The sequence below is a fragment of the Olsenella massiliensis genome, assembly GCF_001457795.1.
GTDB classification, from domain to species: domain Bacteria; phylum Actinomycetota; class Coriobacteriia; order Coriobacteriales; family Atopobiaceae; genus Olsenella_F; species Olsenella_F massiliensis.
Map to the genome: position 1 here is coordinate 115,344 of NZ_LN898210.1, position 56,672 is coordinate 172,015.

54 protein-coding genes and 1 tRNA gene (2 of these 55 cut by a window edge) are annotated in these 56,672 nt (G+C 67.9%); 34 read left to right on the top strand and 21 right to left on the bottom strand.

From position 1 onward, the window contains the following. From thyA to BN3001_RS02665, 4 genes are all read right to left on the bottom strand, one after another. Positions 1-659 carry the 5' portion of a thymidylate synthase gene (gene thyA, locus BN3001_RS02650; protein ID WP_058270272.1) on the bottom strand. It extends 190 nt beyond the left edge of the window, so only the first 659 of its 849 coding nucleotides appear in the window; its start codon is at positions 657-659; its stop codon lies off the left edge, out of view. A gap of 94 nt (positions 660-753) precedes the next feature. Further along, positions 754-1,086: a hypothetical protein gene (locus BN3001_RS02655; RefSeq protein WP_058270273.1), complete on the bottom strand. Its 333-nt coding sequence runs from the start codon at positions 1,084-1,086 to the stop codon at positions 754-756. 62 nt (positions 1,087-1,148) lie between these two features. Next, positions 1,149-1,595, bottom strand: coding sequence for a (deoxy)nucleoside triphosphate pyrophosphohydrolase (locus BN3001_RS02660; protein ID WP_058270274.1), 447 nt, complete (start codon positions 1,593-1,595; stop codon positions 1,149-1,151). Positions 1,596-1,600: 5 nt separating this feature from the next. Continuing rightward, positions 1,601-2,545 (bottom strand): diacylglycerol/lipid kinase family protein, encoded by a 945-nt coding sequence (locus tag BN3001_RS02665; protein ID WP_058270275.1) that lies wholly within the window; start codon positions 2,543-2,545, stop codon positions 1,601-1,603. Between the two features lie 121 nt (positions 2,546-2,666). Between BN3001_RS02665 and rnd the strand changes: the two genes are divergently transcribed. From rnd to BN3001_RS02710, 9 genes are all read left to right on the top strand, one after another. Then, positions 2,667-3,812: a ribonuclease D gene (rnd, locus tag BN3001_RS02670; RefSeq protein ID WP_058270526.1), complete on the top strand. Its 1,146-nt coding sequence runs from the start codon at positions 2,667-2,669 to the stop codon at positions 3,810-3,812. Positions 3,813-4,039: 227 nt separating this feature from the next. Then, positions 4,040-4,726 carry a zinc metallopeptidase gene (locus BN3001_RS02675; RefSeq protein ID WP_058270276.1) on the top strand — a complete coding sequence of 229 codons (687 nt, stop codon included), beginning with the start codon at positions 4,040-4,042 and terminating at the stop codon, positions 4,724-4,726. A 1-nt stretch (position 4,727) separates the two neighbouring features. Then, a complete protein-coding gene (gene xseA, locus BN3001_RS02680) occupies positions 4,728-6,104 on the top strand; it encodes an exodeoxyribonuclease VII large subunit (RefSeq protein ID WP_058270277.1) in 1,377 nt (458 codons plus the stop codon). A 101-nt stretch (positions 6,105-6,205) separates the two neighbouring features. Continuing rightward, positions 6,206-6,496, top strand: a complete 291-nt coding sequence (gene xseB, locus BN3001_RS02685) for an exodeoxyribonuclease VII small subunit (RefSeq protein ID WP_058270278.1) — start codon at positions 6,206-6,208, stop codon at positions 6,494-6,496. Positions 6,497-6,658: 162 nt separating this feature from the next. Next, the gene (locus BN3001_RS02690) at positions 6,659-7,027 is read left to right on the top strand and encodes a histidine triad nucleotide-binding protein (protein WP_058270527.1); all 369 of its coding nucleotides are present in this window, start codon (positions 6,659-6,661) and stop codon (positions 7,025-7,027) included. 129 nt (positions 7,028-7,156) lie between these two features. Next, positions 7,157-8,338 carry an acetate/propionate family kinase gene (locus BN3001_RS02695; protein WP_058270279.1) on the top strand — a complete coding sequence of 394 codons (1,182 nt, stop codon included), beginning with the start codon at positions 7,157-7,159 and terminating at the stop codon, positions 8,336-8,338. 225 nt (positions 8,339-8,563) lie between these two features. Further along, positions 8,564-10,159 carry a phosphoenolpyruvate carboxykinase (ATP) gene (gene pckA / locus BN3001_RS02700; protein WP_058270280.1) on the top strand — a complete coding sequence of 532 codons (1,596 nt, stop codon included), beginning with the start codon at positions 8,564-8,566 and terminating at the stop codon, positions 10,157-10,159. A gap of 111 nt (positions 10,160-10,270) precedes the next feature. Beyond that, positions 10,271-10,456, top strand: coding sequence for a hypothetical protein (locus BN3001_RS02705; protein ID WP_058270281.1), 186 nt, complete (start codon positions 10,271-10,273; stop codon positions 10,454-10,456). 99 nt (positions 10,457-10,555) lie between these two features. Then, positions 10,556-10,912 carry a DUF488 domain-containing protein gene (locus BN3001_RS02710; RefSeq protein ID WP_058270282.1) on the top strand — a complete coding sequence of 119 codons (357 nt, stop codon included), beginning with the start codon at positions 10,556-10,558 and terminating at the stop codon, positions 10,910-10,912. Between the two features lie 146 nt (positions 10,913-11,058). Here BN3001_RS02710 and pta read toward each other — a convergent pair whose 3' ends face one another. Continuing rightward, positions 11,059-12,066, bottom strand: coding sequence for a phosphate acetyltransferase (gene pta / locus BN3001_RS02715; protein ID WP_058270528.1), 1,008 nt, complete (start codon positions 12,064-12,066; stop codon positions 11,059-11,061). Positions 12,067-12,291: 225 nt separating this feature from the next. On the opposite strand from pta, the gene glf reads away from it, so the two are divergent. Continuing rightward, on the top strand, positions 12,292-13,491 hold the full coding sequence (gene glf, locus BN3001_RS02720; RefSeq protein WP_058270283.1) for a UDP-galactopyranose mutase: 1,200 nt from the start codon (positions 12,292-12,294) through the stop codon (positions 13,489-13,491). A gap of 36 nt (positions 13,492-13,527) precedes the next feature. Continuing rightward, complete coding sequence (locus BN3001_RS02725; RefSeq protein WP_058270284.1) at positions 13,528-14,562, top strand: glycosyltransferase family 2 protein; 1,035 nt, start codon at positions 13,528-13,530, stop codon at positions 14,560-14,562. Positions 14,563-14,663: 101 nt separating this feature from the next. Here BN3001_RS02725 and BN3001_RS02730 read toward each other — a convergent pair whose 3' ends face one another. From BN3001_RS02730 to ppk1, 6 genes are all read right to left on the bottom strand, one after another. Continuing rightward, complete coding sequence (locus tag BN3001_RS02730) at positions 14,664-15,641, bottom strand: P1 family peptidase (protein WP_058270285.1); 978 nt, start codon at positions 15,639-15,641, stop codon at positions 14,664-14,666. 80 nt (positions 15,642-15,721) lie between these two features. After that, positions 15,722-16,360: a Maf family protein gene (locus BN3001_RS02735; protein ID WP_328585281.1), complete on the bottom strand. Its 639-nt coding sequence runs from the start codon at positions 16,358-16,360 to the stop codon at positions 15,722-15,724. Between the two features lie 68 nt (positions 16,361-16,428). Next, complete coding sequence (locus BN3001_RS02740; RefSeq protein ID WP_058270286.1) at positions 16,429-16,614, bottom strand: ferredoxin; 186 nt, start codon at positions 16,612-16,614, stop codon at positions 16,429-16,431. A 280-nt stretch (positions 16,615-16,894) separates the two neighbouring features. Further along, a complete protein-coding gene (locus BN3001_RS02745; RefSeq protein ID WP_058270287.1) occupies positions 16,895-17,515 on the bottom strand; it encodes a YcxB family protein in 621 nt (206 codons plus the stop codon). 103 nt (positions 17,516-17,618) lie between these two features. Then, positions 17,619-18,941 (bottom strand): 23S rRNA (uracil(1939)-C(5))-methyltransferase RlmD, encoded by a 1,323-nt coding sequence (rlmD, locus tag BN3001_RS02750; protein ID WP_235815037.1) that lies wholly within the window; start codon positions 18,939-18,941, stop codon positions 17,619-17,621. Then, positions 18,829-21,492, bottom strand: a complete 2,664-nt coding sequence (gene ppk1 / locus BN3001_RS02755; protein ID WP_058270288.1) for a polyphosphate kinase 1 — start codon at positions 21,490-21,492, stop codon at positions 18,829-18,831. The genes rlmD and ppk1 overlap by 113 nt, the downstream gene beginning before the upstream one ends. A gap of 445 nt (positions 21,493-21,937) precedes the next feature. Here ppk1 and arcA point away from each other — a divergent pair, with 445 nt between their 5' ends. The 3 genes from arcA to BN3001_RS02770 all read left to right on the top strand — a co-directional run bounded on the left by arcA (position 21,938) and on the right by BN3001_RS02770 (position 26,678). Beyond that, positions 21,938-23,188, top strand: coding sequence for an arginine deiminase (gene arcA / locus BN3001_RS02760; RefSeq protein WP_058270289.1), 1,251 nt, complete (start codon positions 21,938-21,940; stop codon positions 23,186-23,188). A 101-nt stretch (positions 23,189-23,289) separates the two neighbouring features. Continuing rightward, the gene (argF, locus tag BN3001_RS02765) at positions 23,290-24,285 is read left to right on the top strand and encodes an ornithine carbamoyltransferase (protein ID WP_058270290.1); all 996 of its coding nucleotides are present in this window, start codon (positions 23,290-23,292) and stop codon (positions 24,283-24,285) included. Positions 24,286-25,082: 797 nt separating this feature from the next. Continuing rightward, positions 25,083-26,678, top strand: coding sequence for a YfcC family protein (locus tag BN3001_RS02770; protein ID WP_058270291.1), 1,596 nt, complete (start codon positions 25,083-25,085; stop codon positions 26,676-26,678). Positions 26,679-26,826: 148 nt separating this feature from the next. Here the strand turns inward: BN3001_RS02770 and trpS are convergent, their stop codons facing one another. Together trpS and BN3001_RS02780 are read right to left on the bottom strand one after the other, a co-directional pair. Beyond that, positions 26,827-27,876: a tryptophan--tRNA ligase gene (trpS, locus tag BN3001_RS02775; RefSeq protein WP_058270292.1), complete on the bottom strand. Its 1,050-nt coding sequence runs from the start codon at positions 27,874-27,876 to the stop codon at positions 26,827-26,829. A gap of 58 nt (positions 27,877-27,934) precedes the next feature. Further along, the gene (locus BN3001_RS02780) at positions 27,935-28,663 is read right to left on the bottom strand and encodes a M48 family metallopeptidase (protein WP_058270293.1); all 729 of its coding nucleotides are present in this window, start codon (positions 28,661-28,663) and stop codon (positions 27,935-27,937) included. A 91-nt stretch (positions 28,664-28,754) separates the two neighbouring features. On the opposite strand from BN3001_RS02780, the gene BN3001_RS02785 reads away from it, so the two are divergent. Next, a complete protein-coding gene (locus tag BN3001_RS02785; RefSeq protein WP_058270294.1) occupies positions 28,755-29,351 on the top strand; it encodes a 5-formyltetrahydrofolate cyclo-ligase in 597 nt (198 codons plus the stop codon). A 42-nt stretch (positions 29,352-29,393) separates the two neighbouring features. Here the strand turns inward: BN3001_RS02785 and BN3001_RS02790 are convergent, their stop codons facing one another. The 8 genes from BN3001_RS02790 to BN3001_RS02825 form a co-directional block, all read right to left on the bottom strand. After that, positions 29,394-30,377: a type II 3-dehydroquinate dehydratase gene (locus BN3001_RS02790; RefSeq protein WP_058270295.1), complete on the bottom strand. Its 984-nt coding sequence runs from the start codon at positions 30,375-30,377 to the stop codon at positions 29,394-29,396. A gap of 126 nt (positions 30,378-30,503) precedes the next feature. After that, positions 30,504-31,358 (bottom strand): shikimate kinase, encoded by an 855-nt coding sequence (locus BN3001_RS02795; protein WP_058270296.1) that lies wholly within the window; start codon positions 31,356-31,358, stop codon positions 30,504-30,506. After that, a complete protein-coding gene (locus BN3001_RS02800; RefSeq protein ID WP_082629939.1) occupies positions 31,312-31,830 on the bottom strand; it encodes a chorismate synthase in 519 nt (172 codons plus the stop codon). Before BN3001_RS02800 ends, BN3001_RS02795 begins: the two co-directional genes overlap by 47 nt. Before the next feature lie 2 nt (positions 31,831-31,832). After that, entirely contained in the window at positions 31,833-33,143 is a 1,311-nt protein-coding gene (gene aroA, locus BN3001_RS02805) for a 3-phosphoshikimate 1-carboxyvinyltransferase (RefSeq protein WP_058270297.1), read from the bottom strand. 5 nt (positions 33,144-33,148) lie between these two features. After that, positions 33,149-34,237 carry a 3-dehydroquinate synthase gene (aroB, locus tag BN3001_RS02810; protein ID WP_058270298.1) on the bottom strand — a complete coding sequence of 363 codons (1,089 nt, stop codon included), beginning with the start codon at positions 34,235-34,237 and terminating at the stop codon, positions 33,149-33,151. Next, positions 34,234-35,136, bottom strand: a complete 903-nt coding sequence (locus BN3001_RS02815) for a prephenate dehydrogenase (protein WP_082629940.1) — start codon at positions 35,134-35,136, stop codon at positions 34,234-34,236. Before BN3001_RS02815 ends, aroB begins: the two co-directional genes overlap by 4 nt. 2 nt (positions 35,137-35,138) lie before the next feature. Continuing rightward, positions 35,139-36,161 (bottom strand): 3-deoxy-7-phosphoheptulonate synthase, encoded by a 1,023-nt coding sequence (aroF, locus tag BN3001_RS02820; protein WP_058270532.1) that lies wholly within the window; start codon positions 36,159-36,161, stop codon positions 35,139-35,141. A gap of 91 nt (positions 36,162-36,252) precedes the next feature. Continuing rightward, positions 36,253-36,329 (bottom strand) — tRNA-Arg (locus BN3001_RS02825). A 99-nt stretch (positions 36,330-36,428) separates the two neighbouring features. Here BN3001_RS02825 and acnA point away from each other — a divergent pair. From acnA to obgE, 19 genes are all read left to right on the top strand, one after another. Next, on the top strand, positions 36,429-39,119 hold the full coding sequence (gene acnA / locus BN3001_RS02830) for an aconitate hydratase AcnA (protein ID WP_082629941.1): 2,691 nt from the start codon (positions 36,429-36,431) through the stop codon (positions 39,117-39,119). Positions 39,120-39,153: 34 nt separating this feature from the next. Further along, complete coding sequence (locus BN3001_RS08315) at positions 39,154-39,306, top strand: zinc-ribbon domain-containing protein (protein WP_156410032.1); 153 nt, start codon at positions 39,154-39,156, stop codon at positions 39,304-39,306. A gap of 107 nt (positions 39,307-39,413) precedes the next feature. Further along, complete coding sequence (locus BN3001_RS02835) at positions 39,414-39,746, top strand: hypothetical protein (RefSeq protein WP_058270299.1); 333 nt, start codon at positions 39,414-39,416, stop codon at positions 39,744-39,746. Positions 39,747-39,868: 122 nt separating this feature from the next. After that, the gene (locus BN3001_RS02840; RefSeq protein WP_058270300.1) at positions 39,869-40,408 is read left to right on the top strand and encodes a peptidylprolyl isomerase; all 540 of its coding nucleotides are present in this window, start codon (positions 39,869-39,871) and stop codon (positions 40,406-40,408) included. A gap of 38 nt (positions 40,409-40,446) precedes the next feature. Next, positions 40,447-41,811 carry a tetratricopeptide repeat protein gene (locus BN3001_RS02845; protein WP_058270301.1) on the top strand — a complete coding sequence of 455 codons (1,365 nt, stop codon included), beginning with the start codon at positions 40,447-40,449 and terminating at the stop codon, positions 41,809-41,811. Positions 41,812-41,854: 43 nt separating this feature from the next. Further along, a complete protein-coding gene (gene mreB / locus BN3001_RS02850; RefSeq protein ID WP_058270302.1) occupies positions 41,855-42,901 on the top strand; it encodes a rod shape-determining protein in 1,047 nt (348 codons plus the stop codon). A gap of 33 nt (positions 42,902-42,934) precedes the next feature. Beyond that, positions 42,935-43,909 carry a rod shape-determining protein MreC gene (mreC, locus tag BN3001_RS02855; RefSeq protein WP_235815021.1) on the top strand — a complete coding sequence of 325 codons (975 nt, stop codon included), beginning with the start codon at positions 42,935-42,937 and terminating at the stop codon, positions 43,907-43,909. A gap of 36 nt (positions 43,910-43,945) precedes the next feature. Continuing rightward, complete coding sequence (gene mreD, locus BN3001_RS02860; protein WP_058270304.1) at positions 43,946-44,503, top strand: rod shape-determining protein MreD; 558 nt, start codon at positions 43,946-43,948, stop codon at positions 44,501-44,503. A 9-nt stretch (positions 44,504-44,512) separates the two neighbouring features. Continuing rightward, on the top strand, positions 44,513-46,543 hold the full coding sequence (gene mrdA, locus BN3001_RS02865; protein WP_058270305.1) for a penicillin-binding protein 2: 2,031 nt from the start codon (positions 44,513-44,515) through the stop codon (positions 46,541-46,543). Positions 46,544-46,619: 76 nt separating this feature from the next. After that, complete coding sequence (locus tag BN3001_RS02870; RefSeq protein ID WP_328585287.1) at positions 46,620-47,777, top strand: FtsW/RodA/SpoVE family cell cycle protein; 1,158 nt, start codon at positions 46,620-46,622, stop codon at positions 47,775-47,777. Between the two features lie 41 nt (positions 47,778-47,818). Next, positions 47,819-48,724, top strand: a complete 906-nt coding sequence (locus BN3001_RS02875; protein ID WP_058270306.1) for a hypothetical protein — start codon at positions 47,819-47,821, stop codon at positions 48,722-48,724. Then, positions 48,693-50,576: a TIGR03960 family B12-binding radical SAM protein gene (locus BN3001_RS02880; protein WP_058270307.1), complete on the top strand. Its 1,884-nt coding sequence runs from the start codon at positions 48,693-48,695 to the stop codon at positions 50,574-50,576. The genes BN3001_RS02875 and BN3001_RS02880 overlap by 32 nt, the downstream gene beginning before the upstream one ends. Beyond that, positions 50,566-51,321 carry a TIGR03936 family radical SAM-associated protein gene (locus BN3001_RS02885; protein WP_082629942.1) on the top strand — a complete coding sequence of 252 codons (756 nt, stop codon included), beginning with the start codon at positions 50,566-50,568 and terminating at the stop codon, positions 51,319-51,321. The genes BN3001_RS02880 and BN3001_RS02885 overlap by 11 nt, the downstream gene beginning before the upstream one ends. A gap of 94 nt (positions 51,322-51,415) precedes the next feature. Beyond that, positions 51,416-51,730 (top strand): 50S ribosomal protein L21, encoded by a 315-nt coding sequence (gene rplU / locus BN3001_RS02890; RefSeq protein WP_058270309.1) that lies wholly within the window; start codon positions 51,416-51,418, stop codon positions 51,728-51,730. Positions 51,731-51,770: 40 nt separating this feature from the next. Further along, positions 51,771-52,019 (top strand): 50S ribosomal protein L27, encoded by a 249-nt coding sequence (rpmA, locus tag BN3001_RS02895; protein ID WP_058270310.1) that lies wholly within the window; start codon positions 51,771-51,773, stop codon positions 52,017-52,019. Between the two features lie 348 nt (positions 52,020-52,367). Continuing rightward, the gene (locus BN3001_RS02900) at positions 52,368-52,928 is read left to right on the top strand and encodes a hypothetical protein (RefSeq protein ID WP_058270311.1); all 561 of its coding nucleotides are present in this window, start codon (positions 52,368-52,370) and stop codon (positions 52,926-52,928) included. A 78-nt stretch (positions 52,929-53,006) separates the two neighbouring features. After that, entirely contained in the window at positions 53,007-54,791 is a 1,785-nt protein-coding gene (locus BN3001_RS02905) for an ABC transporter ATP-binding protein (protein WP_328585282.1), read from the top strand. Next, the gene (locus BN3001_RS02910; RefSeq protein ID WP_058270312.1) at positions 54,791-55,537 is read left to right on the top strand and encodes an energy-coupling factor transporter transmembrane component T family protein; all 747 of its coding nucleotides are present in this window, start codon (positions 54,791-54,793) and stop codon (positions 55,535-55,537) included. Before BN3001_RS02905 ends, BN3001_RS02910 begins: the two co-directional genes overlap by 1 nt. A gap of 29 nt (positions 55,538-55,566) precedes the next feature. Continuing rightward, positions 55,567-56,672, top strand: partial view of a GTPase ObgE gene (gene obgE, locus BN3001_RS02915; protein ID WP_197407444.1) — the 5' portion only. The gene runs 265 nt beyond the window's last position; the window shows 1,106 of its 1,371 coding nt (coding positions 1-1,106); its start codon is at positions 55,567-55,569; the stop codon falls past the right edge of the window.

A 56,672-nucleotide genomic window follows, 5' to 3' on the forward strand; every position in this document is an offset into this window, starting at 1 on the left:
ATCATGTGCACCAGCTCGCCGGCCACCATCCCCGACGACTGCGCGACCATCATCAGGAGGATGGCATATTGGCAGACGTTCCAGTTGTTGGCCGCGAGCACGTCTTGGCTGCGCTGCACGAGCAGAAGGTTGAGCGTGAGACGCTCGTCACCGGCGGCGTGCGTGACGTTATAGACTGCGTTGTACGCGCAGGGGTAGAGGTGCATCTGGGAAAGGTCGTGCACGTTGTAGAGGTTCGTCATGATGCGGCGGGAGTACGGGTCGTCACGCAGGTCCTTGAGGACGCGGTCCATCTGGTCAAAGTCACCGTCGGCGTAGTGCGAGACCTGTCCCACCTGATAGCCGTAGGCCTTGCCGATTGACCCGTCCGCGTCGGCCCACTCGTCCCAGATGTGAGGGGCGAGGTCATGGACGTTGCTTGACTTTCGCTGGTAGATCCAGAGGACCTCGTCCATGCAGCTCTTGAGCGCCGTGCGCCTGAGCGTGAGGGCGGGAAACTCCTCGCGCAGGTCATAGCGATTGCAGACGCCAAAGCGCTTGATGGTGTAGGCGGGGCTGCCGTCCGCCCAGTGCGGACGCACCCGCTCGCCCTGCGTGGTGGTGCCATGCTCGATGATGTCCGCGCACATGCGGACGAAGGTCTCGTCTGCCTTGCTCATGCGTCGCTCTGCCTCCTGATGCGGTGGGGCTGGTGCGGAAGGGGTCGCCCGTCGTGTGCGAGGGGTCGTGCCGCCCTCGTCGTCGCGACGTCCGCTAGGCGTCCAGACGCCAGGATTCGCCCCCGTGCTCGTACGTGTCGTGGCGGCCGTCGTACCTGCCGTATACGTCGAATTCCTCGAACTCCCCGTCAAAGGGGTCGGGCTCATAGGAGTCCCAGAGGTGGACGTCAGGGACGTAATACTCCTCCACGTAGCGCTCAACGAGGCGCTCAACGGGCTGAGCGAGCATCACGGACATGCCGATGAGCAGCAAAGAGACGATGGCGGCGACGATGTAGGCGGTGCTGCCCGAGTTGGCGTTGTCAGGCGACGTCGTGGCGGAGGCGGTCTCGATGACGGGGCCAGGCGTGTTCGCGTTGGTGTCCATGGGGGCTTCCTTTCGTGCGCGGTGACAGCTCCATGATAGACGAGATGCAATCAAGATGGCGGCTAGCGTCGCAGCTCCTCCCAATGCGTCTCAAGATGGGCGATGAGGCCGCGGTCGGCAGGCAGCCATGCCGGCTCCCAGAGCTCGTCTCGTGAGAGCCAGAGCAGGTCGGTGTGGACGAGGGCGCGCGGAGCGTCCCCCGGGGCAAGGCCGCAGGCAAAGCACGGCATGTACAGGCGGAAGTCCGGGTAGTCGAAGGTGACGACGTAGACGGGCCTTGGGTCCGTCAGCTCGCAGGCGAGCTCCTCGCGAATCTCGCGTTGCAGGGCGTCCAGGTCAGACTCTCCCGGCTCAACCTTGCCGCCGGGAAACTCCCACCCGCCCGCGAGCCTGCCGTCGCCGCGTCGCCCTGCCAGGACGCGCCCCTGGAAGAAGATGACGGCCGCCACCACGCGCAGCGTCTGTGGCCCTCCGTCCGGCGGGAGCGCCCTCTCGTCAGGCTCGCACATGGGGCCTACCTCGCGGCCGCAGACGTCGGGGCGGGCGCGTAGGAGCTCCCCCCGTCAACGATGAGCCGGTTGCATCCGGGCAGCACGCGCGCCGTGAAGCCAAAGGTGCCGGTGCCGGGCGCGGCCTCGCCGTCCGCCTGGATGGGAAGGGGGTCGGCGGAGCGCACCGTGATGGCGCTGCCGCAGAGATGCTCAAGGTGAGGCCGGTCGAGCCTCTTGCCGGCCCGGTCAAGGAGGCCGGCGAACATGGGCCTGATGAGGCCGACCGTCTCGGTCGTCCGTATGATCATGAGGTCAAGCAGGCCGTCGTCCATGCGCGTATTGGGGATGAGCTCTATGCCGCCCTGCATCATGGCCGTGTTGCAGGCGACGCAGGCGATGCCGTCCCGCTCATACCGCACGCCGTCGCAGTCGATCGTGAAGTGCGTGACCTTGGGGTGCATGTTCGAGAGGACGGCGGCAAAGTAGGCCGCCTCGCCCATGTCGCGCTTGTTAGGCAGGGCGCTGCGCATGATCTGGGCGTCAAAGCCGATGCCCGCCATGATGGAGAAGCCGCGCTCATGGTGTTGTCCGCCCTCGTCCTCCCAGCCGACCTGTCCCAGGTCCGTCGAGGCCCAGAGGCCGTCGTGGCAGGCTCGCGCGAGGGCCCGCGGCTCCATGGCGTTGCCCAGGTTGGTCACGAGGAGGTTGGCCGTTCCCGACGGAAACACGCAGACGGGCGTCGTGCAGCCCCTGAGCGCGTACAGAAGGCTCGCCACGGTGCCGTCCCCGCCCGACGCCACGACCACGTCAAAGTCGTCCGCGTCGGCGACGGCCTCGTCGGCCCCTCCCGTCTCGGGCAGGACCCGCAGCACGCATTCGTCGCGCTGCCTCACGAGGAAGCGCTCAAACTCGAAGATGGCGTCCGACCCAAAGCCGGACTGGCTGTTATGAACTATGAGGTAGCGCACGCGAGGTTCGCCTTCCTTGTTATCATGATGGGTGCGAGGACCCTTCGGGCCCGCCGGAAGAAGGGTCCGTCTCGCCTTGATGGTACTCTTTTTTGACATGTCGAAAGCGAATCGAGATCACGTGTACATTAGCGATGCAGCCAAGCTCACCCAGTTCTGCGAGCGTGCGGGCAGGTCTGGAGTCATTGCCGTTGACACCGAGTTCATCCGTGAGAAGACCTATCATCCCAAGCTCTGCCTCGTCCAGGTGGGGTTTGGGCGGGGTGACGCCTTCGAGGGCGCCTGCATAGACCCACTGCTGGTCACGGACCTCACGCCGCTCGTCTCGCTCTTGGGCGACCGGACGATCACGAAGGTCTTCCATGCCTGCTCGCAGGACCTCGAAGTCATCCAGGACTCCCTGGGCTGTGAGGTCGCCCCCGTGTTCGACACGCAGCTCGCCGCCGCGTTCCTGGGGCTTCGCCAGCAGATTGGCTACGGCGCCCTCGTGGAGGAGCTCTGCGGCGTCCGTCTGCCCAAGGCGGAGTCCCTCACCGACTGGTCGCGTCGCCCGCTTGACGACGAGCAGCTCAGCTATGCCGAGGACGACGTGAGGTTCCTGCCCGGCATCTATGAGCTCATGATGGGGCGGCTCTCGCGCGAGGAGCGCCTGTCCTGGGTGATGCCCGAGATGGAGGAGCTCGCCGACCCCCGCCGCTACCGCCGCGACCCCCTGGACGCCTTCGTGCATCTCCGGCGCGCCTCGTCGCTCACGCGCCGTCAGCTCGCGGTGGCACGCGAGGTCTGCGCCTGGAGGGAACGAGAGGCGTCGCGACGCGACCTGCCGCGCAAGTGGGTGGCCTCCGACGAGCTGCTGCTGGAGGCGAGCAAGCGGGCGCCCCGCTCGGTGGAGCGCCTCCGCCGCATCCGCGGGGCGGAGTCGCTCGGGGAGCGTGACGCTGCGGCTCTCGTGGCGTCCGTCGCCCGGGGACTGGCCTGCGACCCCCAGGACTACCCCCAGAAGACCCGTCACGAGCGTCCCAGCCAGGACATGGAGGGCGTCCTTGACCTCATGTACGCGACGCTGCGCATCGTCGCCGACCGTCAGGGCATCGCCCCGCAGCTCGTGGCCACCAAGGACGACCTCATCGACTTTGCCTCCGGAAGGCGGGATGCGCGTCTCGCGGCGGCGGGATGGCGTCATGACCTGGTGGGAGGGCCGCTCTCCCGTCTGCTGGCGGGCGAGATGGGCCTGACGGTCAAGGACGGCCGCGTCGAGCTGCTCTAGCGACGCTCTCGCACGCCCTCTGCCCGTGGACGTCTGAGCGGGGTCGCGGGCGCGAAGGCGGCGTTTTTCTGCGTCCGGGACCTCTGCTAGACTTGCCGCAAGGGTGTGGGGGTGCGCGTGTGGGGGCGGGCCCTTTGCGTCGCTGCACGCGGGCCGTGCGCCATCGGGCGTCGGATCGTGGGTATAACGTCCGTACACGTCGGCCGTCATGCGCAAGGAGGGGTTCAATGTACGTAGGCTATGGCATGGACCTGGGCTATTGGGGCATCGTCATCGCGTCGGTCATCCTGGGCGGGCTCACTCAGGCATACATACAATCAACCTACAGAAAGTGGTCTCACGTCGAGGCGACCGCAGGGGCGACGGGTCGCGAGGTCGCGCGCAGGATGCTTGACGCCGAGGGCGCGTCGGCGGTGGGCATCACCAGCGTCGAAGGCCACCTCACCGACTTCTATGACCCCCGTGACAACATGCTGCATCTCTCTGAGGAGAACTGCGAGGGCGGGTCGGTCGCCTCCGTCGCCGTCGCCTGCCACGAGGCGGGCCACGCGGTCCAGACGGCGCGCGGCTATCTGCCGGGCCGCATGCGCACGGCATTGGTGCCCGTCGTCAACTTTGCGCAGCAGATCTGGATGATCGTGCTCATCGCGGGCCTTCTGCTGGACCTGGCCGGCCTCGCGCAGGCGGCCATCATCCTCTTTGCGCTCTCGGTCGTCTTTCATCTGGTGACCCTTCCCGTCGAGATCGACGCCTCGCGCCGCGCGGTCGCCTATCTGGGGCATGCCGGCACGGGCATCGACGAGCGGGGGGCCCGGCAGGTGCTCACCGCGGCGGCCCTCACCTACGTGGCCGCGGCGCTCGTCTCCGTGCTTCAGCTGCTGTACCTGGTCGGTCGTACCGGCCGGAGGGAATAGCATGGCCTCTTTGCGGGAGTGGGGCCTCACGGCGGGCGCGAAGTCTTCCGCGGAGGCGTCCCTGAGCGTCACGGAGGCGGTGTCCAGGGCAAACGGTGCCGTCAGCGGGCTGGGGAGCATGGTGGTCCTCGGCGAGGTGAGCGGCTTTCGCGGACCCAACGCACGCTCGGGCCACTGCTACTTCACCCTGAAGGACGACCAGTCGTCCATGTCCGTCATCGTGTGGCGTGGCATCTACCAGGCTTGCGGCTTCACGCTCAAGGATGGCATGAGCCTGCTGATGACGGGGTCCTTTGACGTGTACGGCGCGAGCGGCAAGCTCTCGTTCAAGGCCGCGAGCCTGCGCCTGCAGGGGGAGGGCCTCCTGCGCCAGCGCGTCGCCGAGCTGGCGCGCAGGCTCGAGCGAGAGGGTCTCATGGACCCTGCGCGCAAGCGTCCGATCCCGCCCTTCTGCACGCGGGTCGCCGTCGTCACCTCGCTTTCGGGCAGCGTCATCGACGACGTCAAGCGCACGCTCGCGCGCCGGAACCCCCTGGTGGAGATTCTCGCCTCCAACTGCTCGGTGCAGGGTGACCAGGCGCCGGCCACGATCGTCCGCGCCCTTCGCCGCGCCGCCGCGGCGCGGCCCGACGTCATCCTCCTCGTCCGTGGCGGGGGCTCCTTCGAGGATCTCATGTGCTTTAACGACGAGACCCTCGCCCGCGCCGTGGCCTCCTGTCCCGTTCCGGTGGTCACGGGCATCGGCCATGAGCCGGACACCTCCATCTGCGACATGGTGGCCGACCGTCGCCAGTCCACGCCCTCGACGGCGGCGGAGTCCGTGGCCCCACCGCTGGACGAGCTCGTCTCGGTCATCCATGAGCGCGAGCGTCGGATGCGCGTCACCCTCGAGCGCTGGTCGCGTGACGTGGGCGCGCGCCTTGACGCCACGGACCGCCTCATGCGCAAGGACGTCAGGGCGTCGCTCGACGCCAGGGCGGCCGCCGTGAGCGCCCTGGCCGCCCGGCGCTGCCTTGCCAGTCCCCTCGCGAGCCTCGAGGGAAGGGAGGAGTCCCTGAGCATGACCGAGGAGCGACTGCACGCCACGTTGCCTCGGGTCCTGACGCGTCGCCGGCAGGACCTGGAAGGTCGCGCCCTGCGGCTCAGGTCCCTCTCGGGGCGCCTGCTCAGGCCCTTTGACGCCCAGGTGGGCCGGGCCGCCTCCTCTCTCGAGGCGCTCTCGCCTCTCAAGGTGCTCTCGCGGGGCTACGCGATCGTGCGGGACGCCCGGGGCAGGGTGGTGGGCGGCGCCGACCAGCTTCTGGTGGGCGACGAGGTCAGCCTGCGCCTGGGGCGCGGGTCGGCGACGGCGGTCGTGCGGAAGCTCAGCCAGATGTAGGGAGGCCTCGCCGCCCCGCGAGGCCAAAGACGGCGCGGGGCAGGGCGGGCATGGTCGAGACGTGACAAAAACTGTCAGACAGGCGCTCTGCGCCGCGGCGGATGGGAGTGAAGGTGTCAGGGAATTCGTCTGATCGCAGCATAGCGGACATGAGCTTCAAGGAGGCGTCCATCGAGCTGGAGCAGGTCGTGCGAGCGCTGGAGGGAGGGGAGCTCGAGCTCGAGGACTCGCTGAGCTACTACACGCGTGGTGTGGAGCTCCTCAAGAGCCTCCGCGAGCGTCTCGCCGCCGCCGAGCAGAAGGTGACGGTGCTGATGGACGACGCGGCCGAGGGCGAGCCTTTCGCGCAGGACAGCTCGGCGGCGCCGTCCACCGGCTTTCTCGACGACTGACGACGCGCGGCGCGTCTGCCGCCTGCGGTCGCGTGGCTGCGATATGCTAGGGACATGCCAGGGACGGCACGTTCCCCGTCCCGCCGGCCCATGCAAGGGCCGGCTGGAGGAGACGTGCGTCCCGTGCCGGTTATGACGCATGCGACGATTGAGGAGAGCCCCATGGCGACGAGGGATGACTGCATCTTCTGCAAGATTGCCAACCATCAGGTCGAGTCCGACTACGTGTACGAGGATGACCTCGTCTGCGCCTTTCGCGACGTGTCGCCCCTGGCTCCCACGCACGTCCTGATCGTCCCGAAGGAGCATTACGACGACGTGCTTGACGGGGTTCCCGCCAAGGTGCTCGAGGCCCTCGCCCATGCCGCCGGCGAGGTCGCCCGGAGCGAGGGCGTCGAGTCCAGCGGCTTCAGGCTCGTCACCAACAAGGGGGATGACGCCGGTCAGACGGTGCGTCATCTCCACGTCCATCTGCTGGGGGGCAGGGAGCTCTCGCCCGACATGGGGGAGGGCGCTGCCGTGCGCCCCTGACGGGCGTCGTGCGTCCCGCCTGAGGCCCGAACGCGTCGTGCGAGCGGCGCGTGGCGTATGATAGTCGTGTCGTAGCACATCGTGAGGCTACGCGCACCTCCTCTGGAGCGAACCAACGAAAGGAACGTCATGAGAGTTCTCGTCATCAACGCAGGCAGCTCGTCTTTGAAGTACCAGCTGCTCGACACCAAGAGCAAGGAGGTCTTCGCCAAGGGCAACTGCGAGCGCATCGGCATCGACGGGTCCTTCATCGGGCATGAGGAGAACGACGGCGGCAAGCAGAAGCTCGAGGTCGAGCTTCCTGACCACAAGACCGCGATCAAGCACGTCTTTGACCTTCTGGCCCAGGCCGGTTTTGATACCGAGGCCATCGAGGGCATCGGCCATCGCGTGGTCCAGGGCGGCTGGTACTTCCCCGAGTCCAAGGTGGTGACGGACGAGACCCTGGGCTGGGTCCGCGAGGTCGCGCCCCTGGCGCCGCTCCATAACTACGCCGAGGCCGACGTCATCGAGATCTGCCGCAACATGTTTCCCTCCATCGGCAACGTGATCGTCGCGGACACCTCGTTCCACTACGACATCCCCGAGAAGGCCTGGCGCTACGCGCTGCCGCGCGACGTGGTGGACAGGCTTCACATCCGCAAGTACGGGGCGCACGGCACCTCGCACCGCTACATCTGGCGCACGACCAGAGAGTTCTTGGGCGGCGACGTCCACAAGCTCGTCAGCTGCCATTTGGGTTCCGGCGCGTCGCTCTCGGCCATCGAGGACGGCAGGGACAAGGACACCACCATGGGCCTCACGCCGCTGGACGGCCTCATCATGGGCACGCGCTGCGGCACCATCGACCCCGCCACGGTCTGCTACCTCGTCCGCGAGGGCGGCTACTCCATAGACGAGGTTGACACCATGATGAACAAGCAGGCGGGCATGCTCGCCCTGTCGGGTCGCTCGTCCGACTCGCGCGACATCGAGGAGGGGGCCGCCGCGGGCGACGCCAACTGTCAGATGGCGCTCGACATGTTCTACTATCGCACGGGCCAGCTCATCGCCGAGATGGCGCAGTCGCTCCAGGGCTTTGACGCCATGGCCTTCTCGGCGGGCATCGGCGAGAACTCGGCCACCATGCGCGCCGGGGTCGCCCAGGAGCTCGCGTGGCTCGGCGTCAAGATCGACCCCGAGCTCAACAAGGTCCGCTCCGACGAGGCGCGCCTCATCTCCGCGGCGGACTCCAAGGTCAAGGTGCTCGTGGTTCCCACCAACGAGGAGCTCATGATCGCCTACGACGTGGAGGCGCTGCTCGGCAGGTAGCCTGCCCAGCGCACAAGGACGTCACCAAGGCCACCCTCGCGCCGGCGAAGGTGGCCTTGTGCCTGTCCGGCGACGCGCCACCGCCCCGGCCTTTGCCGAAAATAGGATACCGTCCCGCATATGCGTGAGGCTGGCCTCGCGCATCTGGTATAGGATGACAACAGTTGCGCGTATTTACTTAAGAATTTGCGTGCTTATGCCTATTTCATACCATCTGGAGGTCTCATGATTCAAGATCAGCTTGCGATCTGCGGCTTGGGGGAGTGCCGGGGCGCCATCCTCACTGACGCCGCCCCCGCGACCCTCATAGAGAAGGCCATCAGGTCAAACGAGGGCTCTCTTGCCTCCAACGGGTCCCTCTGCGTCAAGACGGGCGCCTACACCGGCCGCTCCCCGCACGACCGCTTCATCGTGGACACGCCGGACGTCCATGACGTCATCGCGTGGGGCGCCGCGAACAAGCCGTTCGCCGTGGAGGACTACCAGCGCGTCAAGCAGGCCGTCTGCGACTATCTCAAGGTGCGCGACCTGTACATCGTCCACGCCATCGCCGGCGCCGACCGTCGCTGGTGCCGCAAGTTCCTGGTGGTGTGCGAGAGGGCCAGCCAGGCCCTCTTTGCCCGTCAGCTGCTCGTCAGGCCCTCACGACGTCAGCTCGCGGACTTTGAGCCCCAGGACTTCAGCGTGCTGGTTGCCCCGGGCCTCAAGCTGGATCCGTCCGTGCATCACACGCATTCCGAGGCGGCCGTCCTCATCAACTTCGAGACCCACGAGATCATCGTCGCGGGCACCATGTACTCCGGCGAGATCAAGAAGGCCGTCTTCTCGGTCATGAACTACCTCCTGCCCGTCGAGGACAACGTGCTGCCCATGCACTCCTCGGCCAACATGGACCCCGTGACGGGCGAGACGGCCGTGTTCTTTGGCCTTTCGGGCACGGGCAAGACGACCCTCTCGGCCGACCCCCAGCGCATGCTCATCGGTGACGACGAGCACGGCTGGGCGGAGAACAGCGTCTTCAACCTCGAGGGCGGCTGCTATGCCAAGGCCATCCGCATCTCCGCGGTGACGGAGCCCGAGATCTTTGACGCCATTCGCTTTGGCAGCATCTGCGAGAACGTCGTGATCGACCCCGTCACCCGCAGGCCCGACTTCTTCGACGGTTCGCTCACCGAGAACACCCGCGCCGCCTATCCCATCGACTACATCAAGAACGCCCAGGTCATGGGGCAGGGACGCTATCCCAATGTGGTGATCTTCCTCACCTGCGACTCCTTTGGCGTCCTGCCGCCCATCTCGCGTCTGGGCCGGGATGGCGCCATGTATCACTTCCTCTCGGGCTTCACCAGCAAGGTGGCCGGCACGGAGCGCGGCGTCAACCAGCCGGTCCCCACCTTCTCCACGCTCTTTGGCGAGCCGTTCATGCCCCTTTCGCCGCTGTGGTATGCCGACATGTTTGGCGCCAAGATGGAACGCTCGGGAACGCGCGTCTATCTGATCAACACCGGCTGGACGGGCGGCTCCTACGGCACGGGTGCGCGCATGGACCTCGCGTCCACGCGCCTCATGGTGAGCGCGGCGCTCTCCGGCAGCGTGGAAGACGCCACGTTCGTCCACGACCCGGTCCTCAACGTCGACGTCCCCCAGCACGTTGACGGTGTTGACCCCCACATCCTCAACCCGCGGGACACCTGGCTCGACAAGGCGGAGTACGACCGGGCGGCGTGCGCCCTCGCCCAGATGTTCGTGGACAACGCCAACGCAAAGTACCCCGACATGACCGACGCGGTGCGCGCCGCCGGACCTCAGCCCCAGGCGTAGGACTAAGATGCGGGCCTGACGCCGGAGCTGTCGCGCCGCCGTCGTCATGCGGCGCCGACCGCGGTCGCGCCGTCGGCAGGGGCGCGACGCAAGAAAGGGAAGGAGTTCGTCGTGGCGACCGACGAGATCAGCGGGGACGCGCTCGACGCGTATCTTCTGCAGCCCGACTGCCCTCAGTGCGGGAGCGATGACGTGGAGCTGCTGAGCACCATGAGCGACGGCGGCGGAGGCACGATCTGCCAGTACGTCTGCCGCAGGTGCGGGCACGTCTGGGCCGAGACGCGCCCGGGGCGCTGACGCCCGCGACGTCACGACGCCGATTAGCGGCGCCGCCATCGACTCGTCGTGTCAATCCGTCAAGCGGCGGGTCATCATGTGAGGGGAGTGTGATGCGCCATGCCCGACATCGCGCTCAAACGCGTGTATGAGAAGCCGAGTCCCCGGGACGGGCTGCGCGTGCTGGTGGACAGGCTCTGGCCACGAGGCATCTCCAAACAGCGGGCGCAGCTTGACCTGTGGGACAAGGACGTGGCACCCAGCGTTGAGCTCAGGACGTCCTGGCATCGCGGTGACGTGAGCTTCGAGGACTTCTCCGCGGCCTATCGCGCCGAGCTTGCGGCCAGCGGCGCGGCGCGGCGACTTTTGGGTTGGGCGGACTCTGCTCCGAGGATGTCCCTGATCTTTGCCGCCAGAGACGAGCGCATGAACCATGTCGTCGTCCTTGCCGACGTGCTGCGGGCGTTGTCGTCGTAGGGATGTCGCCCAACCTGACGCTCGAGCATGTGCATGGCGTGAGGGCGTCTCAGACAACGGGACCCCTCCCGAGGGCGGGAGGGGTCCCGGTCGTGCTGTGGGGCGCATGGCGCGCACCGCCGGCGCGTGCGGGCGGCCTGCCGTGGCTAGGCCTCGGACTCGGCCTTTGCCTTGGCGGCATCCATCATCTGGGCCTGGACGCAGGTGATGGCGATGACGCCCACGATGTCGTCGGACGAGCAGCCGCGGGACAGGTCGTTGACGGGCTTCGCGATGCCCTGGAGCAGCGGTCCGTACGCCTCCGCGTCACCAAAGCGCTGGACGAGCTTGTAGGAGATGTTGCCGCAGGCCAGGTCGGGGAAGATCATGATGTTGACCTTGCCGGCGACGTGCGAGTGCGGCGCCTTGATGGTGGCGACCTCGGGCACGAGCGCGGCGTCAACCTGCAGGTCGCCGTCAAGCTCAAGCTCGGGGTAGCGCTTGTTCGCGAGCCGGGTGGCCTCCTGCATCTTGTCAGGCACCGCACCCTTGGCGGACCCCATGGTGGTGAAGGACATCATGCCGATCCGAGGCTCGTCCTCCATGAAGCCCCGCCAGGTCTTGGCCGTGGACGCGGCGATCTCCACGAGCTCCTCGGCGGTGGGGTCGATGTTGAGGCCGCTGTCCGCAAAGATGAGGGTGCCCTTGTCGCCATACTCGTGCTTGGGCGAGCAGACCACGAAGAAGGCCGAGACGAGCTTGGCGTCCGGGGCGGTCTTCAGGATCTGAAGCGCGGGGCGCAGCGTGTTGGCCGTGGAGTGGCAGGCACCGGAGACCAGGCCGTCGGCGTCGCCCATCTTGACCATCATCATGCCAAAGTAGGTGGCGTCGTTCATGCTCTCGCGCGCCTGGACGATCGTCACGCCCTTGCGGGCGCGCAGCTTGGCGAACTTCTGTGCGTAGGCCTCATGCTTGTCGGAGTGGCGCGGGTTGATGACGGTCGCGCCGGGGACGTCAACCTTGTCGGAATCGCCCAGGATCACGATGTTGGCGATGCCGGCCGCAAGGGCCTTCTTGGCGGCCTCGATGACGCGGGGATCTTCGCTCTCGGGCAGGACGATGGTCTTCTTCTGCTTCTTCGCCCGGTCCTTGACCTTCTCGATCCACTCACTCATGGGATGCTCCAATCGACAGACGGTATGGGTGCGCGGGTCCTGACCACTCGAAGCGAAGATGAACGTATGCTGGTGTTTAGGCCAACGCATCTCCATTATACAAACGCGTGATAGAATCAGACCGCCAATCGTTTGGCGGTGACTGTGCGTCGGTAAATGATATTGCGTTCACCGCATTTTATCGGGCCGCGTGCGAGCTGCGGCAGAATTGAAGGAGTCTACAGCATGAGCATCAGCCATGGCCTTCCCGAGGGGTTCAGCCCTCAGTCGTACGACGCGATCGTCGTCGGTGCCGGGTATGCCGGAGCCGTGTGCGCGCGTCGCCTTACCGAGGCCTGTGGCAGCAAGGTGGCCGTCGTGGAGCGTCGCTCGCACATCGCCGGCAACGCGTACGACTACGAGGACGAGGCGGGCGTTCTCGTCCACAAGTACGGCCCGCACATCTATCACACCGCCGACGAACGCGTGCATGAGTTTCTCTCGCGCTTCACCTCGTGGACCGACTACTCGCACAAGGTCCTCGCCAACGTGCATGGTACGCTCATGCCGGTTCCCTTCAACCATCGGAGCTTGAGGCTCGCCTTTGGCGACGAGCGGGGCGAGGAGCTCTACCAGAAGCTCGTGGCGACCTTCGGCGAGAACAAGAAGGTCCCCATCCTGGAGCTGCGTCGCAAGAACGACCCCGACCTCGAGGAGGTCGCGGACTATGTGTACGAGAACGTCTTTCTGCACTACACCATGAAGCAGTGGGGCAAGACGCCCGACCAGATCGACGCGGCCGTCACCTCGCGGGTGCCCGTCTTCGTCGGAGACGACGACCGCTACTTTCCCCAGGCCCCCCATCAGGGCATGCCCGCGGAGGGCTACACGACGCTCTTCGAGCACATGCTCGACCACGACCTCATCAACGTGTTCCTCGACGTGGACGTGCGCGACATCCTCAAGGTCAAGGAGAGCACGGTCGAGGTGTGCGGCAAGCCCTACGGCGGGGAGGTCATCTACACGGGCGCCCTCGACGAGCTCTTTGACCTGGATTTGGGCGCGTTGCCCTACCGCACGGTGGACATGGTCTTCGAGACGCTCGACATGGACCAGTTCCAGCCGGTCGGCACGGTCAACTACACCGTGAGCGAGAACTTCACCCGCATCACGGAGTTCAAGAATATGACGGGCCAGGTGGTCCCGGGCAAGACCACCATCCTGCGCGAGTACTCGCGCGAGTATCTTCCCGGCGTGGGCGAGACCCCCTATTACGTCATCGGCAACGCCAAGAATCGCGAGCTCTACCAGGCCTATCGCGACCGCGTCCGTGGGGTGCTCAACTTCCACGTGGTCGGCCGGCTTGCCGAGTACCGCTACTACGACATGGACGGGGTCGTCGCCTCCGCCCTCGAGCTTTCCGACGAGATCATTCAGAGCCACTAGACATTGGCAACATACCGACAGAGGTGCAGTAAACAGATGCAGAAGACGATCAGCTTCGGCATACCCTGCTACAACTCAGCCGCGTACATGGACCACTGCATAGCCTCCATCATCGAGGGCAGCGGCGAGGCGGAGGACGTGCAGGTCATTGTCGTGGATGACGGGTCCGCCAAGGACGACACGCTCGCCAGGGCCCAGGAGTGGCAGCGACGGTATCCCACCATCGTCAAGGCCGTCCACCAAGAGAACGGCGGGCATGGCAAGGCGGTCCTCAAGGGCATCGAGAACGCCGACGGCGTCTACTTCAAGGTCGTCGACTCCGACGACTGGCTCGAGGCCGGCGCCCTCGCCGCCCTGCTCGAGCGCCTCCGCGCGTTCATTCGCCTGGACACCCGCGTTGACCTCGTGGTCACCAACTACGTCTACGAGCACGTGGAGGACGGCAAGCAGGTGCCCGTGGACTACGGCTTTGCCCTGCCCAAGGGCAAGATCATGGGCTGGGAGAAGATCGGCCACTTTAACCTGGCCCAGAACCTCCTCATGCACTCCCTGACCTATCGCACGGACGTCCTGTTGGACGGCGGCGTGCCCATGCCGGCCCACACCTTCTACGTCGACAACATCTACGCCTACGTCCCGCTCCCGCGCTGCAAGACGCTCTACTATCTTGACGTCGACCTCTATCGCTACTTCATCGGCCGGGAGGACCAGTCGGTCAACGAGAGCGTCATGGTGGGCCGCATCGACCAGCAGCTGAGGGTCACGAGCATCATGATGCACGCCTACCATCTGTACGATGACGTCGAGAGCCCCAAGCTCCGCAGCTACATGGTCGGCTACTTCACGCTGATGATGGCCGTGTGCTCCATCTTCTCGCGGCTGTCGGACAAGCCCGACGCCATGGACAACCTCGATGCGCTCTGGGCCGAGCTCAAGGAGTTTGACCCACGCATGTACCGTCGGGCGCGTCGGGGCATCGTGGGCATCAGCACCAACCTCCCGGGCAAGGGTGGCACCAAGACCACGCTGTGGATCTATCGGGTGGCCCAGAAGCTCTTCAAGTTCAACTAGGCGTCAATCGACCCGTCCCCGGCCCCGCGACGGCGAACGCCCGCGACGAGCGCCCGAGGCGGGCGTCGGTCGCGGGCGCATGAGACCGTGCGTGCCGGTTCCTACGCCGGCGTCAGGTCGCGCGCGGCCTTGAGGCCATAGGCCGCCGTGGCGGCCCTGACAGCGTCGACGATGGCCTCCTCAAGAGCCGTGACGGCCAGCATGCCCACCGAGTCCACGCCCGCCTCGACGTCGCCGTGGGCCATCACGAAGACGGTGTCGCCGTCGTTGGTGGTGTGCGTGGGGACGATGGCATGGGCGTAGGCGTCGGCCGCCATCTGGGCGACCTTGGTCGCCTGCGCCTTGGTGAGACGCGCGTTCGTGACCACGCAGGACACGGTCGTGTTGCCGCGGATGAGGGGGTCCGCGCCCAGGGCGAGCTCAAGCGCCGCCCTCGCGTCCAGCGGCGTCGTCCCCGTCTCGTCCAAGGTTCCGGCCAGCACCCTTCCGCAGGAGGGGTCGATGACGCTGCCGCAGGCGTTGACCGCGCTGACGGCGGCGACCACGAGCTCGCCCCGGCTCGCCGCGCCCTGCCCGAGCCCTCCCTTCATGCTGCGCGTCGGGCCGGCGAACTTTCCCACCGAGCAGCCGCAGCCGGCTCCGTGGTTGCCGCTTGTGAGGGAGGCTCCCGGCTCGAGGGCCCGCGCGCACGCCCGCGCGCCCATGCTCGCGTCGGGACGCGGCGACGGCTCGCCGCAGGCAAGGTCAAACACGCAGGCGGAGCTCACGATGGGCACCAGGCCCACGCCCACGTCCAGGCCCACGCCACGACGCTCGAGCTCCTCGGCCACCCCGCAGGAGGCCGCCAGGCCGTAGGCGCTTCCGCCCGAGAGGACCACGCCGTGCAGGACCTGCACGGTCTCCTCGGGGCGCAGCAGGTCCGTCTCGCGCGTGGCCGGAGCGCCCCCACGCACATCCACGGCGCCCACGGCGCCCTGGGGGCACAGGATGACCGTGCAGCCCGTGCCCGTCCGGGCGTTCTCCGCGCTGGCTGCGCAGAAGCCCTCGACCTGGTTGATGTCCGTGATGCGGTGTGTCATGCATGCCTCCTCGGCGATGGTGTCCTCTGGGTGCGCGGATGAGGCCGCGCGCGGCCGGCCCAAGGCGCCCTTTGCGCCCCTCAGCCCCTCAGTGCCCGCTCCAGCAGGCTCGCGCCCGCGCCCTGGGGGCCCATGAGCTCGTCGAGCTCGCGGACGAGCCGGGAGAGGGGAAGCCCCACCACGTTCGTGTAATCGCCGCGTATGTCGCTCACGAGCAGGCCCCCGTGTCCCTGTATTCCGTAGGACCCCGCCTTGTCCATCGGCTCGCCGCTCGCCACGTAGGCGCAGACGGCCGCGTCGGAAAGCTCATGAAAGCGGACGTCGGTGGTCTCCACGAACGAACGGCGCCGCTCCCCCCATATGAGCTCGACGCCCGTCGAGACATGATGGACCCTGCCGGACAGGGCGCGCAGGGTCGCGCGGGCGTCCTCGGCGTCGCGCGGCTTGCCCAGGACGCGTCCCCCGTCAGTCCATACGGTGGTGTCGGCCGCGATCACCACGACGTGCGCGCGCTCGTCGCCGAGCATGCCCGCGCAGGCGGCGGCCTTGTCATGCGCGAGGCGCGCCACGAGGTCCCGAGGGCCCTCGTTTGCCCTGCGGCGCTCGTCCACGTTAGCCGGCCGCTGCTCAAAGCTCAGTTTGAGGCGCTCAAGAAGCTCCCGCCGACGGGGTGACGACGAGGCGAGGATGATGCGGGGGATGTCGGTTCGTGGCGTCACGAAAGCTCTCCATAGAAAGAAGCAGGCCCCGAGAGGCCCGCTTTTGCCGTGCTCTGTCGACGCGAGACCTACTCGATGGTGATGGCGGAGACGGGGCAGTTGTCCTGGGCCTCCTGGGCGCTGTCCTCGGCGTCCTCGGGGACCTCGTCGACGATGACGACCGCGATGCCCTCGTCGCCGATCTCGAAGACGTCGGGGCAGGTGGACTCGCAGACGCCGCAGCCGATGCAATCCTCGTTAACGGTAGCCTTCATGATGTATCCTCTCGCTCGTTGAACCCTGGGTCCCGTACCCAAGTCACTTCAACCTTTGTACTATGACTCGCCCTAAAACGCTAGCGACATTGACGAAAAAGTGGAAAGTGCCGTCTGTGCAGGCAAAAAGGCGCTCGGCAGAGCCGCCAAGGCGACGCGCCTGAGAACCTGTACGTTTCGCGGGCTTTTGATTTTCGCATCCTGGGCAAACGCAAAAGGCTAGTCGTAGCAACGTACGCTTTGAACGGGGCGTCACGTGGCAAGGCCTCCGGGGCCATCGTCAGCGCAGGGGAAACGTTCCGCACAGGACGTATATGTTTGCCGCTGCGATGCACGTCAGGCACAGTCCGACGACACGCGCCCGCAGGGGCCTCTTTGCCGGGTACGCCTCGATGCGCGCCTTGAAGTCCTCGAAGGTCCCCAAGGTGAAGCCCGTCTTGCTCAGCTGGACGATGATTGCCCCGTCAAAGACGACAAAGTAGAATCGCTCGCTCTCATAGCGATCCCTGATTGATGACAGAGGGAGCGTCTGCGTCTTGGCGCCGTCCTTGGCGGTGATGACGCACGCGTCGTCATGAAACTCGTAGCGGGCGACACGGTCGTCCTTGTGCACGAGCTTGACCCTCGCCTGCGTGACCTTGACGACCTCCCTGAGCCTGATGCGCCACATGGCGAGCAGGGCTGCGCCAAGCAGCAGGTCAAGTCCGCCTAGATTCAGGAGCATGTGGCGCTGTCCCGAGAGAGACGTCAGCGCGCATACGACGGAAAGAGCGCCGAGCAGCGTCAGGACGACGCACAGCGACCGATTATACGCAGAGAAGTACGCACGGCGCAGCCATGATGACGCATACTCCTTGATAGCGTCCTCGTCGACGGCGTACTCGTTCCTAAAGGTTCCCATGGTTGCCCTCCAAGGTCGCTGTAGTCTCACTGATGACGGCGTGGCGCACGCGTGGCCAGCGAGTGCCCCAGACGCCCAAGCCCCGCCTTTTGACGTTCGATGCTCAATCCCTCCGCGACATCAGACAGACCGTCTCCACGTGAAAGGTCTGGGGAAAGAGGTCGACGGGCGTCACGCGCACGGGCGCAAAGCTGCCGTGCTCCCTGAAGCGGGCGAGGTCGCGCGCGAGCGTCGCCGGGTCGCAGGACACGTACGCGATCGCGCGCGCGGGCTGCTTGGAGAGCTTCGTCACCACGTCCTCGTCAAGTCCTGCCCGCGGGGGGTCCACGACGATGAGGTCCGCCTTCGAGTCGGGAAACTCCCGGCCCGCGTCGCCGCCTATGGCCTCGACGTTGTCCAGGCCCGCAAGCTCCAGGTTGCGCCTGAGGTCGCGGACGGCGGGCCCATAGGACTCCACGGCGTCCACCGCCGCCACGCGCCGGGCCAAAGGCAACGTGAAGGTGCCCGCTCCGCAGTAGAGGTCCATGGCGACGTCGTCCTCGCTGGGCGAGAGGCCCTCGAGCACCAGCTTCACGAGTGTCTCGGCGCCCTTGGTGTTCACCTGGAAGAACGAGGGCGCGCTCACGCGCAGGGAGGTGTCGCCGATGCGCTCGCCCCAGGACCCCTTGCCCGCCAGGCGCTCGACCCCCACGACCTTGCGGGCCTTGCGGGGCCCCTTCGTGAGCACCCGCACGATGGAGGTCAGCCTGGCGGCGTCTTGAAGCACCTTGGCCACCTGGGCGCGGGGGAAGGGCCCCGGCTCGGTCCAGAGCGCGAGCTCGACCTCGTCGGTGCGGCCCGAGGCGCGTATGCCCAGGCGCTCGACGCCGAGGTCCCGTGACCCCACAAGGTAGCTGAGCGCCCCCGAGACGGACTTGACGAGCGAGGCATGGCGCCTCTCGAAGAGGGGGCAGGCCTTCACGCGCACGACTTGCCGCCCGCTCACGTCGTGCATGCCGACGGTCGTCCTGCCGCCCTGGCGCGCGACGACCAGCTCCACCTTGTTGCGATAGCCCCAGGGGTCGCTCGGCGCCACGCAGCTATCCACGAGCCCCTCGGCGGCGTCCGCCGCGAAGCCGCCGATGCGCGTGAGGGCGTCCACGACGTTGGCGCGCTTTGCGTCGAGCTGGCGCTCGGGGGACAGACGTCCCCAGGGGCAGCCGCCGCAGACGCCCACGAGCGGGCAGGGGGGCTCGATTCGCGCGGGGGAGGGGCTGACCACGCGCTGGACCTCGGTGCGCAGGAAGCGGCCGTGATCCTGCGTCACGCGGGCGTCAACGACGTCGCCCGGGACGCCCCCGGCGACGAACGCGGTGCGGCCGTCCTTGGCGTGGGCGACGGCGTCGGCGCCGTAGGACAGGCGCTCGACGGCGAGGTCGTGCAGCACGAGTGCGTTGTCCTGCGACACTGGAAGGCCTCCTCTGCGAAGTTAGTTCTTGGGAGAGAAGAGCACGCGCAGGCCCTGGGCGATGAGCGCGAGGCCCCGCGAGAGGCGTCCGCCCCCCCTGCCGGCGTCGCCGTCGCCTGTGCCGGCGGGACGAGGGCTGCGCCGTGGCGCCCTCGTAGGTCGCTATGCCCGGCAGCTCCACGAGCTCGCGAATCTGAGCGCGTGACATGTCGGGGTAGATGCCGGCCAGGGGCGAGAGGGACTCCGCCCCCACGCCCTGGGCCGCCCGCGAGCGGCGATAGGCGAGGGCGAGCAGAAGGTCCTGGCTGTCGACGTGCGGAGCGTCGGGCGGCGCGACGACCTTCTCCCAGTCGCCTCCGGAGGTGAGCTGGCGCGACTTGGCGTTGTCCGCCAGCTGGATGTTCATGTAGGTCATGACGAGCGAACGGCAGGTGGGGTCGAGCACGGGATAGGCGATCTCCACGCGCCGCTCCGTGTTCCTGGTCATCATGTCCGCGCTCGAGAGGTAGATGGTGTCGGCGTCGACGCCAAAGGCATAGACGCGCGCGTGCTCCAGGAAGCGGCCCACGATCTGACGGACCACCAGGCCGTCCGTGCGCCCGGGAACGTTGGCCTTGATGCAGCAGATGCCGCGGACGATCATGAGCATGCGCACGCCCGCCTGGCACGCGTCGGCGATCTTGTCGATCACGTCGCGGTCGGTGAGCGAGTTCATCTTCATGAAGACCTGTGCGCTCTCGCCGCGCAGCGCGCGCTTGATCTCGCGGTCGAGGCCGCGCATGACCAGGGGCTTGAGGCCTGCGGGAGCGACGCCCAGCTGCTTGTAGCTGCCCAGGAGGTTGCCCAGGGAGAGATTCCTGAAGAAGGTGTTGCCGTCCTCGCCGATGTCCTCGTTGGCCGTGAGGAGCATGAAGTCGGAGTAGAGTCGGGCCGTCTTCTCGTTGAAGTTGCCCGTGCCCAGGCAGGTGACGCGGCTGATGCCGCTCTTGTCATGATAGGTGATCTGGCAGATCTTTGAGTGGCACTTGTAGCCCTCGGAGCCGTAGATGACCGTGCAGCCGGCGTGCTCCAGCCGGTCCGCCCAGGCGATGTTGTTCTCCTCGTCAAAGCGGGCGCGCAGCTCCATGAGGACCGTGACCTCCTTGCCGCTCTCGACGGCGGAGATGAGGCTCTCGCAGAGGCTCGACTGCCGGGCGACGCGATACAGCGTCACCTTGATCGATATGCAGTCGTCGTCGCCCGCCGCCTCGCGCAAGAGGCGCAGGAGGGGAGACATGCTCTCGTACGGATAGAAGAGCAGCACGTCATGGTCGTTGACCTGATCGCGCATGGGCAGGGAGGCGTCGACCATGGGCGACTGCTGGGGCTCGAAGGGATAGTGCAGGAGCTTGGGGCGCGCATAGCCGGGAATCCTGTCCTCGAGCCCAAAGACGTACGAGAGGTCCAGGGGCACCGTGGTCCTCGTCACCTTCAGGGGCGGCAGCGCGAGCTCGCGCGTGATGAAGGTGGTGAGCTTCTCGTCCAGCTCGCCCTGAAGCTCCAGGCGCACCGGCTGGAGGCGCTGGCGCTTCTTGAGGACCTTCTTCATGTGCTGACGGTAGTCCTCCTCCTCCTCGACGCCCTCGCCGTCGGGATCGACGTCGGCGTTGCGGGTCACTCGAATGGTCGCCCAGGTGACGGGCTGGTAGGCGCCGAAGCAGCCGGGCAGGCGAGAGATGATCACGTCCTCGAGCAGGGTGTAGCGCCAACAGCGGTCGGTGGAGGGCAGCTCGACGACGCGATCGAGGCTCGACGGCACCTCGACGATGCCCAGGAGGCCCTTCTCGCCCGCGCCCATGAGGGAGCAGACCACGTAGAGCTGGCTGTTGCGCAGGTTGGGGAAGGGATGGCGGGGGTTGACGATCATGGGCGAGAGGATGGGCTGGACGTTCTGGTCAAAGTGCTTGGCCACGACTTGGCCGTCGGCGTCCGTGTAGGACGTCGCCCCCACGCGCGCGAGGCCGTTCTCGGCGAGGCGCGACTCGATGGCGGCAAACGCCTCCTCGCGTCGGCGCACCAGGGGCGGGAGCATGGACAGGACGCTCTCGATCTGCTCGGCGGGCGTCTCGTTGGACTTGTTGTCGCGGGGCTGGCGCTTGAGCAGGGCGATGTCCGATAGGCCGCCGATGCGGATCATGAACCACTCGTCGAGGTTGCTGCCAAAGATGGAGACGAACTTGAGCCGCTCGAAGAGGGGCACGGACTCGTCAAACGCCTCGTCCAGCACCCGGTCGTCAAACTTGAGCCAGCTCACCTCCCGGTTCTGCGTGTACGAGAAGTCGTATGCGCCGTCCGCGTCCTTGGCGTCGTCGCCCGCGTCGGGCGCCTTGCCAGGGGCCCCGTCACCCGCGTCAAGGCCCTGGGGGGCGACCTCCTCCGCCGTCGCGGTCGTGTCGGAAGGCGTCGCGCCGCCATCCGTCTCGCCGCCGCGCCCGGCGTCGTTGGCGGTCGTGTCCTCGACGCCCTTCCTGCCGTCCTTCTTCTTTGCCATGCGCGTCCCCTCGCGTCGATGATGACCTCTAGGCTAAATAGTAGCAGCCCGCGGCGCGCCCCGCGTGTAAGCAATTGGCACAGATAGAGATTAACTAATAGAAATTTAAAAAAATAGGATAATACGATATTGTTTGACGTTGATGACACAAAAGCCGTCCGTGGGTCTCATACACGGAAGCATTCAGGTCACCACTGTCTAAACCTACAATAACACCAGGTAGATTGAATAGTATACCTGTTGCATCGTGACCATACGACCGCTTATAGGACGATTCGCACCGTTCCCCTAGAAGTGGGACGTCCAGTTGTAGAGACTAAAACTATTGGATATATTTACGATGTAGTCAGTTATGGCCCTGCGGTTTGCCAGCGTGTGACAGGCCCGGCCGCGGGAGCCAACCGCCATCGCGTCGCCACGGCGGCGCAGTCGAGTAGGAGGAAGCATGGCTAACGGTCTGTATGTCCACAGCGAGATCGGACCCCTTCAGAAGGTCCTTCTCCATCGTCCCGGCGAGGAGCTCTTGAACCTCCCCCCCGACGAGCTTGGTCGCCTGCTCTTTGACGATGTGCCGTTCCTCGAGGTCGCCCAGCAGGAGCACGACAAGTTCGCCGAGATCCTTCGCGGCGAGGGCGTCGAGGTCCTGTATCTCGAGAAGCTCGTCGCCGAGGCCCTTGACGCCGCAGGCAGCCGCGAGGAGTTCACCAACCAGTGGCTCGACGAGTCCGGCCTGCGCGGCAGGCACACCCGTGCCGTCGTGAAGGAGTTCATGGACTCGATCACGGACACCCAGACCTTCGTCGAGAAGTGCATCGCCGGCATCCGCAAGAACGAGATCGACCTGCCCACGCACTCCTCGAACCTCCTCGCCGACCTCGTGGGCTACGACCAGGACAGCGAGTCCGACCTGCTCATCGACCCCATGCCCAACGCCTACTTCACGCGTGACCCCTTCGCGATCGTGGGCAAGGGCGTCAACCTCAACCACATGTTCTCCGTCACGCGCAACCGCGAGACGCTCTTTGGCAAGTACATCTTCCGCGATCACCCCGAGTACAACGACGCTCCCCTCTGGTACCGTCGTGACTCCGCCTACCACACCGAGGGTGGCGACGTCCTCAACATCAACGCCACCACGCTCGCCATCGGCATCTCGCAGCGTACGCAGGCCGCGGCCATCGACGCGCTCGCCCAGCACATGTTCTGGGAGAAGGGCGACGAGTGCGAGATCGAGAACATCTACGCCTTCAACATCCCGGTCTCCCGCGCCTTCATGCACCTCGACACCGTCTTCACCCAGATCGACGTGGACAAGTTCACCATCCATCCGGGCATCATGGGCACGCTGCAGGTCTTCAAGCTCACCAAGGGCGCGACCGAGGGCGAGATCAAGATCGAGGAGATGAACGACACCCTCGAGCACGTCCTCGCCAAGGCCATGGGCATCGACTCCGTCCAGCTCATCAAGTGCGGCGGCGGCGACCCCGTCGCGGCCGCCCGCGAGCAGTGGAACGACGGCTCCAACACCCTCGCCGTCGCCCCGGGCAAGATTTGCGTGTACCAGCGCAACACCGTCACCAACGACGTCCTGTACAAGGAGGGCCTGGACCTTCTCGTCATGCCCTCCGCCGAGCTCTCCCGCGGTCGTGGCGGCCCCCGCTGCATGAGCATGCCCTTCGCTCGTGAGGACATCTAAGCGTCACAGCGCGTGATGATCTATCCAGGGGCGGCTCTGCTGCCCCTGGCGCACGTACAGATAGGCTGCCGTACGACGGCATGACGAAAGGATCTGCATCAATGGGCGTAAACCTGCGCGGACGTCACTTCCTCAAGCTTCTTGACTTCACCACCGAGGAGATCGAGTATCTCCTTGACCTCTCCGCCGACCTCAAGCGCATGAAGAGGGCCGGCATCCCTCACCGCTACCTCGAGGGCAAGAACGTCGCCATCATCTTCGAGAAGACCTCCACGCGCACGCGCTGCTCGTTTGAGGTCGGCGCCTACGACCTGGGCATGGGCGTGACCTACCTTGACCCCACCGGCTCGCAGATGGGCCACAAGGAGTCCATCGCCGACACCGCCCGCGTCCTCGGCCGCATGTATGACGGCATCGAGTACCGCGGCTTCGAGCAGGAGAAGGTCGAGGAGCTGGCCCACTACGCCGGCGTGCCCGTGTGGAACGGCCTCACCAACGAGTTCCACCCCACGCAGATGCTCGCTGACATCCTGACCTTCAAGGAGAACTTCAACAACGACATCAAGGGTCGCACCCTGGTCTTCATGGGCGACTCCGCCAACAACGTGGCCAACTCCCTCATGGTCGTCTGCGCCAAGCTCGGCGTGAACTTCGTCGCCTGCGCCCCGGAGGGCTACTTCCCCGCCGACGAGCTCGTCGCCACCTGCCGCGAGATCGCCGAGAGGAACGGCTCCACCATCAAGCTGACCTCTGACGTCAAGGAGGGCGTGACGGGCGCCGACTGCATCTACACCGACATCTGGGTCTCCATGGGCATGCCCGACGAGTTCTACAAGGAGCGCATCCCCCTCATGGAGCCCTATCGCGTCACCTCCGAGGTCATGGCCCAGGCCAACCCCGGCTGCATCTTCCTGCACTGCCTGCCCTCCTTCCATGACACCAACACCACGAAGGGTGCCGAGGTGGCCGAGAAGTTCGGCATCACCGAGATGGAGGTCACCAACGAGGTCTTCGAGTCGCCTGCCTCCAAGGTCTTCGACGAGGCCGAGAACCGCATGCACACGATCAAGGCGGTCATGTACGCGACCCTGAAGTAGCATCCCTCGCAAGCGTTCTGGCAATCCGGGCCCCCCGCGCCGTGCCACGGGGGGCCCTTTGCCCACAGGGGCAAAATGTGGCCAGCCGCCTTGGATCGACAGCCCTCGCGCGAGGATTTTACATGGAGAGGGTATGTAGCAAAGCGCAAAGGGGCCATCCGTAAGGATGTCCAATACATATGCATAAATAGCGTATGAAACTCACTAGAAATTTCCCTTCGTGACAGTGCGGCGGCGAGGGGCAGAGAACCTCGCACACGCAGGGGGACGTCCCTGTCAATGACGTCGCGCCACGCTGGCTCACGGTGCGGCCTGAGCGGTCGGGCGACCCCGCAAGGCGCGTTGTGCCCTGCCCGCCAGGGTCGCGCCGCTCATCGCCCGTCACAAGGCGGGCGAATGCCCTTCGGGGGATGTTCTCGCTTGCCACGGGACTCTCCAGGCCTTTCTGTCTCACGGCGTACGAATGAGCGCCGCGCCCTTGCCGGGCGCGGCGAGGCGGCCCGTCCGCCCTCGCCGCCCGTCTCACCTTGCTGTCGAGCGCGCTTGCGGAGTATGATGTCCACGGCTCGTCCCTCCGTCTTTCGGCGTGCGTCCACAGCTGCGCCCACGGTTACGTCCCTTGGGGGTTCCGTTCGCCGGTATATTGGATAACGCTCACGGAGTAATCATTCCCTCGATTGCTTGCTTAGGTACATTTAAGGAGAGGATGAGTTTTTTGTTTGTAGGTATTATTCGTTCGTAGGTAGTTGTGGCCATAAGGCCAAACGGGCGCGCAAGCGCCAGGAAGGAGTTGCGCCATGACAGAAGAAGCGCAGCCAAAGAAGAAGAGGGGAATGATCAGCTCCTTCTCCATCATCTTCATTCTTCTCGCCATCGTCGCCGTCATCACGATCTGCCTCAACGGCCAGACGTACATGCTCGACGGGGTGGAGAAGACCGTCACGGGCGCCACGCTCGGTGACTTCCTCATGGCACCTGCCAGGGGGTTCGTCGATGCCGTTGACGTCTGCCTCTTCGTTATCGTGCTCGGCGGCTTCCTGGGCATCGTCAACAAGACGAACGCCCTCAACACCGGCATCAAGGCCCTCGTCAAGAAGATGGGCGGCAACGAGCTCGTGCTGATTCCCATCCTCATGATCCTGTTCGCGGTCCTGGGCTCCACCTACGGCTTCTGCGAGGAGACCGTGGGCTTCTACGCCCTGCTCGCCGCCACGATGATGGCGGCCGGCTACGATGCCCTCACCGGCGCGATGATGATTCTGCTCGGCGCCGGCGTCGGCTGCCTGGGCTCCACGGTCAACCCCTTCGCGACCGGCATCGCCTCCTCCGCCCTCACCTCGCTGGGCATCGAGGTCAACCAGGCCGTCATCATCGGCCTCGGCATCGTCCTGCTCATCGCGACCTATCTCGTCGCCGTGTTCTTCACCATCCAGTACGCCAAGCGCGTCAAGGCCGACCCCTCCCGCACGCTCATGAGCGCCGGCGAGCTCGAGGCCGCCAACGCCGAGTACGGCATCAAGCATGAGGAGGGCTCGGACGTGGCCCTCACCGGTCGCCAGAAGGGCGTCCTCGTCATCTTCGCCCTCGCGTTCCTCGTCATGATCATCGGCTTCGTGCCCTGGGAGGACCTCGGCGTCAACGCCTTCGTCTCCGATGCCGCCTCGCACGAGGAGACCATCGAGGTCACCGCTGCGGACATCATCGACCAGTATGACGGCGACAGCCTCGGCGCCCTCGAGCTTCCCGAGACCACGGCCGGCACGCTCACGTCCGACGTCACCGACAACGCCGGCTGGTCCTCGTTCCTGACGGGCACCCCGCTCGGCCAGTGGTACTTCGCCGAGTCCACCACCTGGTTCCTCCTCCTCGCCATCATCATCGGCATCGTGGGAGGCCTCTCCGAGAAGGAGATCGTTGACGAGTTCATGGCCGGCTCGGGCGACATGATGTCCGTCGTCCTCATCATCGCCGTCTCCCGTGGCGTCTCCGTCCTCATGAGCAGCACGGGCCTCTCCAACTTCTTCCTCACCTGGGCCGCGGGCGCCCTGGCCGGAACCTCGGGAGTCCTGTTCACCATCGGCTCCTACGTGCTCTACTTCTTCCTGTCCTTCCTCATCCCCTCGACGTCCGGCATGGCGACCGTCTCCATGCCCATCATGGGACCCCTTGCCCAGGAGCTTGGCTTTAACCCCGCCGTCATGGTCATGATCTTCTCGGCCGCCTCCGGCGCCGTCAACCTGATCACGCCCACGAGCGGCGCCATCATGGGCGGTCTCGCCCTGGCCCGCGTCGAGTACGGCACCTGGGTCAAGTTTGCGGCCAAGATCGTCGGCTGCGTGGCCGTCGTCTCCATGGTGATCCTCGCCATCGCCATGATGGCCATCCCCGCCTAAGGCGTAGGCCCTCATAGCACGCAAAGGGGAGGGCGCCCATGTGGGCGCCCTTCTTTCGCATGTTCGCATGTTCGCATCTGACGCTCGTCTGACGCTCGTCCGTCTCGCCCGCCGCCGGCGCTTGCGCCTCGCCGTCAGGGCGGCGGCGTCAGTACACCATGCCCATGGCCTCGCGGACCTCGCCGAGCGTCCGGTCGGCGATGGCGTTGGCGCGACGGTTGCCGTCGCGCAGCACGTCCTTCACGAGGTCGAGGTCGTCCTCATAACGACGCCTCCTCTCGCGTATGGGCGCGAGATAGTCGTTGACGACCTGGGTGACGTAGCGCTTGAGCTGGCCCGCCCCGCCCATGCCGATCTCCTCGGCGATCTCTTCGGGCTTGCGGCCCGTGCAGAGGGACGCCGTCGTGAGCAGCGCCGAGACGCCGGGGCGACCTTCGGGGTCAAAGCTGATGTTGCGCTCGGAGTCGGTCCTGGACTTCTTGATGAGCTTGGCCGTCTCGGCCTCGCTCATGCTCAGCGCGATGGCGTTGCCGTAGCTCTTGCTCATCTTGCGGCCGTCAAGGCCGGGAATGAGGGGCGTTGCGGTCAGAAGCCCCGTGACGTCGGGAAACACCCTGCCGTAGCGCTCGTTGAAACGCCGGGCGATCTTGGACGTGATCTCGATGTGGGGCAGCTGGTCGCGGCCCACGGGCACGATGTTGCCCTTGCAGAAGAGGATGTCACAGGCCTGGTGGACGGGGTAGGTCAGCAAAAGGCCGGTGAGCGCATGGCCCGAGGCGGCCTGCTCGGCCTTGACGGTGGGGTTGCGTTCCATCTCGGCCTCGGTGACGAGCGAGAGAAATGGCAGCATGAGCTGGTTGGCCGCCGGAACGGCGGAATGCGTGAAGATCATGGTCCTGCGGGGGTCGATGCCGCAGGCAAGGTAGTCCATGACCATGCCGTACACGTTGTCGGCGATGTTGTCGGTGCTGTCACGGTCGGTGATCACCTGGTAGTCGGCGATGATCACGTTGGTGCTGACGCCCAGGTCCTGCAGGCGCACGCGCTCCTTGATCGTCCCGAAGTAATGTCCCAGATGAAGCCTGCCGGTGGGGCGGTCGCCCGTCAGCATGCGATAGGCCCCGGGATTGGTGAGCAGGTCTCGTTGAATCTGGTCTGAGCGCTTGAGCGCCGCCTCGTAGCTGCCCTCGTTTGGCATGGATGCTCCTTATGCGTGTGATGGTCCCTGGTATGGTACGGCAAAGCCGCCGGACGGGCTAGCGCAGGGGAGGATTTGCGTCAAGATGGGCCTGCCCCGCCTGCCAGCCTGGCTCAAAGCGGTCCATGAGCGCCCAGAAGCGGGGGCCGTGGCTGGGCTCCAGCAGATGACAGAGCTCATGGGCGCAGACGCAGGCCAGGGAGGCCACAGGCATGAAGCAGAGCTCCGTTGCGAGGGTGATGTCACCCGTCCGCACGTTGCAGGAGCCCCAGCGGCTTCTCATGCGACGGATGCGCAGCGCATGGGGGGTGACGCCCATGCGAGGGGCGAGGTCGGCCATGAGGCGCGTCGCCTCGTCGCGCAGCAGCCGACGGGCGAGGGGCTGGCAGGCGTCCTTGAGCTCCTCGGGCGTCAGGTCATGCGGGGTGACGACGACGAGCTCGTCGCGGCATATCCGAGCGGACCTGCGCGCGCCCTCGACCTGCCGCGCGCGCAGCCTGAGGGGGCGTCCCGCCAGCGTGAGCGCGCCCCCGTCGCGCCAGCGCGCTTCCTCCCGGCGGCGCCGGCCCCTCAGGAGGTCCTGGCGCTGCTCTATCCACGGGCGTCGTTCGCGCACCAGACGCTCGAGTTGACCATCACTGACGTGGGGAGGGGCGCTCATGCGCACGCTGCCGTCGGGGCGCACGCGCAGGTTGACGCGGCGTACCCCGCCCCGGTGCAGCTCGACGGCAAGGCCGTCCACCGTGATCGTCGTCAGCGGACGAGCGTCATGCGCGCGTAATGACACGTCTTTGCCTCCAATGGCCGGTCTCTGTCAGGTCGAACGCAAGGGACGTTGCGCTATTGTATATGGAGTGTGTCGGCGAAGGGAGACCGGGATGGCAAGCTCCACGGGGGAGGACGCCAGCAAGAGTGCGCTCAGGGAGGGGTACGCGGAGGCTCAGCGGCGGCTGACCCCCGCGCATCGCCGTCGCGTTGACGGCGAGATCCTCCGTCATCTCGAGGCCCTTCCCGCCTACCGTGACGCCACGGCCGTCCTCGGGTACTACCCCTATCGTGACGAGATTGACGTCACGCCCGTCCTGCGCAGGGCCCTTGACAAAGGCCGCACGGTGGCGCTGCCCCGCTGCGTCGGCGGTGACGTGTCCCTTCAGTTCGTGGTCGTCGGCTCGTTTGACGACCTCGCCGCCGGCGCGCGCGGCGTCCTGGAGCCGACGCGGGGCGAGCCCCTTGACCCCACGCTCGTTGCCGGGTCCGTCTGCCTCGTTCCCGGCCTCGTCTTTGACGCGCGAGGCTACCGCGTGGGCTACGGCGCGGGTTACTACGACAACTTCCTCGCGCGCTTCACGGGTACGAAGGTCGGTCTCGTGCGAACGCTTCAGGTCAGCGGGGCGCCGCTGCCCATTGACGAGCATGACGTGGCCGTGGACCTGCTCGTGAGCGACGCGGCCGTCTGGGGCTGCCGTCCGGCCTAGGCCCTCAGGCCAGCCCGCGGCGCGCGGCCGCCTTGGCGCACGCTAGGCCTCCCCCTGACGCCGCAGGTGGCTCGCCAGGTCCCTCATCGCCTTGGCGTACCCCTGTATGCCCATGCCCATGACCGTCTCGAGACAGGCCTTGCGCACGTAGGACACCTGCCTGAACTCCTCCCGGGCGTCGAGCTTGGAGATGTGCACCTCGATGGTGGGAATGCCCACCGCCCTCAGGGCGTCGAGCAGGGCGATGGACGTGTGCGTGTAGGCGCCGGGGTTGAGGATGATGCCCGCGTAGGTGCCGTAGGCGTCCTGGATTGCGTCCACGAGGTCGCCCTCGTGGTTGGACTGGTAGCAGACGCAGTCCTCAAATCCCAGGTCGGCCGCCGTGCGCCTGCACAGGTCGAGCAGCGTGGCAAAGTCCTGCGACCCGTAGATGCCCGGCTCTCGTATGCCCAGCATGTTGATGTTGGGGCCGTTGACGACGAGCAGCCTGCCAAGGCTGCGGCCCGCCCCGCCCTGCGCGCCGAGCGCCGTCGGGGCCTCGTCGGGGGCGCCCAGGCTCCCGTCCGCCGGCTCGGCGGCGTCTTTCTCGCTGCGCCGGAGCAGGCGCGCGAGTTCCATCACCTCGTCGCCGCCCGCACCGGCGGGGGCGGCGGACTCATAGGCAGGGCTCGTCCCCGCCGCGGCGGGGGTCTCGCCGCCGCGCAGGACCTGGACGTTCAGGCGTTGTGCGGGCTCCGGGGGACGCTGCGTGGCGTCCCTCGTGCTGTAGGGGTCCACGCCCAGCAGGCGACAGAGCGCATGGTGGACGGCCTCGACCTTGTTGGGGCCAAAGACGACCTCGATGCCGTTGGCGCCGCGGCCGACGACGCCCAGGACGCCGGGGATGGACACGAGCCCCTCGCGGTCGATGAGGGAGGGGTCGGCGACGGCAAGGCGCAGGCGCGTCATGCAGAGCATGTTGGACACAAGGTTATGGGGGCCGCCGATGTGCTCGAGGACATCGGTCGCCATGTCTTCAGTGGTCATGTGTAAGACTCCGGAGCCGCCGTGACAGGTTGATATGGAAACAAGTATAGGGCGCGCCGCCGCAGAGGGGCCCGGTGGGGGCGAGCGGCGCGACGGGCGATTGCCCGGACGCCTCTGGACGAAACCCTAGAGGCCCAGCAGCCTGCGCAGCGCACGCGCGTCGGAGCCGGCGGATCCCGTGCAGTCCAGCGTGACGTCCGCCCAGGACGCGTAGAGCCTGCTCCGCTCGCGCTCGAGCCGCTCGAGCCCGCATGCCTGGGAGAGGGGCCTGCCGGCAAGGGAGAGCTGCGAGAGGGGCCGCCTGAGGAGCACGATGGTGCCGTTCTGGTGCAAAAGCGGGTAGTTCTCAGGTCGCGTCACGATGCCGCCGCCGCAGGCGACGACAAGGCCCGAGCGCCTGCCGTGCTCGGCGGCGACCTTTGTCTCCGCGCGACGGAAGGCGTCCTCCCCGTGGCGGGAGAGAAGCTCCCGGGCGCTCATGCCGCACTGGAGGTCCACAGCGTCGTCAAGGTCGACGAAGGGTCGTCCCACCAGGCGGGCCAGGGCCCTGCCGGCGCTCGTCTTGCCCACGCCGGGCATCCCGATGAGAAGGACGTTGGCGGTCGTGCGCTCGAGCCAGGCGAGGGTGTCGGCGATGACCTCATCGCCGACGGCGCGACCGAGGAACAGCTCGGCGGACAGGGCGGCCTGGGCCACGAGCATGGCGAGCCCCGACTCCGCGGGAACGTGAGCGCGCTCGGCGGCGAGGCAGATGCCGGTGCGCAGGGGGTTGTACACGACGTCGAGCACCCCTTTAAGCCCGGTCAGGGACTCGATCTGTCCCTCGGCCAAGGGCGAGGCCGGACAGGCGGGAAACATGCCCACGGGCGTCGTGTTGACGACGAGGCGGGCGGCCGCCGGGCGCCCCGGCAAGGCCTTGCACCCCTGCTTTTTTTCAACACCCCCCTTGGCGCCGCCCCCTCGCCGCCCCCCGTTTGGCATGGATGCTCCTTATGCTGGTGTGGGTCCCTGTATGGTACGGCAAAGCCGCCGGGCCGGGCGCGACGCATAGCGGCGCCGTCAGGCGCCCGGAGAAGTGCCCGCCGCCCAGGACGTCCTGGTTGCCGTGCCACTTGGCCCAGGCCGTGAGGTCGGCGTGACCGGGGCGGGGGAGGCGGCGCAGCTCGTCGTAGTCGCGGGAGCGCGTGTCGGCGTTCTCGATCACGAAGGCCAGCGGCGCCCCGCACGTCGCGCCTCGCTCGTTGAGGCCGGCGACGAAGCGCGGGCGGTCGGCCTCCCTGCGCGGCGTGGCCCAGGGACCCTGGCCGGGGGCCCGGCGCGCCATGAAGCGCGCGAGCCTTCCCTGGTCGATGACGAGGCCGGAGGGCAGCCCCTCGACGACGCCGCCGATGGCGGGCGAATGGGACTGGCCAAAGACGCTGACGCTGAGGGTCGTGCCAAAAGAAGAGGGCATGGCTACTCCTTGCAGTTCTCGGCGATGCCCCCAAGCTCGCGGAAGTCATCGAAGAAGCCGGGATAGGACTTGGCGACGCACTCGGCGCCGCGGATGGTCGTGGGGCCCTGCGCGTAGGCGGCCGCGACGGCGGCCATCATGGCGATGCGATGGTCGTTCGCGGCGTCGACGACGCCGCCGGCGAGTGCGGGGACGCCCCGGACGGTGATGCTGTCGCGTCCGGCCGTGACGTCGGCGCCCATCGCGGCGAGCGCCGCGCGGATGGATGCGATGCGGTCCGACTCCTTGAGGCGCAGGCGTGCCGCACCGCTCAGACGGGAGGTCCCGCTCGCGCAGGCGCACTGCGCGGCGATGGGGGCGGCGAGGTCGGGGATGTCGGCGACGTCCACGTCGAGGGCGCGCAGGGTGCCGCCGCGGACGGTGAGCGCCCCTCGTGCCCGCGACGCGTGCGCGCCCATCGCGGCGGCGACATCGACGATGGCACGGTCCCCCTGCCTGCTGGCGGGCGTGAGGCCCCTGACGGTGACGCCGCCTCTCCCCAGCGCCCCGGCGGCGACCCAGAAGCCGGCGCAGGACCAGTCGCCCTCGACGGAAAGCTCGCCGGGCGAGACGGGACTGGCGGCGGGGGAGGGCCTCAGGACGAGGCGCCCCTCCCCCCCGTCCTTGACGTCCTCTTCGACCACGTCGATGCCGAAGGCCCTCAGGGCCTCGATGGTCATGTGCAGGTACGACAGCGACTCCACGGGCCTGCGCACGGCGATGACGAGGGGGTCGTCCATGACTGCCGATGCGAGCAGCAGACCCGACACGAACTGCGAGGACACGTCGCCGGGAAGCTCGAAGCGCCCCCCACGCAGACGGCCCCGCACGGTCAGGGGCAGCTCGCCTTGGGGTCCCAGCCGCACCCCATGCTCCGTGAGCTGCTCGTACAGGGGCGAGAGGGGACGTTGTGCCAGCCTGCCGCGACCGACGAGCGAGCCGGACGTGCCCAGGGCGGCGAGCACGGGGAGCATGAAGCGCAGGGTGGAGCCCGACTCCCCGCAGTCGAGCACGGCGCGCGCGCGGACGACGGGGGCGCCCTCGCGGCGCCGGACGGGTTGCACGACGAACCCCCGCCGCGTGCGCGCGACGCGGGCGCCGAGGGCCTCGAGGCAGCGGACCGTGGCGTCGATGTCCTCTGAGCTCGTCGAGCAGCGCAGGTCGCAGGGGGCGTCCGCGAACGCGGCGAGCAGCAGGAGCCGGTGGGCCATCGACTTGGAGGCGATGGCGTCGAGCGAGCCCGAGAGGGGATGGGGGCAGATGCGCACGTCCATCGGCGTCAGACCCCGCAGCCCAGGTCGATGAGCTCGGCAAGCTCGTCAAGGCGCACGGTGCGCACCTCGACCTGGCCGATCTTGCGAGGCACCACGATGTTCAGCGTCTGGCCGTGGCGCTTCTTGTCCCGCGCGGCAAAGTCCACGAGCGCGCGGTGGTCGGCGTCGGTGTCCGTGGGCAGCCCCAGGGAGGCGACGAGGGCCTCGATGCGACGGGGGACCTCGGCGTCGCACCAGCCGCGCGCCGCCGCCGCCCGGGCCATGGCGCACAGGCCCACGGCCACCGAGGAGCCGTGGCCCAGCCCAAAGGAGCTCGCCGCCTCGACGGCATGGCCGATCGTGTGGCCCAGGTTGAGGGTCTGCCTGGCGCCGTGCTCTCGCTCGTCCCCCTTGATCACGTCGCGCTTCGTCCTGACGTTGCGCGCCACGACCCACGAGAGGAGCTCATGGTCGGGCACGTCGAGGTCGAGAGGCGTGGTCTCCAGGCGCTCGAAGAGCTCCCGGTCGCGCAGGACGCCGTACTTGACGACCTCGCCCAGCGAGTCCCTGAGCAGCTCGGGCGTGAGGGTGTCCAGGCAGTCCATGTCGGCGACGACCGCCGCGGGCTGCCAGAAGCTCCCGGCGAGATTCTTGCCCGCAGACAGGTCCACGGCGCACTTCCCGCCCACCGAGGAGTCGACCATGGCCAGCAGCGAGGTGGGCACCTGGACGTAGTCGATGCCGCGCAGGTACAGAGAGGCCGCGAGCCCCGCCATGTCGCCCGTGACGCCCCCGCCGACGGCGACGACGACGTCGTCGCGGGAGAGCCCTCCGGCGGCGAGCCCCTCAAGCAGGATGGCCAGGGTGCCCATGGTCTTGGAGGCCTCGCCCGCCTCGAAGACGCTCAACGTGGCGGCAAGGTCCGCGTCCACGAGCGAGCGGGCGACGGCGTCAGCAAAGAGCGGGGCCACGTTGGAGTCCGAGATGACCTGCGCCCGCGTCGCGCGGGGGCAGGCGTCCCTGACGATGCCGCCGACCTCATCGATCAGGCCTTCTCCCACATGCACCAGGTAGTCCCTCGACGTCGTCGTGACCGTGATTGTCGTCTCGCTCATCGTCCCTCGATCTCCCTCTTCAGGCGGTCGCCCTCGACAAGCAGGCGCTCGAGCCTCTCGCCGTCCCGCGCATCGATGGCGTCCTTGTACTGTCGCAGGTTGTCGATGAGCGTGCCGATCTCGCGCGAGAGGTTGTCGGCGTCATCGAGGAAGAGCTCGCGCCACATGGGCGCGTTGAGGCGGGCCACCCGGGTGAGGTCGCGGTACGACCCCGCCGAGAAGCCGGCGTGCAGTCGGGCGGACGGGCTCTTGACGTAGGCGTTCGAGACCACGTGGGCCAGCTGGGAGGTGAAGGCGACCACCTCGTCGTGACGCTCCGCGGTGGTGACGGTGAAGCGCCCGAAGCCGCAGGGGGCCAGCAGGCGCTCGACGCGGTCGAGAAGGTCGAGGCGCTCCACGTCGTCCATGCCCGCGGGGGGCACCATGACCATGGGGGCGCCCCTGAACAGGGTCGCGCGCGAGTGCGCGTAGCCCGAGAACTGCGTTCCCGCCATGGGATGGCATCCCACGAAGTGCCAGTCGTGGCGCGCGGCCATCGGGAGGCAGGCGTCGCAGACGGCCCGCTTGACCCCCACCGTGTCGATGACGACGGCGCCCGGCGCCACGAGCGTCTGCCTGCGTCGCAGCCAGTCAACGCTCACCCGGGGGTAGCCCGCCAGGATGATGAGCTCGCAGCTGCGGACCAGCTCGTCGGTGAGCCTGCCGTCCACGACGTCCACCATCGCGAGCTCGAGCGTGGCGTCGCTGCGGTCCCACGCGTACACCTCGCGTCCCGCCGCGTGCAGGGCGCGGGCAAAGGACCCGCCTATGAGACCAAGGCACACCACGCCCACGCGCCCGGGGACGAAGCCCTTCCCGAGCTCGTCGCGCGCCGCTCGCGCCTCGTCGTCCTGCGCCATGCCTAGCCCTCCTCGTCCGCCCTGACGGCCTCCCTGACGAGCGCGATGCGCCGCATGGCATCGGCGAACTGTCGAGGCGTCAACGCCTGGGCGCCGTCCGACCAGGCCTCGCTGGGATGGTCATGGACCTCGACCTCGAGTCCGTCGGCACCTGCCGCCACGGCCGCGTAGGCGATGGGGCGCACGTAGCGGGCGTGTCCCGTGGCATGGCTGGGGTCGCCGATGACGGGAAGGTGGGAGAGGCGGTGGAGGACGGGTATCGCGTTGACGTCAAAGGTGTTCCTCGTACGCGTCTCGAAGGTGCGGATTCCTCGCTCGCAGAGCATGACGTTGGGGTTGCCCTCGCTCATGACGTACTCCGCCGCCATGAGCAGCTCGTCGATCATGAGGCCCGACCCGCGCTTGAGCAGGACGGGCACCTTCGTCTTTCCCACCTCCCTGAGCAGGGCGAAGTTCTGGGAGTTGCGCGCGCCCACCTGCATGACGTCCACGCCCTTGTCGAGGAAGGTCTGGACGTCGCGGGGGTCCATGACCTCGCTGACCACCGGGAGGTCGAGCTCGCCGGCGACCTCCATGAGAAGGTCGAGGCCCCGCTCGCCCATGCCCTGGTACGAGTAGGGGCTCGTGCGCGGCTTGTAGGCGCCTCCCCGCAGCAGCCCGGCGCCTGCCGCCTTGACGGCGCGCGCGATGGCCCTGAGGCCCTCGCCCTCGACGGAGCAGGGGCCGGCGATCACCTGGAAGCTGCCGCCCCCGACCAGGACGCCGTGGCCGCAGTCTATGACGGTGTCCGCGGGATGGAACTTGCGGTTTGCCTTCTTGAAGGGCTCGGAGACGCGGCGCACCTGGTCAACGATGTCCAGCGACTCGAGGAGGAGGGGGTCGATCTGCGTGGTGTCGCCGATGATGCCCACGATGGTCTCGCTGGCGCCCTGCGACACGTTGGTCTTGAAGCCGCGCCTCTCGATCCACGAGACGAAGTGGTCGAGCTGGTCCTGCGTGGCGGTCTCGTTGATGATGGCGATCATGTGCGGCATCCGCCCCCTCGTCGGCGCCGACGGCGCCGGTCCATATGAATGGGCCGGCCGCGCCTGATGCGCGGCCGGCCACAGACATGTCTGGTGACCCCAGTGGGGTTCGAACCCACGACCTTTCGCTCCGGAGGCGAACGCTCTGATCCACTGAGCTATGGGGCCATGCGAGAAGAGATTATAGCGAATGTGGCCCGCGCGGGTGCGTGTTGCGTGATAATCATGGCGCAGAAGACGACAATTCACATTGTTACGGGAGCCGCCATGCCATCCATCGTTGAGTCCCTCAGCGCCGAGACCTTCAGCACGGCCGTCATCGACGCACGCAGGCCCAAGACCCTCGAGGCGGGCGGCGTCCGTCGTCGCTACGTCGACGTGAGCGCGATCCCGGGGGCCGACAGGCTTCCCCGTGCCCTCGTCATCCTGCTTGAGAACTGCGTGCGCCGCGCCCGCACGGACGACGACGCGGTGCGCTTCGCCCGTCGCGTCGTCGAGGCGGGCCTCGCCGGCTCCCAGGGCGAGGAGATCGAGTTCATGCCCGCCCGCGTGCTCTTTCAGGACTTCACCGGCGTCCCCGTCTTCGTTGACGTAGCCGCCATGCGCGACGCGATGGTCGCCCGCGGCGGTGACCCCTCCCGCGTGAACCCGCGCATTCCCTGCACGCTCGTGGTGGACCACTCCGTCGTCGCCGACTGTGCCGGCGAGCCGGACGCGGCCGAGCGCAACGAGGCGCTCGAGGCCGAGCGCAACGCGGAGCGCTTCGCCTTCCTCAAGTGGGCGAGTACGGCCTTTCAGAACGTCGACATCGTCCCTCCCGCAGGTGGCATCTGCCATCAGCTCAACATAGAGCGCTTCTGCACCGTCGTCGGGACCGACGCCCTGGCCGCCGGCGAGCTTGCCTGCTTTGACACCCTGGTGGGCACGGACTCCCACACCCCCACGGCCAACGGCCTCGGCGTCCTGGGCTGGGGGGTCGGCGGCATCGAGGCGGAGGCCGCCGCCCTGGGCCAGCCCATCTCCCTGCTCGTTCCGCCCGTGGTCGAGCTCAGGCTCGTCGGCGCCCTGGGTGACGGCGTCTCGGGCATGGACCTCGCCCTCACGGTCGCCAAGCTGCTGCGAGACGCCAAGGTCGTCGGGGCGCTCGTCGAGGTCACGGGGGAGGGGGTCGGCGCCCTCACGCCCACGCAGCGCGCCTGCGTCGCCAACATGACGCCCGAATACGGCTGCACGACCACGCTCTTCCCCGTGGACGAGGCGGCCCTCGACTACCTCAGACTCACGGGCCGGCCGGCCGGCGACGTCGACTTCGCAAAGGCCTACCTGCGCGCCGAGGGGGTCTTCGGCACCCGGCGGGGCCGTCGCTACGCCCGCACCCTAAAGCTCGACCTCGCCCGGGTCACGACCTCCCTCGCCGGCCCCTCGCGCCCCCACGCCCTCGTCACGCCCGCCGGGCTCAGGGAGCGATTCCGCCGCGCGGCGGAGGAGCATGGCAACGGCGACCTGACGGCCCGCTTTGACGTCACGGTGGGGGGGACGACCCACTCGCTGGGCCACGGGACGCTCGCCCTGGCGGCCATCACCAGCTGCACCACGGCGACCGACCCCGCCATGATGGTCGCGGCGGGACTTCTCGCCCGGCGCGCCGTACGTCGGGGCCTGAGTCCCAAGCCCTGGGTCAAGCGCATCTTCGCACCGGGAAGCCGCGCCACGGAGCTCACCCTCGCCCGCGCCGGGCTTACGGAGCCCCTCTTCAGGCTCGGGTTCTTCACCTGCGGCTTTGGCTGCATGAGCTGCATCGGCAACTCGGGCGAGATCGACGCGGGCCTCAAGGCGCAGGCGAGCCGCATGGAGCTCACGAGCGTCCTGTCGGGCAACCGCAACTTTGACGGGCGCATCTCGCCCGACGTCGCCCAGAACTACCTGTGCCAGCCGGCCCTCGTGGTCGCCTACGCCCTGGCGGGGACGCTCGACATCGACCTGTCACGAGAGCCCGTCGGCATCGCCTCGGACGGACGGCCCGTCATGCTGCGCGAGCTCATGCCCACGAGCGAGGAGCTGTCTCGGGTGCTCTCGGAGGTCCTCTCGCCCGACCTCTATCGCGAGGGGACCCGAGGCCTCTTCGAGGGCTCCGAGGCCTGGCGACGGATCAAGGTGCCCGAGGGCAGCACCTTCGCGTGGGACGAGGCGTCAACCTACATTCGCCGCGCGCCCTACTTCGAGCTTGCCAGGCCCGCCGACGTGGTGACGATCGAGGGCGCGCGCATCCTGGCGCTGCTGGGCGACTTCGTGACCACCGACCACATCTCGCCCGCGGGCACCATCGTGAAGGACGCCCCCGCAGCGGCCTACCTGCGCGAGCACGGCGTGGCGGAGCGGGACTTCAACAGCTACGGGAGCCGGCGGGGCAATCATGACGTAATGGTGCGAGGCACCTTCGCCAATGTCCGCCTCGAGAACGCGCTGGCCGACGGTCGCAGGGGCTGGTGGACCACCGACCAGCTCGACGGGCGGGTAAAGCCCATCTTCGACGCCGCCGAGCACTATCGCTCCCGGGGGGTTGCCTCCGTGGTCGTGGCCGGCAGGATGTACGGCTCGGGGTCCAGCCGCGACTGGGCGGCGAAGGGACCCCTGCTTTTGGGCGTGCGCGCGGTCATCGCCGAGAGCTTCGAGCGCATACACCGCTCCAACCTCGTCCAGATGGGCATCGTGCCCCTCGAGTTCACGGACGGCCAGTCGGCGTCCTCGCTCGGCCTCAGGGGAGACGAGCTCATCGACGTCGGGCCCATCGATCTCTCTCGGCCGACGGGCGCGCCCGCGCGCTGTCGGGTCGTGGCGCGCGCCGGCGACGGTCGCGCGACGGCCTTTGAGTGCCGCGTCAGGATCGACACGCCCATGGAGGGCAGGTTCGTCGCGCGCGGCGGCATCCTCCCGTACGTGCTCGACCAGATGACGTAGCGGGCGTGCGCCCCTGCCACCAAGGAGAAGGAACGTGATTTGTCCAAACTGCGGCACCCATGTCTCTGACGACGCGCTGCGCTGTCCCGCGTGCCGTTGCGACCTGGGCAGGACGACGGCCCTGCCGCGCCCTCAGGGCGTCTGGTGCGCCCTCGCCGGCGCCTTCGTGCAGAGCGAGAACCTGTAGGCCATGGCGCGCAGGGGAGGCGCTGGCACTAATACACATCTAGATGGGTATAAGAGACAGGGTGCGCCCAGGGTCTGGGGGGCGCCAGCGGGCGCCTCTACGCGAGCGTGGCCGCCTCCGCCGACCGGGCGGCCCGCGACGAGGGCAAGGCCGCCGCCGACCAGCTGTCGCTTGACATCTCGAACTTGATCCTGTCCATCGCGGACATCGACGTCACGTCCGGCACCTACGCGGCCGACGCCCAGAACATGTCGACGCTGGGCAACTACCTTCGCAACAGGATGGACGCCCTCGACGCCTGCTGGCGTCGGGCCCTTGCGGTCGAGGACCCCGCGGCGCGCGCCGACGAGATAGCGAGCTACCTCTCGTCCTCGGTGGCGGCAAGCTGGAAGGGCCAGTTTGACCAGGCCTATGAAGCCATGGCGCCCCAGGCTCGCTAGCTGCGGGCGGGGCGCCCCGTCCTCTGCCGAATATGTGAACGGAGGGGATGCGCTGATAGAATATCGTGAGGAAATCATGTCTCCGCAGCCGGTCTGCGGCCGTCACGAGGGGGAATCTGCGCATGGGCCTTTTTGGCGATACGCTGCACACGCCCGGCTACGAGCTCAGCGGGCACGAGGTCGCCGTCTTTGACACGAGCCAGGGCACGATTCGCGTGAGCCTGGACGGCGCGGGCGCGCCCATCCATGTTGCCAACTTCTGCGAGCTTGCGAGCGCCGGCTTCTATGACGGGCTCAAGTTCCATCGCTACGTGCCTGGCTTCGTGATCCAGGGGGGCTGCCCCAACACGCGCGAGATGGACCCTGAGGACGTCGCCGCCGGCAAGGCGGGCCCCGACGGCCGACCCGGGACGGGCGGCCCCGGCTACTGCATCCACGAGGAGTACAGCACCAACCCTCGCAACAGCCACGTTGACGGCGCGCTCGCCATGGCGCGCTCCCAGCTGCCCAACTCGGCGGGCTCCCAGTTCTACTTCTGCCTGGGTCCCCAGCATGGCCTCGACGACGGCTATACCGTCTTTGGGACCACGAGCGAGGGGATGGATGTCATTGGCAGGCTTCGCGCCGGCGACGTCATCAACTCCATTAGAATAGAGGGCTAGGGACCTCTTGGCCCTGACGCCTAGTTTGGGAGGTTAGCGTGAATCAGCAGGCATTCGACGCAGGCAAGGCCGCGCTTCAGCGCGGCGACGTGCCTGAGGCAGTACGGCAGCTCAGCGCGGCGAAGGGCCCCGGCGAGGTGTCAGGCGCCGTGGACCATCAGCTGGGCAACTGCTTCATGAGGATGGGCCGCTACGCCGACGCCGCACGCTGCTACGCCGACGCCCTCCAGGACAGGTCCTACGGGCACGCCGGCGCGCTCGCGTGCAACCGCGGTCGCGCCCTGCTGGCCGCCAATCGTCCCCAGGAGGCGGTCGCATCCCTCACGATGGCCGTCAAGGACGAGGGCTACCCGACCCCCTACAAGGCCTACCTGGCCCTGGGCGACGCCTACAAGCGCCTGGGCAACGTCCGCGAGGCGGGCGTCGCCTATCGCAGCGCCGCCATCGACGAGAACAACCCCAACCCCTCCGCCGCCCTGCGCGAGTTGGGCGGGTCGTTCATGCAGATGGGCCGTGCCGTGGACGCGGTCGAGGCATATCGCACCGCGCTCGACTTCTCCCAGCCGCTCGGCGGGCAGAACGCCATCTATGGCGACCTCGGCCTGGCCTACGTGGCCGCCAACCGCATGAGCGAGGCCGTGGACGCCTTCGCCCACGCGACGGCCGACGGCAGCTACCAGCTGCGTCCCGAGGTCCAGGCCGCCTATGACGCCGCTCAGAAGGCCGTTCGCGCCATCCAGGGCGGCGGCCCCTCCGAGACGGACGCCTTCCTCGCCGCCGCCGGCTACGGCGCCGGCGTCGACCCCCTCGACCCCACGGGGGCCACGGGCGAGTTCATGCCCTCTCCCGAGGACACGGGCTTCTTCTCCGTCACCGAGGCGGAGCTCGTCGAGCAGGACCGGCACGACCGCAAGATCCGCCGCAAGCACAAGCACCGCGGCCTCAAGGCGTTCCTCATCCTGCTGCTTCTGCTCGTCCTCGTCGCGGGCGCCCTCGGCCTCGCCTTCTACCGGGGCTATGGCTGGCCCACGCAGGACAGCGTCGTCGAGAGCCTCTTCAGTGCCAACGCCTCGGGCGGCGACGTCACGCCGTATCTCGCCTCAGGCGTCTCGGGCGAGCAGCGCGCGCAGATTCAGACCCTGCTTCCCACGACCGTGTCCTCCGTCGGCGTCAGCGACGTGACTCGCTCCATGACGAGCTCGCAGCTGACCGCCACGGCAACGCTTCCCGCCGGCGGAGCCCAGCAGTACCATGTCACGCTCGTGCGTGACGGCATCGGCTGGAAGGTCTCCTCCGTCGAGGTCGCCTACGCCTCGCGGACCGAGGACTCGACCACCGTCTCCCCTGACTCGTCCGTCGGCACGTCCACCGGCACCATTCCGTCAACCACGACGTCGAACTAGGCCTGGCGGGCCCGCCGCCCGCCGATGCGATTGGATAGAACCAATGTCGATTCTCGACTCGCTCTTCGGTGAATATGACGGGGACCTTGCCATCGACCTCGGCACCGCCAACACGCTGGTGGCGGCCAGGGGTCAGGGCATCGTCCTCAACGAGCCCTCCGTCGTCGCCATCGACCAGAGCGCCGACCGCGTGCTCGCCGTCGGCGCCGACGCGAAGCGCATGATCGGCAGGACCCCCGGGTCGATCATCGCGGAGCGTCCCCTCAAGGACGGCGTCATCGCCGACTTTGACGTCACCGAGGTCATGCTGCGCTACTTCATCGAGAAGGCCCGCGGCACGCGGCGCTATCCCTGGTCGCCGCGGCCGCGCGTCGTCGTCTGCGTGCCCTCTGGCGTCACCTCCGTCGAGAAGCGCGCCGTCTTCGAGGCCACGATCTCCGCCGGCGCGCGTCAGGCCTACCTCATCGAGGAGCCCATGGCCGCCGCCATCGGCGCCGACCTCCCCATCGAGGACCCGACGGGCTCCATGGTCGTCGACATCGGCGGCGGCACGACCGAGGTGGCCGTCATCGCCATGGGCGGCATCGTCGTCTCCCAGTCCATCCGGACGGCCGGCGACGAGTTTGACCAGACCATCCTCGAGCACGTCCGTGATGCCTACAACCTCTCCATCGGAGAGCGCACCGCAGAGGACATCAAGATCAAGGTCGGCTCCGCCGCGCCGCTGGCCGAGGAGCTTGACGTCGAGGTCAACGGCCGTGACGTCCTCTCGGGCATGCCCAAGGCCGTCCGCATCGAGTCCGAGGAGATTCGCCGCGCCCTGGACAAGCCCCTTGACGCCGTCACGAAGGCCGTCAAGGACGCCTTGGATGTCACCCCGCCCGACCTGGCGAGCGACCTCATGTACTACGGCGTCCTGCTCACGGGCGGCGGCGGCCTCCTGAGGGGTCTTGACCAGCGCCTGCGAGACGAGACGGGCGTGCCCGTCAACGTGAGTCCCACCGCCCTCGAGAACGTCGTCAACGGCTGCGCCAAGGTCCTCGAGGCAAACGCCCTCGCCGGCGCCTTCGTGCAGAGCGAGAACCTGTAGGCCATGGCGCGCAGGGGAGGCGGGGGCCGGGGCATGCCCGACCTTCGCAGAAGCGACTCCGATTCGGGTGCGAGGCTCTTCGTGGTCCTGCTGGCCCTCTCGCTCGTCATGTTCACGATGAGCGCCCGCGAGAACGGCTCAGGCCCCTTCACGGCCGTCCGCGGCGGCTTCATGACCGTCACGACGCCCATCCGCTATGTGGGCTCGATGCTCACGGTGCCCTTCCAGGGGATCGGCAACGTGGTGGGCAACCTCACGGCGGGCCAGGAGACCCTCTCGGACCTCAGGGGTCAGAACGAGCGTCTTCAGGCCGAGAACGCGCGGCTCAGGGAGGAGGCCCAGGCGGCCGGGCGCCTCCAGGACCTCCTCAAGCTCCAGAGCAGCTACGACCTTCAATCGACGGCGGCGCGCATCATCGCGGCCTCCACGGACTCGTGGTCGCGCACCGTGGTCATCGACAAGGGAACCAGCTCGGGCTTTGCCGTGGGCATGCCCGTCACGGACTCGACCGGCGTCATAGGGCAGATCGTGGAGTGCGGCGCCACCTCCTCCACGGTGCGGCTTTTGGGTGACGAGAACTCGAGCGTGTCGGCGATGATCCAGTCGAGCCGCGCCCACGGCGTGCTCACGGGGTCGGCCGACGGGACGCTGCGCCTGACGCTCATCTCCGCCGACCAGAGCGTCTCGGTGGGCGACTCGGTCGTCACGAGCGGCCTGGGCGGCGTCTACCCCAAGGGGCTTCCCATCGGCAGGGTCCTGTCGGTCAACAAGAGCGAGGGCGACCTGTACTACAGCATCGTCGTCGAGCCCCTCTCGTCCACCGAGAGCTTTGAGGAGGTCCTGGTCATCACCTCGCTCACGGAGGGGCAGAAGGCGAGCGCCGACGACATCGCCGCGGCGGACGCGCAGGACGCGTCCGTCGTCAGCGAGGCCGCGCCGCCGGCCGACGAGACCGATGCGGGGCCCAAGGACGCCGCGGGCACGACGGCCGCGTCGTCGGCGACGTAGCGCCCCGCGGGCGACGAGAAGGAGGAGGGGGCAGACATGCAGGTACATGACACCAACAGGCATCGGCGCGACAGCTCCCTGCTCGCCCTCGCCTGCCTCGTGCTCCAGATAGCGCTCGCGCCCAACCTGGCCCTCGCCAACGGGCACATCAACTTCGCCCTCGTCTTCTGCGCCGTCATCTCGCTGACGGTCGGGGGCAGCTGGGGCGTCCTGTGCGGCTTTGTAGCGGGCCTCGTCTTTGACCTGTGCACCACCGGGCCGGTGGGCCTGATGGCCTTCCTGCTGACCGTCGCCTCGTTCGTCATGGGCATGGAGAGCAGGAATCGCCTGCAGGACGACTCGTCGGCCGCCATGATCCTGTTCTTCATCGTCTGTTTTGGCGTCTGTTTCGCCTACAACCTCGCCATGCTCCTCGTGGGCCAGGCGAGCTCCGTCGTGGACGTCCTCTTCCTGAGGAGCCTGCCCACCTTCCTGCTGACCTCGCTCACGTTTTTGCCCTTTGCCTACGTCCGCTCTCGCGGGTCCCTTCGTCTTCTGGGCCTCGGCGCGCAGGCGCGCAGGCACGGAGGCAGACGCGGCCTGAGAAAGCGCTAGGGTGAGCTCGTGAGTCCCGTCATCCTCGTCATCATCGTCCTGCTCGTCATCCTCGCCTGCCTCGTCGCCGCCTTTGTTATGCTCGGCAGGGGGACGACGCGCTTTACCTTTGACATCGGCGGCGGGGTGCCGCGCGCGTCGGGCGGCAACGACAGCTCTGCCGAGACGGGCTTCAAGAACCGCCTTCTCGGCCTGAGCGTCTTTGCCGGCTCCGTCATAGGCGCCCTCCTCCTCAAGCTCTGGTCCATGCAGCTGGTCTCCGCCGACGACTACAGCGCGCAGGCCGAGAGCAACCGGACGCGCACCATCTCGGTGGTCGCGCCGCGCGGCCGCATCCTCGACCGTCACGGCAGCGAGCTCGTCTCCAACCGGGCAAGCCTGTGCGTGGTGGCCAAGTCCGACGTCGCCGGCGACGCCATCGAGGTCAAGCTGCTCGCCAACCTCATCGGCATGCCGGCGATGGCCGTCAAGCGCAAGATCGAGAGCACGAGCGAGGGCGCCCAGAGCATGAGGACCGTCGCCGAGGACGTGTCGCGGCGCATCGTCGCCTACATCGACGAGCACACGAACCTCTTTCCGGGCGTCCAGGTGACCCAACGGACCCAGCGGCTCTATCCCAACGGCAGCCTGGCCGCCCACGTGCTGGGCTATACCGGCGCCATCACGGCCGACCAGGTGGACGCCCTCGGCAAGGCGTCGGGGGGCTCCATCAGCTACGAGCTGGGCGACACGGTGGGGCAGGCGGGCATCGAGTACCAGTACGAGAGCGTCCTGCAGGGCATCAAGGGGACGCAGACCGTCTACGTCGATGCGGACGGCAACGTCCTGAGCACGTCGAGCAAGGTCGAGCCCCAGAGCGGGTCCGACATCACGCTGACGATCGACAAGGACGTCCAGGCCGCCGCCGAGGCGTCCCTGGCGGGCCACATCAAGCGCCTGCACGACGCCGGCAGGCAGGACTGCAACGGCGGCGCCGTCGTGGTCCTGGACGCCACGAACGGCGACGTGCTGGCCCTGGCGAGCTATCCCACCTATTCGCCCAACGTCTTCGTGGGCGGCATCGCCAACGACGACTGGACGGACCTGTCGTCGGACGCCGCCAACAACCCCATGCTCAACCGCGCCATCGCCGGCCAGTACCCCTCGGGCTCGGTCATCAAGCCCCTCACCGCCTTCGCCGCGCTCAACTACGGCATCGCCACGGACGCCTCGACCTACGTCTGCACCGGGTACTGGACGGGCTTCGGGACGGGCTCGGGGCAGTACTGCTGGAACAAGTCGGGGCATGGGTCCATGACGCTCGAGACGGGCATCGTCAACTCCTGCGACGTCGTCTTCTACGAGATCGGCAAGGGCTTCTTCTACGCCGATGACCCCGAGGGCATGCAGGAGACGTTCCGCGCGTGGGGCCTGGGGTCCAAGGAGGGCATCGACCTGCCGGGCGAGGCGGCGGGACGCGTTCCCGACGCTGCCTGGAAGAGGGACTACTACGCCTCCTACAGCTCGGACGACAGCAGCTGGAAGGGAGGAGACGACACCAACCTCGCCATCGGCCAGGGCGACCTGCTCGTGACGCCGCTCCAGATGTGCTGCGTCTACGCGGGCATCGCCATGGGCGGGACCGTCTACAAGCCTCACCTGCTCAAGTCCGTGGACGCCGCCGTGGGCGCGGGCACGGTCATCGACTACAAGGCCAGCGAGACATATCAGGTCAACGAGGCGGACGACAACCTCTCCCTCGTCAGGCGCGCGCTCAAGGGCGTCATCTATCAGGAGTCGGCGGCCCAGGCCTCGCACTTCACGACGCTCCCGGTGACGGTGGCGGGCAAGACGGGATCGGCCGAGACGGCCAAGAGCCAGCCCGACGGCTGGTTCGTCGCCTACGCGCCCTATGACGCGCCCCGCTACGTGATAGCCGCGACGATCGAGTACGGCGGCTACGGCAACGAGGGCGCCATGCTCGTGGTCCGTGACGTCCTGGGCCAGATCTATGACTGCCCGGACACGTCAACCCAGCAGACTTCCAGCGGAGAGAGGTAGCATGGCCCGGGGAACCAACATGGGGGAGGCGCTCGGCTCGGTCGTGAGGGGCGCGGGCATGGCCGTGAGCCAGGCCATGGAGAAGAACTTCCGGAGCCCCCGGGCGGGAGGCAGCGCCCGCAGCCGCTCCAACTTCTACCGGCCGCAGCTGCTGGCGGCGCTCGGCCTCGTGGCCTTCGGGGCGCTCGTCATCTGGACGGCGTCACTCACCATTGCCGACGCCTCCTTCCCGCGCCACTGCGTCGGCATCGTCCTGGGGCTCGTCGCGGCGTTTCTCGTCTGGCGCTATGACTATCGCGTGCTCGGCAACGCGTCGCGGGCCCTTTTCATAGCGGACGTCGCGCTCATGATGCTGCCCCTCGTCCCGGGACTGGGCTGGTCGGCGAAGGGCGCCACGGGCTGGGTCAAGGTGCCCTTCGTTCCCTTGACCTTCCAGCCCTCCGAGTTCGCCAAGCTGGCGACCATCTACCTCATGGCGGCCTTGGGCGCCGAGTACAACGGGCACATCGAGACGCTCAAGGACTACGTCAAGCTCTGCGCCGTCCTCGTCGTCCCCTTTCTCATCATCCTGCTCCAGCCCGACCTCGGGACGGGGCTCATCGTGCTGGTGACGGGAGCCTCCATCATCATCTGCTCGGGCGCGAGGCGCAGCTGGGTCATCGTCACGATCGTCCTCATCGTGCTCTTTGCCACCCTCGTCGTCGTGACGTCGATGACGCCGGGCCTGCCACACCTGCTCAAGACCTATCAGCTCAACCGACTCACCGTGTTCGTCAACTCTTCGGTCGACCCGGCGGGCAACGGCTATAACCTGCAGCAGGCCAAGATCGCCGTGGGCTCGGGCGGCTTCTTTGGCAAGGGCGTCGGCAACGCCACGCAGGCGGGCAGCGGCTTCTTGCCCGAGGCTCACACCGACTTCGTCTTTGCCCTGCTCGCGGAGGAGTTTGGCTTCATAGGGTCCGTGGGGATGCTCGCGCTCTTCGCAGTCATGATCCTCTCGACGATCGCCCTCGCGCAGCGCGTGGAGGCGCCCTTCGGTAAGCTCGTGCTCGCCGGCGTGGCCACCATGTGGTCGTTTCAGCTCCTCCAGAACGTGGGCATGTGCATAGGCATCATGCCCATCACGGGCATCCCCCTCCCGTTCATCAGCTACGGCTCCTCCTCCATGATGGCCCAGCTCACCGCCGTGGGCATGGTACAGTCTGTGTGGCGTCACATCCCCAAGACGGCGTAGGCGCCCGCCCGCGCCGTCGCCGCCCACATCAAGGAGCCACCATGGCAAAGAAGTCCGTGTTCTCGCCCGCCGACCTCGCCGACATGTTCGGGGCGGGCCGCAGGGCCGAGCAAGATCGCATGCGGAGCGTCAACGTCACGATCATGGCGCCGGCCTCTGGCGGCGACGCCTCGCTCACGCAGGCGGTGCGGTCCGCCTTCGTGCCCCAGCTCGTCACGTCCTCCGTAACGGTGCGCTCCCTCTCGGCCCACCCTGACCCGGCGTCGTTCGACGCCGACTGGTGCGTCATCCTTCCGGACCCCAGCGGCACGACCGCCGAGGCGGCCGCGCGCGCGGCGGCGTCGGCCATGGTGGCCGCCTGCGTGGTCGTCGAGTCGAGCCTGGAGGAGCGCGACCTCGGGCTTGCGCCCGAGCTCGAGGGACTCGTCACCTACGTCGTCGCGAGCGACCCCGCGCGGGCCCTGGACGAGATTGCCTCGTGGGCGCTCGCGGCGCGGCCCGAGAAGGCCGTCGCGTTCGCCGCCAACTTCTCCTTCGCCCGCGCGCGGGCGGTGGAGGCCATCGTCGCGCGCTGCGCGCGCGAAAACGCCCTCGTGGGCACCGTCGCGATCATACCGGGGGCGGACCTGCCCGTGATGACGCTGAACCAGGCGAAGATGGCGCTCGAGATCGCCGCCGCGTGCGGCGAGGAGCTCAGGATCGCGAGCGTCGCTGACCTCGCGGGGGTGCTGGGGGCGGGATTTGCCTACCGTGCGCTCGCTCGCGCCCTCGTCGGGGCCATCCCCGGCATCGGCCGGGCCGTCAAGGGGGGCGTGGGCTACCTGGGCACGCAGGCGACGGGGCGGGCCGTCGCCCGTCGCGCCCCTCCTGTCGTCGTGCCCTTCTCAGGCGCCCGACGGCTCCGGGCGGTCGGCGATGAGGCTCGAGCGTCGCGACCGCTTTGCTGAGCTGGAGGCCCTGCTGTGGTCCGTCGAGAAGCCGGTGCGCTACCTGGACCACGAGTGGGGCGCCTGCGCCAACCAGGAGGGCCCCTTCCACGTCTGCCTGCTCTATCCCGACGTCTACGAGGTGGGTCAGCCCAACCTGGGGCTCTCCATCCTCTACGGCGCCGTCAACGCCGCCGAGGGCCTGTCCTGTGAGCGTTCCTACCTGCCCTGGACGGACCTGATCGACCTCATGCGCGCCAACGACGTGCCGCTCCTCTCGCTCGAGACGTCCTCGCCGGTCGCGAGCTTTGACGTCGTGGGGTTCACGCTCGCCCACGAGCTGGCCTGCACCAACATCCTCGAGGCGCTTGACCTCGCGCGCATCCCCCTCAGGTCATGCGAGCGCGCGGAGGATGACGCGATCGTCGTCGCGGGAGGTCCCTCCGTCTGGAACTGCGAGCCCGTCGCGCCCGTCTTTGACGCCATTCTGCTCGGGGACGGCGAGGAGGCTCTCGTCGAGATGTGTCGCGTGGTGCGAGAGGGCAGGGCCGCCCGCCGGTGCCGTCGTGACATCCTGCGCTCGCTTGCGCGCGTCCAGGGGGTCTACGTCCCCGCGCTGTATGACGTGGTCGTGGACGAGCGTGCCACGCGCTGGGGCCGGGCGGTCCCCAGACCGGGGGAGGACGTGCCGCGCATCGTCCTCAAGCGCTCCCTCGCCCGACTCGACGAGTCCGACCCCCTTCCCCAGAAGATCGTTCCCTACCTGCCCGTCGTGCAGGACCGACTGGCCATCGAGGTGCTCAGGGGCTGCTGCAGGGGGTGTCGCTTCTGTCAGGCGGGGATGACCTACCGGCCCGTCCGCGAGCGGCCGGCAAAGCAGGTGGTCGCCGCCGCCTGCGACGGCCTGACCAAGCTGGGCCATGACGAGGTGTCACTCACCTCGCTCTCGACGACCGACCACTCGCAGTGCGCCGCCATCCTGCATGAGCTCAACGCCGTCCTGCGGGAGCGGGGGGTGCGCGTGTCCATTCCCTCCCAGCGGCTCGACTCCTTCGGCGTCGACATGGCGGCGGAGGTCGCGGGGTCAAAGCGCGGCGGCCTCACCTTTGCCCCCGAGGCCGGCAGCCAGCGCCTGCGCGACGTCATCAACAAGAACGTCACCGACGAGGACATCGACGCCGCGGCCGCCAACGCCTTCAGGGCGGGTTGGCGGCGCATGAAGCTCTACTTCATGATGGGGCTTCCCACGGAGACCGACGAGGACGTGCTGGGCATCGCGCGCACGGCCGCGCGCGTGCTCGAGCTGGGCCGCTCCCTGGTCGGCAGGGCGGGCAGGTCGAAGGTGTCGGTGTCCGTCTCGGTGGCCGTCCTCGTCCCCAAGGCGCACACGCCCTTCCAGTGGGCGGGCCAGCTTCCCCTGGCACAACTGCGCCGCCGTCAGGAGCTGCTACTTGCGGCCAACCGCGACCGCGCCGTCAAGATCTCCTACCATGACGCCGAGGTCTCGCAGGTGGAGGCCGTCCTGTCACGGATGGGCCGGCAGGGCTTCGAGCTCATCCTGGAGGCCTGGCGGCGCGGCTGCCGCTTTGACGCCTGGATGGACCAGTTTTGCTATGAGGGCTGGGTCGCCGCGGCCGGGGCGTGCGGGCTCGATTTGGACGAGATCGCCTCGACGCCCCTGCCGGCGGACGCGTCCTTGCCCTGGGACCACACCTCGCCCGGCGTTTCCAAGGGCTACCTGCAAAGCGAGTGGCGTCGGGCCCAGGAGGGCCTCACCACGCCCGACTGCACGATGACGGCGTGCACGGGCTGTGGCGTCTGCCCCGTCCTTGGGGTCGACCACGCTCTGGCGGGTGAGCGCCATGCCCAGTAGGGGAGCGAGGAGGCAGGACCAGTTCAGGCTGCGCGTGCGCTACCGCAAGGACGGCCGTCTCGCCTTCCTGGGGCACCTTGAGGTCATCAATACCGTCAACCGCTGCGTGCGGCGCTCGGGCCTGCCCTTTGCCGTGGGGGCGGGCTTCGCCCGCCGCATGCGCCTGCAGTTTTCCCAGGCGCTGCCCGTGGGGGCCTCGTCACGGGAGGAGTTCTTTGACCTCTGGCTCACCGAGCGCGTCGGGGCCGATCGGGCCCTCGCCGCCCTCGCAGGGGCGACGCCGTCCTCACTGGCTCCCTCCCAGGCCGGCTACGTGGCTCACGAGCTGCCGTCCCTCGAAGCCTGGCTCGACCACAGCCTCTGGCGCGTGGGCTTTCTGGGTCCCGTGGACGAGGTCGCCCTGGCTCGCGGCGTCCAGGAGCTCGAGGGGCGCGGGGAGTTCAGCTATCGTCGAGGCGACACGCTCAAGCGCGTCTCGCTCCAGGACACGCTCATGGGCTGGAGGCAATGCGGGAGCGGTGCCGCGACGACGCTCGAGCTGAGCTGCGCCACGGGAGCCGCCGCGGCGCTGAGGCCGCGGGCCCTGGTGACGGCGGCCCTCGCCTCCCAGGGCGTGGCGGACGTCCCCGCCCTGAGGGTGGAGCGTCTTGCCCAGTGGTACGAGCAGGACGGTCGGCGCATGTTCGCCCTTGTGCCGGACGGGGGCCAGGACCACCTCCCACCTCGCGATCGGCACGAAAAATGACCAGGCTGTGAAGCCGCTTTCTTGTTGACGTCACAGCACTGCGCTGGTAAAGTTAAGTGCTGTTGCACGTACCGGCATCATTGAAGGGTAAATCATGTACGCAATCGTTACCACTGGTGGCAAGCAGTATAAGGTTGCCAAGGGCGACATCATCGATGTCGAGAAGCTCGACGCGCAGCCTGGCGACACGGTCCAGCTTGACGTCCTCATGCTCAATGACGGCACGCGGACGGTCGTTGACGCTGCCACGCTCGAGGGCAAGAAGGTCAGCTGCGAGGTCGTCGATCAGTTCAAGGGCAAGAAGGTGCTCGTCTTCAAGCTCAAGAAGCGCAAGCGTTATCACCGCACCCGCGGCCATCGTCAGAACCTGACCAAGCTGCAGGTGTCCGAGCTCCCCGAGCTCGCGTAGCGTTTGGCAACCCAGCGAAAGCAGATAGGCAGGTACTACCATGGCTCACAAGAAAGGCCTCGGCTCCTCCCGTAACGGCCGCGACTCCAACTCCCAGCGTCTGGGCACCAAGATCTTCGGCGGCCAGGCCATCAAGACCGGTCAGATCATCGTCCGCCAGCGCGGCACCCACATCACCCCGGGCGACAACGTCGGTCGCGGCAAGGACGACACCCTCTTTGCCCTCGCCGACGGCGTCGTCGAGTTCACGAAGGGCAAGAAGCACTACGTGCACGTGCGCACGGCATAGATGCGTCCCAGAGCGTGCGGGGCTCCCTGCGGGGAGCCCTTTTTGTTTCGACTTGGCTACCACCAGGCGTCTGCGGTCGCCCGGGGCGCGGGATGGGCCTATGCTAGGCACAGGATAGGGAACCAGAGGTGAGAGGGGAGGTCGCCATGCTCGCGAGCGCGTCCAAGGTCATGCGTGGGGCATGGTGGCACGACAGTCTTCCTCCTGGTCGACCGTAGGTCGAGTCCCTCGTCCGTGCGACGCCAAGGGCTCCCGGGTTGACCGGGGGCCCTTTTTTGTCACCCCTCCCGGACGCCCCGCCTCGTCGCTCATCCGCCCGCGCACGACCAGACCAAGAAGGAGAGCATCATGTCAGACGTCATTGAACCCCGCACCGTCACCACCACCTCCCAGGACAAGTCAGGCACGCTCGACGTCGCCGCCCTCGTGCTCGTCGCCATCCTGCTCGCCGCCGGATTCGTGCTCAACCTGACGGTGGGCAAGGCCCTCGGCGCCACGGGCATCCAGCCTGAGTTCGTCATCGCCGCCTACTGCCTCGCCATCCTCATCATCCGGCCCACGGTGGGGCAGACGATCGTGATTGCCCTGCTCGCCGCCACCGTCATCCAGATCACGACCTCCGCACCCGGCGTGGAGTACCTGTGCGACGTGCCCGCCTCCCTCATCATCCTGCTCGCCTCGCGCCTGACGGGGCGCGGCGGGGCCGGCAAGGTCGTCATCCCCTTCGTGGGGTCGTTTCTCACCACGGCGGTGTCGGGCATGATCTTTGCCGGCGTCGTCACCCTCGTCATCCGTGCGGTGCCCGTCTCCTTCGTCGCGATGATGCCCATCGTGTTCGGCACCGCCGTCGCCAACGCGATCATCGTCGCCCTCCTCTATCTGCCCCTCAAGAAGGCTGCCAAGCGCTAAGCTAGGTGTCCGTGGAAGGGTCGCCGTGCGGCCCTTCCACGGAACGGCCCGTCTCGACGCACGAAGGGAAGGAGCGGCGTGCCCAGCACTGACCACAACGCGCCCGGCATTGATTCCGGCGCGCCCATGGTGAGCCTCGAGCGGGTCTCGTTCACTTACGAGGGCGAAAAGCGCCCCGCCGTGCGAGACCTGTCCCTCTCCATACCCCGAGGCGACCTCCTCGGCATCATCGGACCCTCGGGCTCGGGCAAGACGACGCTCGCCTCCATCCTCTCGGGCGCGGTGCCGCATCACTTCGCGGGCGAGTTCAGGGGCGTCTGCCGCGTGGACGGGCTCGACACCTGCCAGGTCCCGCTCACGGACGTGTCGCGCAGGGTCGGGTCGGTCCTCCAGGACATCGACGCGCAGATGGTCGCCGCCAACGTCGAGGACGAGCTCCTCTTTGGGGTCGAGAACTTCGGCGTGGCCCACGACGAGATTCCCGATCGCGTGCGGGAGGCGCTTGCGACCTGCGGCATCCTCGACCTCGCGCATCGGGACATCGCCACGCTCTCGGGCGGCCAGAAGCAGAAGGTCGCCATCGCCGCGATCCTGGCCCTGAGGGCGCCCGTCATGGTGCTCGACGAGCCCACCGCCGCCCTCGACCCCGTCTCGTCACGGGCGGTCTTTGACACCCTGCGCGAGCTCGTGACGAGACAGGACATGACCGTCATCGTCATCGAGCAGAAGATCGCGCTGCTGAGCGAGTACTGCGACCATCTGGCCGTCATGGACGACGGCGACGTCGCCCTGCACGGCACGCCGCGCGAGGTCCTGGCGCACGGCGACGAGCTGCGCCGCATCGGGGTGGACTCGCCCCGGGTCACGCGCGTCTCGAACCAGTTCGTGGCCCGTGGTCTCATCGGCGCGCCCGAGGTCTGCCTTACGGTGGGCGAGGCGGAGGACCTCGTCTCGCGCGTGGTGGGACGCGACGCCGCCGACCGGCCGCGCCCCGTCGCGCCCCTGCGCGCCGCCCAGGGACCTGGGGGCCCCGGGGCGGCGTCCGAGGCCGTCCTGAGCTTGGAGCACGTCTCGTTCACGTACCCGGGCAACACCGCCTCGCTCGTGGACGTGAGCCTGGACGTGCGCCCCGGCGAGCTCGTCTGCGTCATCGGACAGAACGGGGCGGGCAAGACGACGGCGACGAAGCTCATGAACGGCCTGCTCAAGCCCTCGTCAGGACGGGTTTGCATCACGGGACTCGACACCGCCCTCACGCGCACCAGCGAGATCGCCCGCCATGTCTCCACGCTCTTCCAGGACCCCGACCGTCAGATATGCAAGGGAAGCGTCGTGGAGGAGGTCGCCTTCAGCCTCGAGCTGCTCGGCGTCCCGCGGGACGAGGCGCTCCGTCGCGCGGCGGACACGGTCGACCACTTCTCGCTGCCCGCGTCGGCGGCGCCCTTCTCGCTCGGGCGCGGGCAGCGCCAGATCGTTGCCCTCGCCTCCGTGGTCGTCACGAACCCCCAGGTCCTCATCCTGGACGAGCCCACGAGCGGGCTTGACTACCGAGAGTGCATGGTCGTCATGGACGCCGTCTCGGCGGCTCGCCAGCAGGGCTGCGCCGTCGTCATGGTCTGCCATGACATGGAGGTCGTGTCGGACTTCGCCACGCGGCTCGTCGTCATGGCCGACGGCCGCGTCATCGCCGACGGCGACGTGGCCGACGTCTTTGCCGACGAGCGCGTCATGCGCGCCGCGAGCGTGCGGCCCCCCGAGATAGCGCGTCTGGCGCGCAGGCTCTCCGAGCGCGTCTCGCCCGCCTATGGACGTGCGCGCGAGGTCGCGGACGTGGTCCTCGTCACGGAAGGGCTGGTGGCATAGTGTCCAGCGTGCTTGACTACAGCGGGGGGACGACGCTTCTGCATCGGTGCAACCCGATCTCCAAGATGGCCCTCGCGGTCGCCTTCTGCGTCGCCACGTTTTTCGCGGACTCCTACCTCGCCCTCGTGGGCCTCATCGCCCTGGTCGTGCTGCTCGGCGTCTACGCCGGGGTCGCGCGGCGCGTCCTGGCGATGCTCGGCGCCTTCCTGGTGCTCGCGTGCTTCATGACGCTCGTCCAGACGCTCATCGTGCGCAGCGGCGACCACGTCGTGCTCTGGGTGACGAGCGACGGTCTCGCCCTCGGCACGCACGTGGCGCTCCGGCTCGTGGCCTTCGCGCTGCCGCTCATGACCATGCTGGCCATCACGCGCTTTTCCGACCTCGCAAATGCCGCCTGCGAGGTGCTGCGCCTGCCGTATCGCTACGCCTTCACGCTCACGACGGCCCTGCGCTTCGTGCCCATCTTCACCGATCAGATGGAGCGCATCATGGAGGCGCAGACGGCTCGCGGCGTGGAGTTTGACACGAGAAACCCCATCCGCAAGCTCATGCTCATGCTGCCCCTCATCGCCCCGCTGCTCATCTCGTCGGTCGGGAAGGCCGACGACACGGCCCTCGCCGCCGAGGAGCGCGGCTTCTACCTGAGGACCCGCGACTCCTCCCTCAAGCGATACCCCTTCAGGCCCGTCGACGTGCCCGTCCTGTGCCTTGCCGTGGCGCTCGTGGTCGTGGGCGTCCTCTTCTAGTACGATGGGGTGCCGGAAAGGAGGGGATCATGCCATCCAGCAGCTTCACTGATCTCTCGCGCATCAACGTCCGCGGCGGCGACGGCGGCGCGGGCTGCATGTCGTTTCGCCGCGAGGCGTACGTGCCCAAGGGCGGGCCGGACGGCGGCGACGGCGGCGACGGCGGCGACGTGGTGCTCGTGGCCGACGCGCAGCTCTCGTCCCTCATCGACTACCGCTTCAAGCATCACTTCCGCGCCGAGCGCGGCACCCATGGGCAGGGCGCCCGCCGCCACGGCTCCGATGGCGCGGACCTCGTCCTCAGGGTCCCGCTGGGCACGCAGGTTCGCGAGCTTGACCCCCAGACGATGGAGCCCGCCTATCTCATCGCGGACCTCACCCGGCCGGGCCAGCGCGTCGTCGTCGCGCCAGGCGGCCAGGGCGGCCGGGGCAACATACACTTCGTGACCTCCGTGCGTCGGGCCCCCGCCTTCGCCGAGAAGGGGGAGCCCGCCCTCGAGCACTGGATAGAGCTCGAGATGAAGCTGATGGCGGACGCCGCCCTCGTGGGCATGCCCTCCGTGGGCAAGAGCTCCCTCATCGCGCGGGTGAGCGCGGCCAGGCCCAAGGTCGCGGACTATCCCTTCACGACGCTCGTTCCCAACCTCGGCATGGTCAGGGCCAAGGACGGCTCGTCCTTCGTCGTGGCAGACGTACCCGGCCTCATCGAGGGTGCGAGCGAGGGCAGGGGCCTGGGCCACGAGTTTCTTCGTCACATCGAGCGCAGCGCCCTCATCCTGCACGTCGTTGACATGACGGGCGGCTTCGAGGGCAGGGACCCGGTAAGGGACTACCGTGCGATCAACGCCGAGCTCGCCGCCTATGCCGACGAGCTGGCGGCGCGACCCCAGGTCGTCGTCGCCAACAAGTGCGACATGCCGGGCATCGCCGACGCGCTCTCTCGCCTCAGGGCGCAGGCCCATGCGGACGGCAGGCCCCTCTTCGAGGTCTCTGCCGTCACCGGTCAGGGAATCGACGAGCTCGTGAGCGCGGTCGCGCGAACGGTCGGTCGCCTCAGGGCCGAAGCGGTCGTCGACGACGGGGCGGCCGGCGAGCTCACGGAGGCCGTCGAGCGCGACCGTCGGCGCAGGGACCG

Excerpts from the sequence above, each read along its gene's own strand:
- BN3001_RS02880 (WP_058270307.1), top strand. The coding sequence starts at position 48,693 with ATGAGGCTCGAGCGTCGCGACCGCTTTGCTGAGCTGGAGGCCCTGCTG.
- trpS (WP_058270292.1), bottom strand. The coding sequence starts at position 27,876 with ATGCCAAACGAGGGCAGCTACGAGGCGGCGCTCAAGCGCTCAGACCAG.
- aroB (WP_058270298.1), bottom strand. The coding sequence starts at position 34,237 with ATGAGCGAGACGACAATCACGGTCACGACGACGTCGAGGGACTACCTG.
- aroF (WP_058270532.1), bottom strand. The coding sequence starts at position 36,161 with ATGATCGCCATCATCAACGAGACCGCCACGCAGGACCAGCTCGACCAC.
- argF (WP_058270290.1), top strand. The coding sequence starts at position 23,290 with ATGGGCGTAAACCTGCGCGGACGTCACTTCCTCAAGCTTCTTGACTTC.
- BN3001_RS02725 (WP_058270284.1), top strand. The coding sequence starts at position 13,528 with ATGCAGAAGACGATCAGCTTCGGCATACCCTGCTACAACTCAGCCGCG.
- rpmA (WP_058270310.1), top strand. The coding sequence starts at position 51,771 with ATGGCTCACAAGAAAGGCCTCGGCTCCTCCCGTAACGGCCGCGACTCC.
- BN3001_RS02785 (WP_058270294.1), top strand. The coding sequence starts at position 28,755 with ATGGCAAGCTCCACGGGGGAGGACGCCAGCAAGAGTGCGCTCAGGGAG.
- BN3001_RS02695 (WP_058270279.1), top strand. The coding sequence starts at position 7,157 with ATGAGAGTTCTCGTCATCAACGCAGGCAGCTCGTCTTTGAAGTACCAG.
- BN3001_RS02770 (WP_058270291.1), top strand. The coding sequence starts at position 25,083 with ATGACAGAAGAAGCGCAGCCAAAGAAGAAGAGGGGAATGATCAGCTCC.
- acnA (WP_082629941.1), top strand. The coding sequence starts at position 36,429 with ATGCCATCCATCGTTGAGTCCCTCAGCGCCGAGACCTTCAGCACGGCC.
- ppk1 (WP_058270288.1), bottom strand. The coding sequence starts at position 21,492 with ATGGCAAAGAAGAAGGACGGCAGGAAGGGCGTCGAGGACACGACCGCC.
- BN3001_RS02710 (WP_058270282.1), top strand. The coding sequence starts at position 10,556 with ATGCCCGACATCGCGCTCAAACGCGTGTATGAGAAGCCGAGTCCCCGG.
- xseA (WP_058270277.1), top strand. The coding sequence starts at position 4,728 with ATGGCCTCTTTGCGGGAGTGGGGCCTCACGGCGGGCGCGAAGTCTTCC.
- BN3001_RS02745 (WP_058270287.1), bottom strand. The coding sequence starts at position 17,515 with ATGGGAACCTTTAGGAACGAGTACGCCGTCGACGAGGACGCTATCAAG.
- BN3001_RS02660 (WP_058270274.1), bottom strand. The coding sequence starts at position 1,595 with ATGTGCGAGCCTGACGAGAGGGCGCTCCCGCCGGACGGAGGGCCACAG.
- BN3001_RS02885 (WP_082629942.1), top strand. The coding sequence starts at position 50,566 with ATGCCCAGTAGGGGAGCGAGGAGGCAGGACCAGTTCAGGCTGCGCGTG.
- BN3001_RS02800 (WP_082629939.1), bottom strand. The coding sequence starts at position 31,830 with ATGCCCTCTTCTTTTGGCACGACCCTCAGCGTCAGCGTCTTTGGCCAG.
- aroA (WP_058270297.1), bottom strand. The coding sequence starts at position 33,143 with ATGGACGTGCGCATCTGCCCCCATCCCCTCTCGGGCTCGCTCGACGCC.
- BN3001_RS02875 (WP_058270306.1), top strand. The coding sequence starts at position 47,819 with ATGGCAAAGAAGTCCGTGTTCTCGCCCGCCGACCTCGCCGACATGTTC.
- BN3001_RS02690 (WP_058270527.1), top strand. The coding sequence starts at position 6,659 with ATGGCGACGAGGGATGACTGCATCTTCTGCAAGATTGCCAACCATCAG.
- BN3001_RS02655 (WP_058270273.1), bottom strand. The coding sequence starts at position 1,086 with ATGGACACCAACGCGAACACGCCTGGCCCCGTCATCGAGACCGCCTCC.
- BN3001_RS02900 (WP_058270311.1), top strand. The coding sequence starts at position 52,368 with ATGTCAGACGTCATTGAACCCCGCACCGTCACCACCACCTCCCAGGAC.
- mreB (WP_058270302.1), top strand. The coding sequence starts at position 41,855 with ATGTCGATTCTCGACTCGCTCTTCGGTGAATATGACGGGGACCTTGCC.
- BN3001_RS02815 (WP_082629940.1), bottom strand. The coding sequence starts at position 35,136 with ATGGCGCAGGACGACGAGGCGCGAGCGGCGCGCGACGAGCTCGGGAAG.
- BN3001_RS02730 (WP_058270285.1), bottom strand. The coding sequence starts at position 15,641 with ATGACACACCGCATCACGGACATCAACCAGGTCGAGGGCTTCTGCGCA.
- BN3001_RS02675 (WP_058270276.1), top strand. The coding sequence starts at position 4,040 with ATGTACGTAGGCTATGGCATGGACCTGGGCTATTGGGGCATCGTCATC.
- arcA (WP_058270289.1), top strand. The coding sequence starts at position 21,938 with ATGGCTAACGGTCTGTATGTCCACAGCGAGATCGGACCCCTTCAGAAG.
- pckA (WP_058270280.1), top strand. The coding sequence starts at position 8,564 with ATGATTCAAGATCAGCTTGCGATCTGCGGCTTGGGGGAGTGCCGGGGC.
- xseB (WP_058270278.1), top strand. The coding sequence starts at position 6,206 with ATGGGAGTGAAGGTGTCAGGGAATTCGTCTGATCGCAGCATAGCGGAC.
- mreC (WP_235815021.1), top strand. The coding sequence starts at position 42,935 with ATGCCCGACCTTCGCAGAAGCGACTCCGATTCGGGTGCGAGGCTCTTC.
- BN3001_RS02840 (WP_058270300.1), top strand. The coding sequence starts at position 39,869 with ATGGGCCTTTTTGGCGATACGCTGCACACGCCCGGCTACGAGCTCAGC.
- BN3001_RS02870 (WP_328585287.1), top strand. The coding sequence starts at position 46,620 with ATGGAGAAGAACTTCCGGAGCCCCCGGGCGGGAGGCAGCGCCCGCAGC.
- rplU (WP_058270309.1), top strand. The coding sequence starts at position 51,416 with ATGTACGCAATCGTTACCACTGGTGGCAAGCAGTATAAGGTTGCCAAG.
- glf (WP_058270283.1), top strand. The coding sequence starts at position 12,292 with ATGAGCATCAGCCATGGCCTTCCCGAGGGGTTCAGCCCTCAGTCGTAC.
- BN3001_RS02795 (WP_058270296.1), bottom strand. The coding sequence starts at position 31,358 with ATGCCAAACGGGGGGCGGCGAGGGGGCGGCGCCAAGGGGGGTGTTGAA.
- mreD (WP_058270304.1), top strand. The coding sequence starts at position 43,946 with ATGCAGGTACATGACACCAACAGGCATCGGCGCGACAGCTCCCTGCTC.
- pta (WP_058270528.1), bottom strand. The coding sequence starts at position 12,066 with ATGAGTGAGTGGATCGAGAAGGTCAAGGACCGGGCGAAGAAGCAGAAG.
- BN3001_RS02790 (WP_058270295.1), bottom strand. The coding sequence starts at position 30,377 with ATGACCACTGAAGACATGGCGACCGATGTCCTCGAGCACATCGGCGGC.
- BN3001_RS02740 (WP_058270286.1), bottom strand. The coding sequence starts at position 16,614 with ATGAAGGCTACCGTTAACGAGGATTGCATCGGCTGCGGCGTCTGCGAG.